The 54,643-nt window shown below is 69.6% G+C and carries 56 protein-coding genes (1 of these 56 cut by a window edge); 21 read left to right on the top strand and 35 right to left on the bottom strand.

Annotated features, from left to right (window positions below; genetic code table 11):
* Both IFT89_RS07585 and IFT89_RS07580 read left to right on the top strand, forming a co-directional pair.
* Window positions 1-693, top strand: partial view of an ABC transporter permease gene (locus tag IFT89_RS07585; protein WP_079704857.1) — the 3' portion only. The gene continues 360 nt to the left of window position 1, outside the view; 693 of the gene's 1,053 nt are visible here — the last part of the coding sequence; its start codon lies off the left edge, out of view; it ends in the stop codon at window positions 691-693.
* On the top strand, window positions 690-3,002 hold the full coding sequence (locus IFT89_RS07580) for an exo-beta-d-1,3/1,6-glucosidase (protein WP_202938647.1): 2,313 nt from the start codon (window positions 690-692) through the stop codon (window positions 3,000-3,002). The genes IFT89_RS07585 and IFT89_RS07580 overlap by 4 nt, the downstream gene beginning before the upstream one ends.
* A 79-nt stretch (window positions 3,003-3,081) precedes the next feature.
* Here IFT89_RS07580 and IFT89_RS07575 read toward each other — a convergent pair whose 3' ends face one another.
* The 3 genes from IFT89_RS07575 to IFT89_RS07565 form a co-directional block, all read right to left on the bottom strand.
* Window positions 3,082-3,384, bottom strand: coding sequence for a DUF7882 family protein (locus tag IFT89_RS07575; protein WP_085512050.1), 303 nt, complete (start codon window positions 3,382-3,384; stop codon window positions 3,082-3,084).
* Window positions 3,385-3,564: 180 nt separating this feature from the next.
* The gene (locus IFT89_RS07570) at window positions 3,565-3,831 is read right to left on the bottom strand and encodes a hypothetical protein (protein ID WP_202938646.1); all 267 of its coding nucleotides are present in this window, start codon (window positions 3,829-3,831) and stop codon (window positions 3,565-3,567) included.
* Entirely contained in the window at window positions 3,828-4,148 is a 321-nt protein-coding gene (locus IFT89_RS07565) for a DUF7882 family protein (protein ID WP_064297077.1), read from the bottom strand. The genes IFT89_RS07570 and IFT89_RS07565 overlap by 4 nt, the downstream gene beginning before the upstream one ends.
* Window positions 4,149-4,341: 193 nt before the next feature.
* On the opposite strand from IFT89_RS07565, the gene IFT89_RS07560 reads away from it, so the two are divergent.
* Window positions 4,342-4,905 (top strand): Dps family protein, encoded by a 564-nt coding sequence (locus IFT89_RS07560; RefSeq protein WP_086472957.1) that lies wholly within the window; start codon window positions 4,342-4,344, stop codon window positions 4,903-4,905.
* Window positions 4,906-4,997: 92 nt separating this feature from the next.
* On the opposite strand, the gene IFT89_RS20530 is transcribed toward IFT89_RS07560, so the two are convergent.
* A complete protein-coding gene (locus IFT89_RS20530; protein ID WP_255467562.1) occupies window positions 4,998-5,126 on the bottom strand; it encodes a hypothetical protein in 129 nt (42 codons plus the stop codon).
* 117 nt (window positions 5,127-5,243) lie between these two features.
* Here IFT89_RS20530 and IFT89_RS07555 point away from each other — a divergent pair, with 117 nt between their 5' ends.
* Window positions 5,244-6,422, top strand: coding sequence for an FUSC family protein (locus IFT89_RS07555; protein WP_202938645.1), 1,179 nt, complete (start codon window positions 5,244-5,246; stop codon window positions 6,420-6,422).
* 22 nt (window positions 6,423-6,444) lie between these two features.
* On the opposite strand, the gene IFT89_RS07550 is transcribed toward IFT89_RS07555, so the two are convergent.
* A complete protein-coding gene (locus IFT89_RS07550; RefSeq protein WP_202938644.1) occupies window positions 6,445-7,284 on the bottom strand; it encodes an SDR family oxidoreductase in 840 nt (279 codons plus the stop codon).
* A gap of 186 nt (window positions 7,285-7,470) precedes the next feature.
* Here IFT89_RS07550 and IFT89_RS07545 point away from each other — a divergent pair, with 186 nt between their 5' ends.
* The 3 genes from IFT89_RS07545 to IFT89_RS07535 all read left to right on the top strand — a co-directional run bounded on the left by IFT89_RS07545 (window position 7,471) and on the right by IFT89_RS07535 (window position 11,290).
* The gene (locus tag IFT89_RS07545) at window positions 7,471-9,255 is read left to right on the top strand and encodes a glycoside hydrolase family 15 protein (RefSeq protein WP_202938643.1); all 1,785 of its coding nucleotides are present in this window, start codon (window positions 7,471-7,473) and stop codon (window positions 9,253-9,255) included.
* Between the two features lie 159 nt (window positions 9,256-9,414).
* Complete coding sequence (locus IFT89_RS07540; protein WP_192019241.1) at window positions 9,415-10,335, top strand: SMP-30/gluconolactonase/LRE family protein; 921 nt, start codon at window positions 9,415-9,417, stop codon at window positions 10,333-10,335.
* 58 nt (window positions 10,336-10,393) lie between these two features.
* The gene (locus IFT89_RS07535) at window positions 10,394-11,290 is read left to right on the top strand and encodes an SDR family oxidoreductase (protein ID WP_137242476.1); all 897 of its coding nucleotides are present in this window, start codon (window positions 10,394-10,396) and stop codon (window positions 11,288-11,290) included.
* A gap of 96 nt (window positions 11,291-11,386) precedes the next feature.
* On the opposite strand, the gene IFT89_RS07530 is transcribed toward IFT89_RS07535, so the two are convergent.
* From IFT89_RS07530 to IFT89_RS07520, 3 genes are all read right to left on the bottom strand, one after another.
* The gene (locus IFT89_RS07530) at window positions 11,387-12,373 is read right to left on the bottom strand and encodes a YihY/virulence factor BrkB family protein (protein WP_202938642.1); all 987 of its coding nucleotides are present in this window, start codon (window positions 12,371-12,373) and stop codon (window positions 11,387-11,389) included.
* Window positions 12,374-12,452: 79 nt separating this feature from the next.
* Window positions 12,453-12,695 (bottom strand): DUF3618 domain-containing protein, encoded by a 243-nt coding sequence (locus IFT89_RS07525; RefSeq protein WP_064297084.1) that lies wholly within the window; start codon window positions 12,693-12,695, stop codon window positions 12,453-12,455.
* On the bottom strand, window positions 12,692-13,144 hold the full coding sequence (locus IFT89_RS07520; RefSeq protein WP_192019243.1) for a phage holin family protein: 453 nt from the start codon (window positions 13,142-13,144) through the stop codon (window positions 12,692-12,694). Before IFT89_RS07520 ends, IFT89_RS07525 begins: the two co-directional genes overlap by 4 nt.
* Window positions 13,145-13,312: 168 nt before the next feature.
* Between IFT89_RS07520 and IFT89_RS07515 the strand changes: the two genes are divergently transcribed.
* Window positions 13,313-14,227 carry a VOC family protein gene (locus IFT89_RS07515; RefSeq protein ID WP_079704870.1) on the top strand — a complete coding sequence of 305 codons (915 nt, stop codon included), beginning with the start codon at window positions 13,313-13,315 and terminating at the stop codon, window positions 14,225-14,227.
* Window positions 14,224-14,856 carry an alpha/beta hydrolase gene (locus tag IFT89_RS07510; RefSeq protein ID WP_124768504.1) on the top strand — a complete coding sequence of 211 codons (633 nt, stop codon included), beginning with the start codon at window positions 14,224-14,226 and terminating at the stop codon, window positions 14,854-14,856. Before IFT89_RS07515 ends, IFT89_RS07510 begins: the two co-directional genes overlap by 4 nt.
* 17 nt (window positions 14,857-14,873) lie before the next feature.
* On the opposite strand, the gene IFT89_RS07505 is transcribed toward IFT89_RS07510, so the two are convergent.
* Window positions 14,874-15,338: an Lrp/AsnC family transcriptional regulator gene (locus tag IFT89_RS07505; RefSeq protein ID WP_192004394.1), complete on the bottom strand. Its 465-nt coding sequence runs from the start codon at window positions 15,336-15,338 to the stop codon at window positions 14,874-14,876.
* Between the two features lie 106 nt (window positions 15,339-15,444).
* On the opposite strand from IFT89_RS07505, the gene IFT89_RS07500 reads away from it, so the two are divergent.
* Together IFT89_RS07500 and IFT89_RS07495 are read left to right on the top strand one after the other, a co-directional pair.
* Entirely contained in the window at window positions 15,445-15,918 is a 474-nt protein-coding gene (locus tag IFT89_RS07500) for a DUF2000 domain-containing protein (RefSeq protein ID WP_192004395.1), read from the top strand.
* Between the two features lie 59 nt (window positions 15,919-15,977).
* Window positions 15,978-16,676 (top strand): Pr6Pr family membrane protein, encoded by a 699-nt coding sequence (locus IFT89_RS07495; RefSeq protein ID WP_240043966.1) that lies wholly within the window; start codon window positions 15,978-15,980, stop codon window positions 16,674-16,676.
* A gap of 67 nt (window positions 16,677-16,743) precedes the next feature.
* Here IFT89_RS07495 and IFT89_RS07490 read toward each other — a convergent pair whose 3' ends face one another.
* Complete coding sequence (locus IFT89_RS07490; RefSeq protein ID WP_202938641.1) at window positions 16,744-17,784, bottom strand: medium chain dehydrogenase/reductase family protein; 1,041 nt, start codon at window positions 17,782-17,784, stop codon at window positions 16,744-16,746.
* A gap of 93 nt (window positions 17,785-17,877) precedes the next feature.
* Window positions 17,878-18,423 carry a TetR/AcrR family transcriptional regulator gene (locus IFT89_RS07485; protein WP_079704875.1) on the bottom strand — a complete coding sequence of 182 codons (546 nt, stop codon included), beginning with the start codon at window positions 18,421-18,423 and terminating at the stop codon, window positions 17,878-17,880.
* A 57-nt stretch (window positions 18,424-18,480) separates the two neighbouring features.
* Between IFT89_RS07485 and IFT89_RS07480 the strand changes: the two genes are divergently transcribed.
* A complete protein-coding gene (locus IFT89_RS07480) occupies window positions 18,481-18,966 on the top strand; it encodes an SRPBCC family protein (protein ID WP_085512028.1) in 486 nt (161 codons plus the stop codon).
* Between the two features lie 8 nt (window positions 18,967-18,974).
* Here the strand turns inward: IFT89_RS07480 and IFT89_RS07475 are convergent, their stop codons facing one another.
* Together IFT89_RS07475 and IFT89_RS07470 are read right to left on the bottom strand one after the other, a co-directional pair.
* Entirely contained in the window at window positions 18,975-19,736 is a 762-nt protein-coding gene (locus tag IFT89_RS07475; RefSeq protein ID WP_202938640.1) for a YqjF family protein, read from the bottom strand.
* A complete protein-coding gene (locus tag IFT89_RS07470; protein WP_202938639.1) occupies window positions 19,733-20,941 on the bottom strand; it encodes an FAD-dependent monooxygenase in 1,209 nt (402 codons plus the stop codon). Before IFT89_RS07470 ends, IFT89_RS07475 begins: the two co-directional genes overlap by 4 nt.
* A gap of 129 nt (window positions 20,942-21,070) precedes the next feature.
* On the opposite strand from IFT89_RS07470, the gene IFT89_RS07465 reads away from it, so the two are divergent.
* Window positions 21,071-22,054: an alpha/beta fold hydrolase gene (locus IFT89_RS07465; protein WP_202938638.1), complete on the top strand. Its 984-nt coding sequence runs from the start codon at window positions 21,071-21,073 to the stop codon at window positions 22,052-22,054.
* A 62-nt stretch (window positions 22,055-22,116) separates the two neighbouring features.
* Here IFT89_RS07465 and IFT89_RS07460 read toward each other — a convergent pair whose 3' ends face one another.
* The 4 genes from IFT89_RS07460 to IFT89_RS07440 form a co-directional block, all read right to left on the bottom strand.
* The gene (locus tag IFT89_RS07460) at window positions 22,117-23,580 is read right to left on the bottom strand and encodes an FAD-dependent monooxygenase (protein ID WP_202938637.1); all 1,464 of its coding nucleotides are present in this window, start codon (window positions 23,578-23,580) and stop codon (window positions 22,117-22,119) included.
* 159 nt (window positions 23,581-23,739) lie between these two features.
* Window positions 23,740-24,381, bottom strand: coding sequence for a class I SAM-dependent methyltransferase (locus IFT89_RS07455; protein ID WP_307783472.1), 642 nt, complete (start codon window positions 24,379-24,381; stop codon window positions 23,740-23,742).
* Window positions 24,378-25,766: an alpha/beta fold hydrolase gene (locus IFT89_RS07450; protein WP_244650648.1), complete on the bottom strand. Its 1,389-nt coding sequence runs from the start codon at window positions 25,764-25,766 to the stop codon at window positions 24,378-24,380. Before IFT89_RS07450 ends, IFT89_RS07455 begins: the two co-directional genes overlap by 4 nt.
* 4 nt (window positions 25,767-25,770) lie before the next feature.
* A complete protein-coding gene (locus IFT89_RS07440) occupies window positions 25,771-26,967 on the bottom strand; it encodes a DUF418 domain-containing protein (RefSeq protein ID WP_244650647.1) in 1,197 nt (398 codons plus the stop codon).
* A 46-nt stretch (window positions 26,968-27,013) separates the two neighbouring features.
* Between IFT89_RS07440 and IFT89_RS07435 the strand changes: the two genes are divergently transcribed.
* Window positions 27,014-27,592, top strand: coding sequence for a TetR/AcrR family transcriptional regulator (locus IFT89_RS07435; protein ID WP_202938636.1), 579 nt, complete (start codon window positions 27,014-27,016; stop codon window positions 27,590-27,592).
* A gap of 16 nt (window positions 27,593-27,608) precedes the next feature.
* Here the strand turns inward: IFT89_RS07435 and IFT89_RS07430 are convergent, their stop codons facing one another.
* The 10 genes from IFT89_RS07430 to IFT89_RS07385 form a co-directional block, all read right to left on the bottom strand.
* A complete protein-coding gene (locus IFT89_RS07430) occupies window positions 27,609-28,223 on the bottom strand; it encodes a DUF6578 domain-containing protein (RefSeq protein WP_202938635.1) in 615 nt (204 codons plus the stop codon).
* Window positions 28,220-29,449, bottom strand: coding sequence for a GNAT family N-acetyltransferase (locus IFT89_RS07425; RefSeq protein WP_202938634.1), 1,230 nt, complete (start codon window positions 29,447-29,449; stop codon window positions 28,220-28,222). Before IFT89_RS07425 ends, IFT89_RS07430 begins: the two co-directional genes overlap by 4 nt.
* Window positions 29,450-29,549: 100 nt before the next feature.
* Complete coding sequence (locus IFT89_RS07420) at window positions 29,550-29,987, bottom strand: HIT family protein (protein ID WP_202938633.1); 438 nt, start codon at window positions 29,985-29,987, stop codon at window positions 29,550-29,552.
* Between the two features lie 344 nt (window positions 29,988-30,331).
* Window positions 30,332-32,455, bottom strand: a complete 2,124-nt coding sequence (locus IFT89_RS07415) for a methyltransferase family protein (protein ID WP_202938632.1) — start codon at window positions 32,453-32,455, stop codon at window positions 30,332-30,334.
* A gap of 189 nt (window positions 32,456-32,644) precedes the next feature.
* Window positions 32,645-33,784, bottom strand: coding sequence for a 3,4-dihydroxyphenylacetate 2,3-dioxygenase (gene hpaD, locus IFT89_RS07410; protein ID WP_202938631.1), 1,140 nt, complete (start codon window positions 33,782-33,784; stop codon window positions 32,645-32,647).
* 52 nt (window positions 33,785-33,836) lie between these two features.
* Window positions 33,837-35,351, bottom strand: coding sequence for a 5-carboxymethyl-2-hydroxymuconate semialdehyde dehydrogenase (gene hpaE, locus IFT89_RS07405; protein WP_202938630.1), 1,515 nt, complete (start codon window positions 35,349-35,351; stop codon window positions 33,837-33,839).
* Window positions 35,348-36,094, bottom strand: coding sequence for a GntR family transcriptional regulator (locus tag IFT89_RS07400; protein WP_202938629.1), 747 nt, complete (start codon window positions 36,092-36,094; stop codon window positions 35,348-35,350). Before IFT89_RS07400 ends, hpaE begins: the two co-directional genes overlap by 4 nt.
* Window positions 36,091-37,596 carry a fumarylacetoacetate hydrolase family protein gene (locus IFT89_RS07395; RefSeq protein WP_202938628.1) on the bottom strand — a complete coding sequence of 502 codons (1,506 nt, stop codon included), beginning with the start codon at window positions 37,594-37,596 and terminating at the stop codon, window positions 36,091-36,093. The genes IFT89_RS07400 and IFT89_RS07395 overlap by 4 nt, the downstream gene beginning before the upstream one ends.
* 59 nt (window positions 37,597-37,655) lie before the next feature.
* Window positions 37,656-38,468, bottom strand: a complete 813-nt coding sequence (locus tag IFT89_RS07390; protein ID WP_202938627.1) for an HpcH/HpaI aldolase family protein — start codon at window positions 38,466-38,468, stop codon at window positions 37,656-37,658.
* On the bottom strand, window positions 38,453-39,235 hold the full coding sequence (locus tag IFT89_RS07385) for a 2-keto-4-pentenoate hydratase (RefSeq protein WP_064297105.1): 783 nt from the start codon (window positions 39,233-39,235) through the stop codon (window positions 38,453-38,455). Before IFT89_RS07385 ends, IFT89_RS07390 begins: the two co-directional genes overlap by 16 nt.
* Before the next feature lie 157 nt (window positions 39,236-39,392).
* Between IFT89_RS07385 and IFT89_RS07380 the strand changes: the two genes are divergently transcribed.
* Window positions 39,393-40,766: an MFS transporter gene (locus IFT89_RS07380; protein ID WP_159877413.1), complete on the top strand. Its 1,374-nt coding sequence runs from the start codon at window positions 39,393-39,395 to the stop codon at window positions 40,764-40,766.
* Between the two features lie 6 nt (window positions 40,767-40,772).
* Here IFT89_RS07380 and IFT89_RS07375 read toward each other — a convergent pair whose 3' ends face one another.
* The 3 genes from IFT89_RS07375 to IFT89_RS07365 form a co-directional block, all read right to left on the bottom strand.
* The gene (locus IFT89_RS07375) at window positions 40,773-41,471 is read right to left on the bottom strand and encodes an IclR family transcriptional regulator (RefSeq protein ID WP_202938626.1); all 699 of its coding nucleotides are present in this window, start codon (window positions 41,469-41,471) and stop codon (window positions 40,773-40,775) included.
* A gap of 79 nt (window positions 41,472-41,550) precedes the next feature.
* Window positions 41,551-42,435 carry a TolB family protein gene (locus IFT89_RS07370; protein ID WP_202938625.1) on the bottom strand — a complete coding sequence of 295 codons (885 nt, stop codon included), beginning with the start codon at window positions 42,433-42,435 and terminating at the stop codon, window positions 41,551-41,553.
* Between the two features lie 66 nt (window positions 42,436-42,501).
* A complete protein-coding gene (locus tag IFT89_RS07365; protein ID WP_202938624.1) occupies window positions 42,502-43,074 on the bottom strand; it encodes an NADPH-dependent F420 reductase in 573 nt (190 codons plus the stop codon).
* Between the two features lie 105 nt (window positions 43,075-43,179).
* On the opposite strand from IFT89_RS07365, the gene IFT89_RS07360 reads away from it, so the two are divergent.
* On the top strand, window positions 43,180-43,662 hold the full coding sequence (locus tag IFT89_RS07360) for a MarR family winged helix-turn-helix transcriptional regulator (protein WP_202938623.1): 483 nt from the start codon (window positions 43,180-43,182) through the stop codon (window positions 43,660-43,662).
* A 97-nt stretch (window positions 43,663-43,759) separates the two neighbouring features.
* Window positions 43,760-44,041, top strand: a complete 282-nt coding sequence (locus tag IFT89_RS07355; RefSeq protein ID WP_202938622.1) for a hypothetical protein — start codon at window positions 43,760-43,762, stop codon at window positions 44,039-44,041.
* An 80-nt stretch (window positions 44,042-44,121) separates the two neighbouring features.
* Here IFT89_RS07355 and IFT89_RS07350 read toward each other — a convergent pair whose 3' ends face one another.
* Complete coding sequence (locus IFT89_RS07350; RefSeq protein ID WP_202938621.1) at window positions 44,122-45,330, bottom strand: cysteine desulfurase-like protein; 1,209 nt, start codon at window positions 45,328-45,330, stop codon at window positions 44,122-44,124.
* 327 nt (window positions 45,331-45,657) lie between these two features.
* Between IFT89_RS07350 and IFT89_RS07345 the strand changes: the two genes are divergently transcribed.
* Window positions 45,658-46,152, top strand: coding sequence for an FBP domain-containing protein (locus IFT89_RS07345; RefSeq protein ID WP_137242447.1), 495 nt, complete (start codon window positions 45,658-45,660; stop codon window positions 46,150-46,152).
* A gap of 59 nt (window positions 46,153-46,211) precedes the next feature.
* On the opposite strand, the gene IFT89_RS20745 is transcribed toward IFT89_RS07345, so the two are convergent.
* Complete coding sequence (locus IFT89_RS20745; protein WP_202938620.1) at window positions 46,212-46,817, bottom strand: TetR/AcrR family transcriptional regulator; 606 nt, start codon at window positions 46,815-46,817, stop codon at window positions 46,212-46,214.
* 97 nt (window positions 46,818-46,914) lie between these two features.
* Here IFT89_RS20745 and IFT89_RS07335 point away from each other — a divergent pair, with 97 nt between their 5' ends.
* Window positions 46,915-47,715, top strand: coding sequence for an SDR family NAD(P)-dependent oxidoreductase (locus IFT89_RS07335; RefSeq protein WP_137242445.1), 801 nt, complete (start codon window positions 46,915-46,917; stop codon window positions 47,713-47,715).
* Window positions 47,716-47,766: 51 nt separating this feature from the next.
* Here IFT89_RS07335 and IFT89_RS07330 read toward each other — a convergent pair whose 3' ends face one another.
* The 3 genes from IFT89_RS07330 to IFT89_RS20740 all read right to left on the bottom strand — a co-directional run bounded on the left by IFT89_RS07330 (window position 47,767) and on the right by IFT89_RS20740 (window position 51,774).
* Window positions 47,767-48,642 carry an endonuclease domain-containing protein gene (locus IFT89_RS07330; protein ID WP_202938619.1) on the bottom strand — a complete coding sequence of 292 codons (876 nt, stop codon included), beginning with the start codon at window positions 48,640-48,642 and terminating at the stop codon, window positions 47,767-47,769.
* 109 nt (window positions 48,643-48,751) lie between these two features.
* Window positions 48,752-49,891 (bottom strand): substrate-binding domain-containing protein, encoded by a 1,140-nt coding sequence (locus tag IFT89_RS07325; RefSeq protein WP_137242443.1) that lies wholly within the window; start codon window positions 49,889-49,891, stop codon window positions 48,752-48,754.
* Window positions 49,888-51,774 (bottom strand): heparinase II/III family protein, encoded by a 1,887-nt coding sequence (locus IFT89_RS20740; protein ID WP_213014207.1) that lies wholly within the window; start codon window positions 51,772-51,774, stop codon window positions 49,888-49,890. The genes IFT89_RS07325 and IFT89_RS20740 overlap by 4 nt, the downstream gene beginning before the upstream one ends.
* Window positions 51,775-51,974: 200 nt before the next feature.
* Here IFT89_RS20740 and IFT89_RS07315 point away from each other — a divergent pair, with 200 nt between their 5' ends.
* Together IFT89_RS07315 and IFT89_RS07310 are read left to right on the top strand one after the other, a co-directional pair.
* Window positions 51,975-52,994, top strand: a complete 1,020-nt coding sequence (locus tag IFT89_RS07315; protein ID WP_202938617.1) for a hydroxyacid dehydrogenase — start codon at window positions 51,975-51,977, stop codon at window positions 52,992-52,994.
* On the top strand, window positions 52,994-54,643 hold a 1,650-nt coding region (locus IFT89_RS07310), incomplete at its 3' end, for a DUF2264 domain-containing protein (protein WP_202938616.1). The genes IFT89_RS07315 and IFT89_RS07310, both read left to right, overlap by 1 nt.

Raw genomic sequence — 54,643 nt, 5'->3', positions numbered from 1 at the left:
ATCGGGGTCACCGCCGGGTACGTCTCGGGGTTCACGAGCGAGTCGCTGTCCGCGCTGACGAACGTCTTCCTCGTCATCCCGGGTCTCCCGCTCATGATCATCGTGGCGTCCCAGTACGACAACCCGAGCCTGTTCCTCATCGCCGGTGTCCTGGCGCTCACCGGGTGGGCGTGGGGCGGCCGGGTGCTCCGCGCGCAGACGATGTCGCTGCGGAACCGCGACTTCATCCAGGCGGCGAAGGCGAACGGGGAGTCCCTCTTCCGGATCATCACCGTCGAGATGCTGCCGAACCTCACCGCCATCATCGCCTCGAGCTTCGTCGGCACGGTCACCGCTGCAGTGCTCGGGCTCACCACGCTCGCGTTCATCGGCGTCATCCCCATCACGAACCTCAACTGGGGCACCATCCTGTTCTGGGCGCAGCAGAACGGCGCCTTCCCCGACTTCTGGTGGTGGTACGTGCCCGCCGGTGTCTGCATCGCCCTGCTCGGTGTCGCGCTGTCGCTCATCAACTTCGGGATCGACGAGTACGTGAACCCGAGGCTCCGCTCGGCGGGTGAACGCGCCAGGGCCCTGCGCAAGCGCGGCATCAAGCCCGGGGCGAGCGTCACCGCCGTCCGCACTGAGACGACCGGCCCGTCCACGATCACCGACACGACCCACACCGAACGCGCTGGAGCCACCGAACGATGAAGACCGACACCGCCCGCCACCTCGAGGACGCCCGCTACCTCGACCCCGCGCTGCCGATCGCGGCCCGCGTCGACGACCTCGTCGAGCGGATGACCGTCCGCGAGAAGGTCGGGCAGATGATGCAGCTCGACGCCCGCGACGACATCGAGGCGCACGTCCTCGAGACCCACGTCGGCTCGATCCTGCACGCGTCACCGGAGCGTCTCGCGGTCGCCCATGAACTCGTCGGGCGGACGCGACTGCGGATCCCGCTGATCGTGGGGGAGGACTGCATCCATGGTCACTCCTTCCACCTCGGCGCGACGATCTTCCCGACGCAGCTGGCCATGGCGGCGAGTTGGGACGCCGAGCTGCTCGAACGGGTCGCCAGGGCCACGGCCGTCGAGGTCGCCGCGACGGGTGTCCACTGGACGTTCTCGCCGGTACTCTGCATCGCCCGCGACCTCCGCTGGGGGCGCGTCGGTGAGACCTTCGGCGAGGATCCCTTCCTCATCGGTGAGCTGGCCTCCGCGATGGTGCGCGGCTACCAGGGCGACGGCCTGTCCGACCCGACCGCCATCCTCGCGACGGCCAAGCACTTCGCCGGCTACTCCGAGACGCAGGGCGGCCGCGACGCGAGCGAGGCCGACATCTCCCCGCGCAAACTGCGGTCATGGTTCCTCCCGCCGTTCGAGCGGGTCGCCCGCGAGGGCTGCGCCAGCTTCATGCTCGGCTACCAGTCGATCGACGGGGTGCCGATCACGGTCAACGAGTGGTTGCTCAACGACGTCCTCCGTGGTGAGTGGGGGTACGAGGGGACGCTCATCACCGACTGGGACAACGTTGGCCGCATGGTGTGGGAGCAGCACGTCAGCCCGGACTACGTGCACGCCTCGGCTGCCGCGATCCGCGCCGGCAACGACATGGTGATGACCACGCCCGGCTTCTTCGAAGGTGCCCTGGAGGCGCTCGAGCGCGGGCTGCTCGAGGAGGCCGACCTCGACCGGGCGGTCCGTCGCATCCTCACCCTGAAGTTCGCGCTCGGCCTGTTCGAGCGCCCGCGGCACCCGGACGCCGCGGAGCAGCTCGCGGTGATCGGCTCGCCGGAGCACACCGAACTCAACCTCGAGACCGCGCGTCGCTCGCTCGTCCTGCTCCGCAACGAGGGCGTGCTGCCGCTCGCCGGCGGATACCGGGCGGACGAGGCAGGCAGGGCGATCGTGACGCCGGAGGCCGGGCCGCAGCGCATCGCCGTCGTGGGTCCGCTCGCGGACGACGCGCAGATGCAGCTCGGCGACTGGGCGGGCAACTCCGGCCAGGCCGGTTGGCTGCCCGACGGCCAGCCGCGCGAGATGATCACCACCGTGGTCGACGGCCTGCGTGCGGTCGCACCCGCCGGGAGCACGGTCACGACCGCGTTCGGAGCCGACATCCTCACGCTCTCGCCCGATCCCGCGGGGGCGACCTTCCCCGACGGTCAGCCGCGTCCGCCGGTCGTCACGCCCGCGCGACCCGACGAGGCGCTCATCGCGGAAGCCGTCGCGCTGGCCGAGGACGCCGACGTGGTCGTCGCCGTCGTGGGCGACCGCATCGAGCTCGTGGGGGAGGGCCGCTCCACCGCGACGCTCGAGCTCATCGGCGGACAGGTGGCACTGCTCGACGCCCTGGTGGCCATCGGCAAGCCGCTCGTCGTGGTCCTGCTCGCTTCGAAGCCGCTCGTGCTGCCGCCGTCCGTGCTGCACGCCGACGCGATCGTGTGGGCGGCGAGCCCCGGCATGCAGGGTGGCCGCGCGATCGCGGAACTCCTGCTCGGTCTCATCGAGCCGACCGGTCGCCTGCCCATCTCCTTCGCGCGGCACGCCGGCCAGCAGCCGACCTACTACAACCAGATCCGCGGCCAGCACGGTGACCGCTACGCCGACCTCACCCAGGAGCCCGCGTTCGCGTTCGGCGACGGGCTGTCCTACTCGGGCGTCGAGTACGGAGAGCCGCACCTCGACCAGGCCGTCTACCGAGGTGGCGACACCCTGCGCGCCGAGGTCGAGGTGCACAACAGCGGTTCGCGTCCCGTCCTCGAGACGGTGCAGGTGTACGTCAGTGACCTCGTCACCTCGGTCAGCTGGGCCGACCAGGAGCTGAAGACGTTCCGCCAGGTCGCGATCCAACCGGGCGACACGGCGACAGTCACGATCGAACTGCCCGTCGCCGACTGCTCCATCGTCGACGCGAGGGGACGACGGGTCGTCGAAGCGGGCGAGTTCGAGCTGCGGGTGGGCGGCTCGTCACGGGCCGATGCGCTGCACGCGGTCCGCTTCACGATCGCCGACTGAGCCGTCGGCGGCCGGGATGCTCACGGGGCCGCACGAAGTCCCTCCTGTTTCGTGCGGCGCCCGTGAGCGGTCCCGAGGGCTACGCCAGTTCGTCCGCGTCAGCGCGGACGGTGACCTCGCCGCCGTTGGCGCCGTGCATGAGGTCCTCGAGCAGGGGGCGGTCCATCTCGAACGTCTCGTCCGAGTCGAAGCTGAACTGCAGCGGGATCGACGGGTGCAGCCAGAGCGTGACGCGGCCGCGCTCCGTCGAGGTGTCGCGCAGGGTCACCGAGAACGACTCGTTCCGGCGGAGCTTCATGAGGGTGATGGTCTTGACGTGAGCCAGCATCCGGTCTTCGAGGTGGAACCGGTTCTCGCCCGTCCCGTATACGATCGCGCCCATGTGCTGTGCCCTTCTCCGGACCTCCGACGATCGACACGGCGAGATGCGCCGGTGTCGAGCGGCCAGCCTGGAGACCCACTTCAACGTCCGCCGAACAAGTGTAGGAAAATTGAAATCGTCGCTCTGAACTGTTGATTTCCGGGTGCTGGCTGCGCTATGTGTTTCCGCTCGGTGAGGCGGTCAGGACAGCAGGTCGGGGTCCTGCCCCTGGGGGAGTGCTGCGGACGGGGTGTCCTGGGAGGGGCCGTCCGGTGTGCCCATCGCGATCCCGATCCCGGGGCCGATCAAGATGGTGATGGGCTCCAGCTGACCCTCACCGCGGTCGACCTGCAGCCACCGGAACTGTCCGGCGGAGATGCTGTCGAGCACCTCGGCGCGGAACTCGTCCGGATCCTCGACGGCGATCGAGTACGGAAGTCCCTGGTAGACGATCTCCATGCGGCTCATGCGACTTGTCCTGTCCGGCTCGGAGCGGGCTCCGCGATGACCGAGAGGCCGTGGGCGGAGTTCGCCGTGACGTTCAGCGCGTCGATCCACGCGCGGTTGAGGTCGATCGGGACACTGCCCGAGTACTTGAAACGCAATGGCACCGAGGGGTGGATCCAGATGACGCTGCGCCCGTCGCCCGCCCGCGGGTCGTCCTTCCAACCGAAGTAGAAGGCCTCGTTGCGGCGGAGCTTCGCACCGATCACGAACTGCAGGTGCGCAAGCAGCCGGTCCTCGAAGGTGATCGAGACCTCAGAACCGTAGATCAGTTTTCCCATGGCGGGCCGTGCTCTCCTCGTTGTGCGTCACGCGGTATCGCTCTGCGCTGTGTGTTGCTTCACCTTAAGACTCTCGGCTCCGAAAACCCAGCTGGCGGCCGCGCGGGCGCGGATGGGACGCTTCGGCGTCGATGTCAAGGGCCCCGGGATCGACAGGTACGGTGCGTAACCTGCCGTGCAGGAGGTGCCAACCATGGCAACAGCAGAGAAGACCAGCAAGACCGAGAGCACGACCCGATCGGCTCCCGGAGGATCCGGGCCGAAGCCCACCCGTCGGCAGAACGCCGAGAAGGGCTTCGTCGCGTCGAAGGAACTCGACGCCAACATGCAGGCCGTCCTCGTCGACCTCATCGAGCTGTCGATCCAGGGCAAGCAGGCGCACTGGAACGTCATCGGACGCAACTTCCGCGACACGCACCTGCAGCTCGACGAGATCATCGACGCCGCTCGCGAGTTCAGTGACACCGTCGCGGAGCGCATGCGTGCCCTGCACGCCGTGCCGGACGGCCGCAGCGACATCGTCGCCGAGACCACGACGCTGCCCGAGTACCCGCAGGGCGAGATCGACACCTCGGAGACGATCGACCTGATCACCGTCCGACTCGAGGCGGTCGTCGGCACGATGCGTCGGGTCCACGACGACGTCGACGATGAGGACCCGACGAGCGCGGACATCCTCCACGCGATCATCCAGCAGCTGGAGCAGTTCGCGTGGATGATCAGCGCGGAGAACCGGACGGCGACCCGCAGTCGTTGACCTGCAGTCGGTGACCCTGGGCGGCGCCCGACGACCACGCGTCGTCGGCAGCGCCGCCCGGTCGTTCGTCGACGACCAAGGGCCGGCGACGACTACTTGTCGTCGGCGCCGCCACCCGACGCCGTGTCCTCGCCGTCGTTCGGCTCCGAACCGTCGGAGCCCGAACCGTCGGGGATCTCTTCCGCGTCGGGACGTGAGGATGATGCAGATGCGTTCGTCATGTTCGCTTCCTTCCTGGTTGTCGCCATCGGAGATGACCAGACCAACGCTAGGCCGCGGAGCTGATCGGCGCGTGGGGGTTGACGCTTCGACAGGGCCAGACCAGCATGGCGGCTGTGATGAGCGGTGATGAGGTGACCGGGCGCGAGACCCCGACGGGGAGCATCCGCACACCGAAGCAACGGGTCGGCGCGTGGATCATGCCCGCGCTGCGTCCGTGGCGCCTCATGCTCGCACTCAAGGTGGCCATCGCGGCCACCGCCGCCTGGTTCCTCGGCAGCCTGCTCCCGGGCGAGCTCGGCGACTTCTCCTACTACGCACCGCTCGGCGCCCTCGTGAGCCTCACGCCGACGCTCATGGACTCGGTGCGCTCGAGCCTGCAGACCCTGATCGGTCTGGGCCTCGGCATCGGACTCGCGTGGCTGCTCATCATCTCGCCCGCGCCCGGCTGGGTGTCCGTCTCGCTGTCGGTGGGGCTCGGCACACTGCTCGCCGGCCTGCCCGGGCTCGGGCAGGGCCGTGACTACGTCCCCATCGCGGCACTCTTCGTGATCATCATCGGCGGAGCGAACGCCAACGACTTCTCGGTCGGCTACCTCGTGCAGATGGCCCTCGGCGTGCTCGTCGGGCTCCTCGTGAACCTGCTCATCATGCCGCCACTGTTCGTCCGCGAGTCGGCAGCCGGGATCTCGGCCGCCAGGTCACGGATGGTCGGTGCGCTCCGGAGCATGTCGGACACCCTCCGATCCGAGTCGGCACCGACCCTGGACGACCCGCCGTCCTGGGACAGCTCGCTGCTCGCCATCCGGCACGACGTCGACGCAGCCCGCGGGCTGATGAAGGACGCCGCGGAGAGCCGCCGGGCCAATCCGCGCACGCGGTGGAACCGGCACGACTTCCGCGGGGATGAGGGGGCGCTCGCCGCCCTCGAGCGGATCGCGCCGGTGGTCGTGGAGATCGGTGACGCCCTGCGTGCGGCGCTCTGGGGGATCCCGGTGCCGGTCGACCTCGACGAGGGCGTCCGGAGTGCGCTCGCCGATGCGATCGACGCCTCGGCCGACCTCGTCGAGGCCGCGATCGACGACGAGCGGCTCTCCGAGGCGCTGCGTGCCTCCGACCAGGCGCTGACGACGCTGCGACGGGCGGTGCGCTCGGCGCACGCGGGCGCGAACGGGGCGGCGGGTCGGGAGCCGGACGACGACGACCCGGCGGAGGATGCGGGCGGCGAGAACCTGCTGTTCGCGCTGCGCCGCATCCACGCCGAGATCGAACGCTCGGAGCGGTCGCCCGACGCCTGAGCGGCGCCCGGCGCGCCGGTCCTCAGAGGATCGGCTTGCCGCCGGTCACCGCGATGACGGCGCCCGAGATGTAGCTCCCCTCGTCCGAGGCGAGCAGCACGTAGGGCGGAGCGACCTCGGCGGGCTGCCCCGGACGGCCGAGCGGGGTGTCCGTCCCGAACGACCCGACCGTCTCCGGCGGCATCGTCGACGGGATCAGGGGCGTCCAGATCGGACCGGGGGCGACGGCGTTCACGCGGATCCCGTCACCACCGAGCATCTGCGCGAGCGACGCGGTCATGCTCGCGAGACCCGCCTTGGTCATGGCGTAGGGCATGAGCTGCGGCGACGGCGAGTCGGCCTGCACCGAGCTCGTCGCGATGATCGAGGAGCCCGGAGCCATGTGGGGGACGGCCGCCTTGCTCAAGTGGAAGAACGCGCTCAGGTTCGTGGCGAGCGTGTGGTCCCACTCCTCGTCCGGGATCTCGGCGAGCGTCTCCCGCGTCATCTGGTACGCGGCGTTGCTCACCAGGATGTCGACCTTGCCGAAGCGTTCGACCGTCGTGCGGACGATCTCACGGCAGTGCTCGGGGCTCGTGAGGTCCCCACCGATGCTGAGGGCGGTCCGGCCGGCCTTCTCGACCCAGCGGACCGTGTCGGCCGCGTCCTCGTCCTCGTCGAGGTAGCTGACGACGACGTCCGCCCCTTCGCGGGCGTAGGCGATCGCGACGGCCTTGCCGATGCCGCTGTCGCCGCCGGTGATGATGGCGACCTTGCCCTCGAGCTTGCCCGAACCCCGGTAGCCGGTCTCGCCGTGGTCGGCCTGCGGCGTGAGCGCTCCCTCGGTCCCGGGCGGCTGCTGCTGCTGAGCGGGCTGGTTCATGGTGTTCCTCCCTGTGCTGCTGTGCGTGCCAGCATGCTGTGGTTGCGGTCCGTTCAGCCAAGCCGATCCGGGCGATCCGCCTCCAGGGGTTGACGCCCGCTCGGCACCAGGCGTCCCGCGCTAGCAGCCGCGTGCCGGGGCCGCCAGCCCCGGCGATTCGGAGGCGCGGCTCGTAGGGTGAAGCGCATGACCGCAGCTGGCGAGGATCTCCGTTCGTACGCACCGATCGGGGACGGCCGCACCGTCGCGCTGATCGGCCTCCGTGGCCAGGTCGACTGGCTGCCGATCCCCGATCTCGGCTCCATGCCGGTGTTCGCCCGGCTGCTCGACGACGACTCCGGCGGGTGCATCGAGCTCGAGCCGGTCGGCGAGCACACCGTCACGCGACGCTACGTGTCCGGCACCAACGTCTTGCGCACGACCTTCACGACCGAGCACGGGCGCGCGACGATCACGGACGCACTCGTCACGGGCATCGCGGGTCGCCTGCCCTGGGCCGAACTCGCGCGCCGGATCGACGGGGTGTCGGGCAGTGTCGAGTTCACCTGGCGCGTCCGGCCCGGGACCGCACTGGGGACGGCTTCGCCTTGGATCGAGGACAGCACGCGCGGCCCCATCATCCGCTCCGGCGCGACGACGATCGCGGTCGTCGGCGACGAGTACGGGCCGGAGGAGGTCGAGGTCGACGGGGCCATGCCGACGGAGCTCTCCGGTCGCTTCACGACGACCGAGAACTCCCGTCACCTGCTGATCATCGTCGCCACCCACGGTGAGCCGATCCATCTGCCGGTCCCGGCGAACGTCGACGTGGGCATCGATCGGACGATCGACAACTGGCGCGCCTGGTCCCGGGCCTTCTCCTACGAAGGCCCATGGGCGGATCAGGTGCAGCGGAGTGCGCTCGCGCTCAAACTCCTGATCTTCAGCCCCACCGGCGCCATCGCGGCCGCGGCGACCACCTCGCTCCCGGAGAACCCGCGCGGAGCCAAGAACTGGGACTACCGCTTCGCCTGGGTGCGCGACCTCGCGTACACCGCGCACGCGCTCGTCCGCTTCGGTCTCCGCGAGGAGACGCACGCCGCCGTGTCGTGGTTGCTGCGCACCATCCGCGAGAACGGGCCGGAGCTGCACATCTTCTACGGACTCGAGGGCGGGGTGCCCGACGGGGTCGTCGAGCACGACGTCGCCGGCTGGCGCGGCATCGGTCCGGTGGTCAGCGGGAACCCGGCGCAGGGGCAGCTGCAGCTCGGCGTCTACGGCGACCTCTTCGCGATCTGCCGCACCTACGTCGACGCCGGCAACGTCCTCGACGTGGAGACCGGCCGTCTCCTCGCCGAGGTCGCCGACCGCACCTGCGACCTGTGGCGGAACCGCGACGCCGGCATGTGGGAGCTGCCCCAGGAGGAGCACTACGTGTCGTCGAAGATGGGCTGCTGGCAGGCGCTCGGCGACGCGGTGCACCTGGCGGAGCTCGGGCAGGTCGCCGGCAGTGCCGACCGCTGGCGCACCGAGCAGACCCGCATCCGGGAGTGGATCGATGAGCACGGGTGGAACGAGGAGCGCGGGGCGTACGTCATGTTCCCCGGGAGCGACGATCTCGACGCCTCCGTGCTGCTGCACGCGATGAGCGGGTTCGACCGCGGTGACCGGATGTCCTCGACGATCGACGCGCTGACGGCCGAACTCGGCGAGGGAGCGCTGCTGTACCGGTACTCGGGCGTGCAGCAGGAGGAGTACACCTTCGTCGCCTGTGCGTTCTGGCGGGCCTCCGCGCTCGCCTGCGTCGGTCGTCACGAGGAGGCGATCGCGGCCATGGACGAGCTCGTCGGCATGACCAACGACGTCGGGATCCTCGCCGAGATGATCGACCCGGCCGACGGCGCGCACTGGGGCAACCTGCCGCAGGCGCTGAGCCACCTCGCGCTCATCAACGCGGCCCTCACGATCAAGGAGCTCACCGAGCAGGACTGACGTCCCCGGTCCCTGAGCTCGCTTTTCCCTGTCCCTGAGCTCGCCCTTCCCGGTCACTGAGCCTGTCGAAGTGTCGAAGCGCACGCACGCGGGTACCCGCCCGATGCTGGGAAAGCAAGCCCCGCGGGGACACTCGTCCGGATCCGTACCGTGGAGGCGATGGATGTTCACCCACAGGTCTTCCGAGACACCCCCGCGATCCTCGTCGAGAGCATCTGGTGGGACGCCCGCACCGACGAGGTCGTCTGGGTCGACATCACCGCGGGCACGCTCCACCGCGGACGGATGGATGGCGGCGTGGACGGCAGTGACGACCGCGTCACCGAGCTCCCACCGCCGCTGAGCGCCGTGCAGCCGCGTGCCGCGGGCGGCTACATCGCCGCACTCGGTGACCGCATCGTCACCCTCGACGACGACGGGCTCATCGCCGAGACCCTGGCGAAGCTCGACCACGTCCACGCCGGTCTGCGCAGCAACGAGGCGAAGGTCGACCCGTTCGGCCGGTTCCTCGTCGGCTCCATGAACGTCACCACCGGCGAACCGAATGCCGCCCTGTACCTGCTCGACGACACCGGACTCCGCACGCTCCTCGGCGGCTTCGGCGTCACCAACGGCTTCGAGTGGTCCGACGACGGTCGTACCGTGTACGTGACCGACACCACCGTGAAGACGGTCTACCGGGCGAGCACGGGAGAAGACGGCCGACTCGGGCCGCTGGAGCCCTTCCTCGTCGGCTACGACTCCGACGGCCTCGCGCTCGACACCGACGGTCGATTCTGGAACGGCGTCAACGGCGGTGGTCGCGTGCTCCGGTGGAGCCCGGACGGCACCGTCGAGGACGAGCTGAGCGTGCCGGCCCCGGGCGTCACGTCGGTGGCCTTCGGTGGGCCCGAGCTCACGACGCTCTTCGTCGGGACGGCCCGCGAGAACCTCACCGAGGCGGACCTGGTGGATGCACCGCTCAGCGGCGGCATCTTCCGATTCGACGGACTCGCGACCGGCCGACCCGTCAATTCCTACGGACGCCGATCGACCTCGGTGCCCGACCCGGCGACCGACCCGGCGACCGACCGCATCTGACCTGAACCATTCCGACCTGTCCGACCACGACCGAACACTGAACGAGAGGACCATCACCATGGCCAACGACCAGTACACCTTCACCGACCCGGCGAAGCTCTACGCCCACATCACCGCCGAGAAGCAGCACCAGCCCGAGCCCGGACTGGACGCCGAGCTCGACCCGAAGGCCGACCTCGGCGAGAAGAGCTACCGCGGCTCCGGCAGGCTCACCGGCCGCAAGGCGCTCATCACCGGTGGCGACTCCGGCATCGGCGCGGCCACCGCGATCGCCTTCGCCCGCGAGGGCGCGTCCGTCGCGCTGTCCTACCTTCCCGAGGAGGAGGAGGACGCGCAGCGCATCGCCGGCATCCTGCAGGACGCCGGTGCGACCGTGCTCACCCTGCCCGGCGACCTCCGCGACCCGGCCTACTGCCGCGACCTCGTGGAGCGCGCGGTCGAGGGCCTCGGCGGCCTCGACATCCTCGTGAACAACGGCGGCAAGCAGAAGTTCAACGAGGACCTCACCACCCTGACGGACGAGCAGTTCGACGACACCTTCAAGACCAACGTCTACGCGATGTTCTGGATCACGAAGGCCGCCCTGCCGCACCTCCCGGCCGGTTCGTCCATCATCAACACGACGTCGATCCAGGCGTACTCGCCGTCGGACATCCTCGTGGACTACGCGTCGACCAAGGCGACCATCAACGCCTTCACGAAGGCGCTGGCGCAGCAGCTCGCGCCCAAGGGCATCCGTGTCAACGCGGTCGCTCCCGGCCCGATCTGGACGCCGCTCCAGGTCTCCGACGGACAGCCGCAGGACAAGATCGCGGAGTTCGGCGAGGACACCCCGCTCGGCCGCATGGGACAGCCGGCCGAGCTCGCGCCCGCCTACGTGTTCCTCGCGTCGGCGGAGTCGAGCTACGTGCTCGGTGAGACCCTGAACGTCAACGGCGGTATGCCCACGCCGTAACCCCGTCCCACCCCACAGCAGCCCGCGAACTGTCAGTTGCGGCTAGTCAGACCACCATCCGACTAGCTTCTTCTGACAGTTCGCGGGCTGTTTGGGTCAGTCCGTGCGGTCCGCTGCACGCCGGACCCGACGGCCCTCGAGGGCGTCCTTCGCGTCGCGGTCGGCGAGTGCCTTGATCGCGGCGTCCGAGCGCAGGGGCAGCTGCAGCTCCTGCTCCGCGGCGACGCCCGAGGCGAGCTGACGGCCGCGCTGGATCTCGATGTCGAGCTGAGCGCCGAACAGCAGCGCGAGGTTCGCGATCCAGATCCACAGCAGGAAGATGATGATGCCGGCGAGCGAGCCGTAGGTGGCGTCGTAGTTGCTGAAGTTCGCGATGTAGAAGCCGAACCCGACCGAGGCGATGAGCAGGATCAGCAGCGCCGCGAGCGCACCGATGCTGATCCAACGGAACTTCTCCGGCTTGATGTTCGGCGTCGCGGAGTACAGCACGGCGATGACGAAGACGAGCGCGGCGGCCATGACCGGCCACTTCGCGATCGACCAGACCGTGAGGCCCGTCTCACCGAGACCGACCGCCTGTCCGATGGCCTGCGCGACCGGGCCGGACACGATGAGTGCGAGGGCGATCACCGAGATGACGAGCAGGACGACGAGGGTCACGCCGAGCTGCGTCGGACGCAGGGACCAGATCTTGCGACCCTCCTCGACCCCGTACATGCGGTTGAGCGCACGACCGAAGCCGCCGACGTAGCCGGATGCCGACCACACGGCACCGCCGATACCGGCGATGAGCGCGAAGCCGATCGCGGGTGACTCGACGAACTGGTTCACCGCGTCGGTGAGGAAGCCGAGGCTGTCGCCCGGGGCGAGGTTGCCGACGATCTCGAGGAGGGCGTCGGTGCCGTTGCGGCTCTGCCCGAAGAGGCCGAGGATCGAGACGAGCGCCAGGACGGCCGGGAAGAGCGACAGGATCGCGAAGTAGGTGAGCCCCGCGGCGAGGTCGGTGCACTGGTTCGAGGTGAAGGAGTGCAGCGTCCGCTTCAGGACGTAGCCCCAGGGGACGGGGACGCGCTGGGGGTTCATCGTCTCTTCCGCGTGGTCCGCATCGCGGTTCCGCGGATCGTCAGCCGTGCTCCGATCGAGACGGTCCTCTTTGGCGGACTCAGACACGGTGCCCTCGGTTTGCACGCCACAGCAGGACGCCCGCACCGACGACCGCGACCGAGGCGACGACGATGGCAGTGGTGCGCAGGTGGTACGCCACGGCCGTGCGGACGTCGAACTTCTGGAAGAGGAGGTCGAGCGTCTGCGCGAGGTGCTCACGCGTCTGCTCGACGTCGAGCTGCAGGGTGTTCAGTCCGGCGCCCTCGGGGGGAGTGGGGCGGGCGAGATCCTGGTCGCTCATGCTGCGGCCTCCTTGGTGTCGTGCTTCGAGTCGTGCTGCTGATCTGCGAGGTGGTCGCCGGTGAGGGCTTCGACACTGCGCTCGGGGACGGGCTTCGCGCCGGCCTTGAGCTTCTTGACGCCGACGAGTGCCAGGATCCCGGCGACGAGGATGAGGACGACGCCGACGATGAGGGCGGCGAGCCAGGCGGGGAGCACGGTGGCGAGTCCGAGGACGGCGGCCGCGATGAGCGTCCCGAAGCCGAAGAGCACGAGCACCAGGGCGACGACGAGCATCCCCGCGCCGATCCCGAGATCCTTGGCCTTCTTCGTCATCTCCGCCTTGAACAGGGCGATCTCGCCGGTGACGAGGCGGACGACGTCCTCGCGGAGGTCGGTGAGGAGGGTCTTCATGGGAGGAAGTCCGCGGCGACTCCGTCTGCGGTCGGCCGCGCTGCTGGCATCGGTCATGTGAGCACTCTTCTCGTTGTGGTCCTCCAGCCCACACCCCTCGCGCGCGCGAGACAAGGGCTTGACAGGCGTGTCGGCAGATCGCGGAATAGGGCGACCCGGAATTGGTTACATCTACAAGTAAACGGGGTAGCCTGTACCGACCCCCATCACCCGATCGGAGACCGAATGTCCGCTGTGCTCGACGAGCGTCTGCTCGCCCCGGAGACGTCGATGGGCGCGGTCACGCTCCGCGTCGGCGACCTCGACCTCATGTCCGGCTACTACGCCAACGCCTTCGCGATGGAGCCGCTCGAGGAGCGCAGCCGCGACCGCGAGGTGCACCGGGTGCTCGGTCGTGGCGACACCCCGCTCGTGCGGCTCGTGCACACGCCCGACCTGCCGGCCGTCGACCGGCGGCAGGCCGGCCTGTTCCACACGGCGTTCCTGTTCGAGGACGAGTCGAGTCTCTCAGCGACGGTCTATCGGGCCGCGCAGGACCCCCGTGGACAGTTCGTCGGGTCGAGCGACCACTTCGTGAGCGAGGCGTTCTACTTCACCGACCCCGAGGGGAACGGCGTCGAGCTGTACACGGACCGCCCGCGCAGCAGCTGGGTGCGCTCGGGCGACCAGATCGCCATGACCACCACCTACCTCGACCCGAACGCCTACCTGCAGCGGCACCTCACGGAGGACGCCCTCGGCGCCGGGCCGTCGCTGGCCGGTGCCGTCGGGCACGTGCACCTCCAGGTCGGCGACCTCCAGACCGCCCGAGCCTTCTACGTCGACGCCCTCGGATTCGAGACCACGCAGACCGAGTACCCCGGCGCGATCTTCGCCTCCGCCGGCGGGTACCACCACCACATCGCGATGAACGTCTGGAACAGCCAGGGCGCCGGACCTCGCGCGGCCGCCCTCGGCCTCGGCGACGTGTCGATCACCGTCCCCGACCTCGCGAACCTCGATACGCTGGCCGCGAGGCTGCGCGCTCGCACGATCCCCTTCGACGCGGACGGTCGTTCCGTGACCGTCTCCGACCCGTGGGGGACCCGCGTGACGGTGGCCCTGCCCGACCTGTCGACCGAGGAGCTGCTGTCCCGATGACCACCGCACTGCGCGACGTCCGCTCCGCCGACTGGGCCGACGCCGCGTCGTCCGCTCCCGTCGTCGCGGTGCTCCTCCACGGCTACGGCTCCAACGAGCACGACCTCACCGGTCTCGTCGGGCCGCTCGCGCTCGGCATGCCCTGGGTGTCGCTGCGCGCGCCGCTCGAGATGGGCCACGGTGGCGCGGCCTGGTTCGAGATCACGACGCCGGGCAACCCGGACCCGGAGCCGATCGCCCGCGCCACGGACGCCGTCTGGGGCTGGATCGACGAGCACGTGTCGGCCGAGGCGCGCGTCGTGCCCATCGGCTTCTCGCAGGGCGGCTTCATGGCCTCGCAGCTGCTGCGCACGCGACCCGAGCGGGTCGTGGCGCCGGTCATCCTCGCCGGGTTCGTGCTGAGTGCGCCGCAGCCCGGCGACGAGATGCTGGCAGCGACGAAACCCGCGGTGTTCTGGGGACGGGGTCTCGAGGACCGCGTCATCGCCGCGCCGGCCGTCGCGCGCGCCGCAGCGTGGTTGCCGCTGCACACGACCCTCACCGAGCGCACCTACCCGGGCCTCGCCCACGGGATTGACCAGGCCGAGATCGACGACGTCCGTGGGTTCCTCGGCGAGCACGTCGGCTGATCTGTCCCCACAGTCGCTCAGGTCGTCGCCTCCGCGGGCATCACCACCTGCGGTCGCACGTGCTCGTAGACGACGCTCGTCCGGACGTCCGCGACCTCCTCGCGCTCGGTGAGCTTGTCGATGACGAAGGCGTAGAGCGCGTCGTTGTCGGTGACGGCGACCTGGAGCAGGAAGTCCTCGTTCCCGGAGACGACGAAGACGCCGATGGTCTCGGGGAGGGTGATCGCCCAGCTGCGGAACGCGTCGATGTTGACGCGCGACGGCGGTCGGATCCGGATCGCGATGAGCGCCTGGACCGAGCGACCGAGCGACGGCAGATCGACGTCGAGTCGCGCGCCGCGGATGACGCCGCGGCGGTACAGGCTGCGGGTCCGGTCGAGCGCAGTGGTGGGCGAGACGCCGACCGCGGCAGCGATGTCCCGGTTGGTGCGCCGTGCGTCGCGCTGCAGTTCGCGCAGGATCGCCGTATCAAGTTCGTCCATGCGGTCGATTGTGCCAGTTCGTCCGGACGATGTACGGGGTCGAATTCGTTGTGGTGCCGCTCGACATAGCCTGATGGTCGATTCACGTACGACATCAGGGAGAGACATGACGGAACAACAGCTCGTCGGCTTCGCGCCGGAGGAGATCGACACGGCAGCGCCCACGCGGTCCGCCCGGCTGAAATGGGTCGTCGTCGTGCAGCAGGACCTCCCGGCCGGTCGAGCCGTGAATGCGGCGGCCTGCGTCGCTGCGGCGATCGGAGCCAGCGTGCAGGGACTCCTCGGGCCGGACGCCCTCGATGCCGACGGCTCGGCTCATCCCGGACTGCCGTGGGCCGGGTGCAGCGTGTTGTCCGCTCCGGCTGAGCAACTGGCGGCGATCCGGGCCAAGGCGGCGGGCTCGGACGGCGTGCTCGTCGTCGACATGCCGGAAGCGGCCCAGCTCACCCGGGTCTACGACGAGTATCTCGAAGCAGTGGCGGCGACCGCGCCGGACGCACTCGCCCCGCTGGCCGTCGCGCTGGTCGGGCCGCGCAACCGGGTGGATCGGATCGTCGGGCGACTGCCGCTGCTGGCCTGAAAGCGCACGCGTCAGGGCTTGAGGGAGGTGGGGTGCAGCGGGCTGGCTAGGGTTGGCGGGTGAGCACCACCGTCCATCCCCCGCAGGTCGCGCCGTCCGCAGCCGTCGTCACCGCCAGCCGCGTGATGTACCTCCTGATCGCCGTGATCATCGCGATCTCGCTCGTCATCCAGATCGTCCTCGTCATCACCGGCGGCGCCGACGCCCGCTCGGGTGGCGTGGACATGTCCGTCGGACTGGCGACCCGCTTCGCTCGCATCTTCAGTGCGTTCACGATCCTCAGCAACCTCATCGTGCTCGCGGTGTCCGTCCTGCTGGCGATCGACCCCCTGCGTGACGGTCGGCTCTGGCGGGTAGCGCGGCTCGACGCCCTGCTCAGCATCGTCATCACCGGCATCGTGTACGCGGTGGTGCTGGCGCCGCAGGTGAACCTCACGGGGTGGGCGCTCGTCATCACGATCGGGTTCCACTACCTGTCCCCGTGGCTCACGCTCGGTGCCTGGCTCGTGTTCGGTCCGCGTCCGCGCTTCACCTGGAGCACCGTCGCCTGGGCGTTCCTCTGGCCGCTCGCCTGGGTGGTCTTCACCTTCATCCGTGGCGGCATCACCGGCTGGTACCCCTACCCCTTCCTCGATGCGACGCAGCTCGGCTTCGACGGTGCCGTCCGGAACGCGCTCATGGTGCTCGTGGTCGCGATCGTCTTCGCCGTGCTGCTCAAGCTCGTCGACCGGGTGCTGCCCGCCGCGCTCCGCCGCTGAGGTGAGGCACCTGGTCGCCCGGCGGTGTTCCGGGCGACCGAATGCCTCGCCTCAGCGGCGGCCCGACTCACGGGTGCAGGACCACCTTCCCGTTGAGCGTCCGCGACTCGGCGAGTTCCATGGCGGCGACGATCTCGGTGAGGGGGAATCGCGCGGCGATGTTGGCCGTGATGTCACCGTGCTCGAGGAGCCGGAAGACCTCGCCGAGGTCGGCCTCCAGGCGGCGGCGGAACCTGGCGGGACGGAGGCGGTGGCCTGCCCACAGGTCGTAGAAGGTCGAGCTGCGGCCGTTCGGGAGGGCCGTCCAGAGCAGCGCCTGACCGATCGCCAGCAGGAACGGCGCCATCAGCGGTCCCGTGCCGCCCATCGTGGTGATGATCGAGTAGGTCACGAGCGTGCCGCCGCGGGCGAGGAGCCCGAAGGCCGTGCGGGTCGTCTCGCCGCCGACGTTGTCGAAGACGGCGTCGACCCCGTTCGGCGCCAGCTCGCGAACCCGTGCGCCGAGCTCGGGGTCCGCGTAGTCGACGGGGATGACGCCCGCCGCGCGGAGTGCCTCGTGATGCCGGGGCGACGCCGCACCGATGACCCGGACGCCGTGGAGTCGCGCCAGCTGGATGAGGATTCCGCCGACGCCCCCGTTCGCACCGAACAACAGGATGGTCTGGCCCGGCTGGACACGCGCAGCGCGATGCAGCATCTGCCACGCGGTGACGCCGTTCACGACGACCGTCTCGGCGTCCTCTGAGCTCACCCCGTCCGGCACGAGGATGCTGTCGCGCGCGGCCACGACGGCGTGGGTCGCCCAGGCGCCCGTCTTGGTCAGGGTCGCGACCCGTTTGCCGATGAGGGTCGCGTCACCTCCGGTGCCGACCTCGAGCACCCGTCCGACGAGGTCGTATCCCGGGACGAACGGGAACGCCGGCTGGCCGAAGTACCGGCCCTTGCGCATCGACTGCTCGGCGAAGGAGACCCCGGTGGCCTCCATCTCGACCAGAAGCTGGCCGGCGTCGGGAGTCGGCGTCGGCACGGTGGCCAGTTCGAGGCCGGACGGCTCGACGAGGCCCGGCAGGACGGCCTGGGTGGTGGTCGCGGATGGTGTGGTGTGCATGATGTGTTCCGATCTCGTGATGGTTGTGTGTGACTGAACAGTCACAACTGTGGGTACGAAAAACAGCAGGTGCGGTCGGTGGCTCTGAGTCGATCAGTCGTGCCGGATGCCGTGGTCGACGACGCGCGCCCAGTCGGCGTCGACGTCGCCGAGGCCCGCCTGTACGACGAGGTGACAGAGCTGCCCGTAGGCGAGACTGCGCTGGACGGCGCCGGCGTCCGCCCCGGAGTCACGGGACATGACGCGCACCACGAGTGCGAGCCCGGAGCGGACCGCCTCCTGGATCTCGGGGACGTCGCAGGCGCTCTGTGCGTGCACCTGGAGGGCGATGAGACTGCGGTCGCGGATGAGCTCGATGTACGCCTGGGTCATCGCGTCGAGCTTGTCGTCCGGGCTCCACTCCGGGTGGTCCTCGACGGCCGCGGACATCGCGTTCGCGACCTGCTCGTAGCAGTGCTCGACCGCGGCGACGAAGAGGCCGAGTTTGCCGTCGAACAGGCGGAAGACGTAGGCGGGGGAGATCTTGGCCGCAGCAGCGACGTCCGCGACGGGGGTGGCGCGGTAACCGGCGATCGAGAAGACCTCCACCGCACTCGCGATGGTGCGGACGCGTTGGTCCTCGGCGGTCGATCGGCTCATGTGACTGATTGAACACGAACAAGTGACGCCCGTCAAGCACCCGTGTCAGGATGGGGCATGCCCGTCGTCGAATCCCGCTGCACCGTGCCCGTCCCGCCCGACGTCGCGTTCGCGATCTCCCAGACCACCGGCGAGACCCGGATGCGCTGGGATCCGTTCATCCGGAGGCAGTACTTCCTCGACGGCGCGAAGGAGGCCGCCAAGGGCGTCCGCACCTTCACCGTCCAGCGGTTCGGGTTCCGGATGGTCAGCGAGTACGTGTCGTACCACCCGCCGACCAACGTCGGTATGAAGATGACGAAGGGCTCATGGTTCTTCGAGCGGCTCGCCGGCGGCTGGCGCTTCAGCCCGGTGGAGGGCGACGACCAGCGCACCCTCGCCGTCTGGCGCTACAACTTCACGTGCAAGCCGCGGTGGCTGGCGCCGATCGCCGAGCGCATCGGTGCGATCGTCCTGCAGCGCGACATCGACCGCCGCATCCGAGGCTTCGCGCGCGGCTGTGAGGATCCCGCCGTGCTCGCCGCGGTCGCTGCAGCGGACTGATCCGCCACTCAGCGGGCGAGGAACGAGCCGATGCCGAATCGGGCGGTCACGCCGGGGCTGAAGAGCACCGAGTCGGGCTCGTGCTCGACGACACCCGGGAGGCCCGCCGCCGCGCAGAGCTCGTCGCGCAACGAGGTGACGCGCGCCGGGTGGAGCACCCAGGGTTCGTGCTCGTTCGGCAACCACTGCGTCCGACCGAAGCGGCTCTGGAAGAGCCCCCACCGCGCCGTCAGGAACTGCGACAGCTCGTCGTCGACGGTCGTCGCGCGGTCGACATCGACGCCGAGCTGGAAGCCCGGACCTCGTGTCGTCGGCGACGTCGTGATCCGCCGCGACGCGTACTCCCAGCCGTCGTCCGTCGGTCGCTGCGCGGTCCGCGCCCACTGGTAGGGCAGGCCGAACATCGCGCGAGCCGCGAGGACCGCCGGCAGGCTCGACGCCTCCAGCGACCGGAACACGACGCCGCGACGCCCCTCGCTGTCGACCCCGTACAACCGGACGTTCACCTCGGTGAAGGAGCCGCCGATGGGCGACGGCGGCAGCGGACCGATGCGGGCGTCGCCCAACTGGAAGGCGATCAGCCCGACCCAGGTGGAACCGTCGAAGACGTCGGGGACCACCCCGGGCGGGAGCAGTGGCGCGACGGCGCTCGCCGGGACGCGCCAGTGGACGAACGCCAGGTCCCGCCACTCCTGCGCGGCGACCACCGGGCCGGACAGTGCCGGTGCGGTCACGGAGATCGCAGCGGGCTTGCCGGTGGAGGTCGTCATGCCAGGTGCTCGTACTCGGGCAGGTCGATCTTGTCGGCCGGCGGGGAGAACAACTGCGCACCGACGAGCTTCGCCGGCTTCGACCCGGCCACGCGGAGTGCGGTGCGGAACGCCGCGACGCCGGCTTTCGAGGTCGGGTTGGCGAGCTGCGGCGCACCCGGCGGCAGCGACTGGGCCTGCTCGACGTAGGGGCGCATGATCCGTTCGTACCCGCGGAAGGCGTCCCGGTGGTGCACGTGCGCCGCCAGCTCACCGGCCAGCACGTAGGCGCCGACGATCGACAGGCTCGTCCCCATGCCGCTGACGGGCGACGCGCACCAGGCCGCGTCACCGAGCAGTGCGACCCGTCCGGATGCCCAGCGGGGCGTCCGGACCTGGCCGATGGACTCGTAGTAGACGTCGTCGCTGTCGTCGAGATGCTCGAGGATCCGGTTCGCCTGCCAGGGGAGTCCGACGAACCGGTTCCTGAGATGCCGTCGCTGTGCGTCGAGGTCGCGGCGCGCGGGGACGACGCCGTCGCCGCGGTCGGACGTGACCTCCGTGAGGACGGCACGGGTGGTGCCGTGCCGGTCGGGTCGGAGCGTGACGCTGCGGCCGCCGACGCCCGAGTACCACTGCCACCACGGTACGTCGGCGTCGTCGCGCGGAATGGTGAGGTACGTCATCTCGAGCCCGAGGGACCGGGTCACCGCCTCGCCGGGGAAGGCCAGCTCACGCGTCGACGATCGGATGCCGTCCGCCGCGATCACGAGGTCGAACGCCTCATCCTCGCCATGTGCGAAGGACACGAGGACCCGTTCACCGTCGTCGTCGAGCCCGGTGATGTGGTCGCCGTACCGATAGCTGGTGGTGCTGTCCGTCGCGTCGATGAAGATGCGGGCCAGGTCGCCACGGAGGATCTCGACCTCGGCGGTCGCGCCGTCGGTCTCGGAGTCCGACACCGGGAACTCGGCGATCGTCTCACCGGCGTCACCGACGAACCGGGTGCCGCGCTCGCCGGTGGTCGCCTCGCGTGCCGCGTCCTCGAGGCCCGCGCGTCGCAGGACCTCGCGAGCAGCGCCCCGCACGTCGATGTTCTGGCCGCCGTCGCGGAACGCCGGCGCGCGCTCGACGACCGTCGTCTCCCAGCCGTAGCGGTTCAGCCAGAACGCCAGGCCGGGGCCGGCGATGCTGGCTCCGGAGATCAGGACGCGGGGAACGGTCATCGTGGTGCCACCTCTCAGGGAGCGTGGGATTGCCGCTCCGGTCGCCTCCATCATCGCGCTCGCCGATCCGAATCCCGCATGGTTGACAGCTCCGGCGGTGCAGACGCCGGCCGCTTGTACGCTGGGGGCATGTCGAGGATCGAACGCAAGCGTCGCAAGCGGAGTGTGCGGGTCGATCGCGTCTACGACGGCGATGTCTACGTCCGGGTCAACTCCGTGGGATCCAGCGGCGATCGCTCCTTCATCCTCATCCCCGGCATCGGTGTCTCGTCCACGTACTTCGAGCGCCTCGCGCCGCACCTCAACGAGTTCGGGCCGGTGCACGCGCTCGACCTCCCCGGCTTCGGCGGGGTGCCGCACCCCTCGTCGACGCTCACGATCCGCGAGTACGCGGACCTCGTCGGTCGGGTCATCGACGAGCTCGATCTGAAGGACCCGATCATCGTCGGCCACTCGATGGGCAGCCAGGTGGTCAGCGACCTCGTCTCCCGGCGCCCCGAGCTGTCGACTCTCATCCTCATCGGCCCGGTCGTCGTGCCGGGTCAGCGCCGGGTGCTCACCCAGGCGGTCCGCTTCCTGCAGTCGAGCTGGCACGAACCGCTCACCGTGAAGGTCCTCGCCGTCAGCGCGTACGTCTTCTGCGGCTTCAAGTGGTTCTCGCGGGTCCTGCCGGAGATGCTGACCTACCCGATCGAGGAGGCCCTGCCGAAGGTGCAGGCGCACACGCTCGTCATCCGTGGCGAGTACGACGCCGTCGCACCGCGCGAGTGGGTGGAGCGGGTCGGAGAACTCCTGCCCTCCTCACGCCTCTGGGAGATCCCCGGCGCAGCGCACTCCGTCATGTACGCGCACGCCGAGGAGGTCGCGAAGCTCTGCGTCGACCACGCCAGGCGCACGGTGGCGGACGGCGACGACGACCGACTCCGGGTCTACCCCGAGGACTCGGACGGGAGCGACGACAAGGAACCGGAGGCACCGCAGCCCGCGGCCATCATCCAGGCCGTCGGAGGTCGGATCGAGGAGACGATCGGGATCGTCACCGACGACGACGACCGCGTGGCCGAGGGGAAGTCGCAGGTGGCCGACGCGGTCGCCTCCATCGACCACGACTGAGCGCTCGCTGAGTTGCGGCGGATCGTCGCTCAGCCTCGGGCCGGGCGACGAACCGCCTCACCTCACCGTGTCGGCTCGCCGAACCAGCGCCGGAGGGCCGGTTCGAGTGGTTCCCGCCCGTCGGCCAGCCAGACCACGTGGCCATCCGGGCGCAGGAGCGCCGCCGTGGCCGCGAGCTCCGGGGTCGTGGTGGCGACCCGGTCGACGCGGTCCGCCCAGCCGGACAGCCCGTGGGTCCCGGTCTGGTCGAGCAGGAGTCCGCGACCCTCGTGGAGGAGGGTGAACAAGCGCCCGCCGTCGACCAGGGGGAGGTCGTGGAGCCGTCGACCGAGCAGCGACCCCTCGTCCGAGCCGCTGTCCACCGCTGCGCCGGGACCTCCGACGTCGTATCGGACGCCGGTGGACGCGATCCGCTCGCCCAGGAAGCGGGCCACGTCGTCGAACCGCATCAGCTCCGAGAACAGCCGACGCACCGCCTGCGGGCCGGGGTCGGGGGACAGGAGGACGCTCTGCGCTCGGGTGAGCGTGAGGACGTCGTCGGCGACCGGGCGGCGCTCCGTCGCGTAGGTGTCGAGGAGGTCGGCCGGTGCCCAGCCGGCGAGCTCGGCGGCCAGCTTCCATCCGAGGTTGAACGCGTCCTGGATCCCGAGGTTGAGGCCCTGCCCGCCGAGGGGCGGGTGCACGTGGGCGGCGTCGCCGGCGATGAGCACCCGGCCGACCCGGTAGTGCTCGGCGAGTCTCGTCGCATCGGTGAAGCGCGACAGCCAGCGCGGGGAATGTGCGCCGAAGTCGGTCCCGGCGAAGCGCTCGAGCCGGGCCCGGAACTCCTGGATCGTTGGAGTCGCCAGGCGTTCGTCGGCGGGGGCGTCGGCGGGCGCCACCGCGCGGAAGAAGCCGTCGGACACCGGTCCGATGCCGAAGCCACGGTGCGTCTTCCGGACCTCCTCTGCGATGGCGGCGACCTCGTCGGCCGGGAGGGTGACCTGGATCTCCCCGAGCATCCACTCGGTCTGCGCGGGCTCGCCTGGGAAGCCGATGCCGAGGATCTTCCGGACGGTGCTCCGCCCGCCGTCGCATCCGACGAGCCACCGTGCCCCCAGGCGCTCACCGTCGTCCAGCTCGACGGTGACGCCGTCATCGTCCTGTTCGAGGCCGACGAGTCCGTTCCCGCGACGCAACTCGGCACCGAGCTCGAGCGCGCGTTCGGTCAACAGCCGATCGGTGACCGGCTGCGGGAGACCGAGGACGTAGTCATGCGCGGTGTCGAGCGGTGCGGGTCGCGGCGGGACGATCCCGGCGAAGTGACCGGCGGCGCCCGGGTACCGCGTGCCCTCGGCGAGGAACCGGTCGAGGATGCCGCGCTGGTCGAGGATCTCGATGCTCCGCGGGTGGAGGCCCAACGACCGCACGGCAGGGCTCGGCTCGGCGTCCCGCTCGAGGACGAGGACGTCGACGCCGTGGAGCCGGAGTTCGGCTGCCAGCATCATGCCGGTCGGGCCGCCACCGCTGATGATGACGTCATGCATGAGGACCCCGTTCTCGCGGTCGGAGGCGACCGCGGCCACCCATTCTGGAGGCCGGAGGGGGTCTTGCGGCAAGCCCCGGTGCCCGGCATACTCTGGAAATGCAGCGGCAGTGAGTTGCGGCGGATCGTCGCTCAGCCTCGGGCCGGGCGACGAACCACCTCACCTCACCGCGTCGGCTCGCCGGGCGAGGATCGCTCCGTGTGGTCGCTGGTCGAGGCTCGTCCTGGCGTGTGTCTCGACGATGTCGAATCCCGCCCGGCGCACCCGCTCGGCCAGCTCCATGACCGGCCAGCGATAGGCCGTCATCACGGCATGGTCGAACGCTTCGACCGATGCCCCGACGAAGCAGCCGATCAGCAGTTCGCCGCCCGTCCGGAGCACGCGAGCGAATTCCGTGAGCGGGACGCCGATCGTGTCGGGATGGTGGTGGATGAGTGAGTACCAGGCGAGCACGCCACCCACCGATCCGGTCTCGGCGTCGAGGGCGTCGAGGGTCCCGAGGTCGAACCGGGCCCCAGGGTGGTGGGTCCGGGCGTGCTCGATGAACTCCGGGACCAGGTCGATGCCGCGCACGTCGAGGCCGCGCGAGGCGAGGTAGGCCGTCCAGTGCCCTGGGCCGCAGCCCGCGTCGAGTGCCCGCCCGTCGATGCGATCGGCCCAGGAGGTCACGAGCTGGAGGTCCGAGGGGTGAACCGAGGCCATCGAGCCGAGGAGGTCGGCGTACTCGACGGCTCGGCCCGAGTAGGCCGTGCGGACGACGACGGGCGACTCGGGACGTGCCGTCCGTGGACCGTCGGTCACAGCGTCGTCAGGAACGCGCGGATGTCGTCCGCGAGGAGTTCCGGTTGCTCGTGTGGAGCGAAATGGCCGCCTCGGGGCATGGTCGTGAACCGTCGCACGTCGTAGCTCCGCTCGGCCCAGCTGCGCGGCGGGCTCGCCAGGTCGTGCGGGAAGAGCGCGACCGCGGTCGGCACCTCGACCCGGTCGACACGCGTCGTGATCCCGGTCGCGGACTCGTAGTACGGGCGGAGCGAGGTGCCGATCGCGTTCGTGAACCAGTAGACGGAGGCGAGTGTCGCGAGGTAGTCGTCGCTGAACCGGGACGACACGTCGCCGCCGCAATCGCTCCAGGCCCGATGCTTCTCGAGGATCCACGAGAGCAGGCCGACAGGGGAGTCGGACAGTGCGGGAGCGAGCGTGAGCGGACGCGTGTGGTGCTGATGCTCATACGCGCCCTCCTCGGCGTCCCAGGCCTCGACCCGGGCGAGATGCGCCTGCTCCTCCTCGGTGAGCGTCTCGGCGTCGACCTCGAGCGGCGCGGCGACCGCGAGGAGGTGGATGCCGGCGACCGCCTCGGGGTGCGCCTGCGCGAGCCGAGAGGTGATCCCGGCCCCGAGGTCGCCTCCATGGGCGGCGTACCGGGCGAAGCCGAGGTGATCGTGCATGAGCGTGTGCCACAGCTCGTGCGTCTGATCGCCGAAGGTCGGCCGTTGCGGCGAGAACGGCAGGCCGGGCAGCGCGGGCACGATGACGGTGACGGCGCTCGCCGGGTCTCCGCCGTAGTGGGACGGCGTCGCGAGGCGTCTGGCGAGTCCGACCAGTTCGAGGGCGGTGCTCGGCCAGCCGTTCGTGAGGACGATCGGGATCCCGCCTGGAGCCTCGGCGTCGAACCGGAGGTAGGCGATGGTGGCTCCATCGATCTCCGCCCGGTGCCACGGCAGGGCGTTGACGTCCCGCTGCTGTGCCGCCCAGTCGAAGTCGTCCGCCCAGTACGTGACGAGCCGCCGCAGCTCGTCCTGGTTGGTGCCGGCTTCCCAACCGGCGGTCGGCCACCGGTCAGGCCAGCGGGTGTCGCGGAGTCTGCGGCGGAGGTCGGCGAGGTCGTCGTCGCTGACCTGCAGGACGTCCTGAGACCGCGTGACCCGGTAGCGGCGCTCGATACCGGCCGTCGCTCGTCCCCAGTCGCTCGCGGCGACGCGGGCCTGGTGTGCCGCGAACGACTCGTCGTCCTCGAAGACCTCGGCGACGTCCCAGACGAGCGGGTCGTCCGTCGGCGTCACCTCGAACGACACGCACCCCGGTTCGGCGCGGGTGAGAGCGACATGCTCCGGCAGATGGGTCTCGACGATCGCCACATCGGTCGGTGTCGCGCAGATCAACTGGCCGGTCAGGTGCACGGTGGTCATGGTCTCACCGTAGCGAGGGTCGGCCCTCCGGCTGCTTCGTCCCGAGCTCCGCGCCGCGTTTCCAGAGCCACTCGACGGGGCCGAGCGCGAACCGCCGGAGCCAGAGGTGGGCGAAGCCGGTGACGAGCGCGGCGATGACGACGAACGCGGCGACGGAGACCGGGACGCGCCACGGGGCGGTGAGTTCGGCGAGGCCGAAGCCCCAGCCGTAGAAGATCGCGCCGCCGAGGAGGTTCTGGAGCAGGTACGCGCTCAAGGCGACCTTGCCGAGCTCGCGCAGGCGCGAGGCGATCCAGCGGTCGGTGCCGAAGCGACGACAGAGCTCGACGGTGGCACCGAGGATGCCGAGCGCCACGAGCGGCGCGGCCAGGTAGCGTTCGGCGAGGAGTCCCGCCGTGCCTCCGGCGATGCCCAGCAGCAGGTCGACCGGCAGCGCGCAGGCACCGATGATCATCAGGCGGCGTCGGAGTCGACCACCGGTCTCACCGAAGACCCCGGCCTGGAAGAGGTGTGCGCCGGCGAGGAACATCGCGAGCGTGAGGAATCCGATCAGCACGGGCTCCGCGCGGAAGACCCCCACGTTGTCGAGCCGGAAGATCGCCAGGCCGAGGAACGATTCAGTAGCGTACGGGCTCGCTCCGGCGGGGAGCGGGAGGTCGCCCGACACCGCCGGCGTCGTGGCGATGAACGCGACGATCGCGCTGATGAGGAGGACGTGGAGTGCGCCGAAGACGGCGATCATGGCGCGCTGGGCGCGGGGCCTCGTGAGCAGGAGCCAGGCGACGATGGCGCCGGTGACCGCATAGCCCATGAGGACGTCGAACTCCGCGATGAGGACGTAGTTCACCGCACCGTCGATGAGGAGCAGGGTGGCGCGCCACAGGTACCGGCCCGGCCAGCGCTGCTCGCGTCGGCGTGCAGTGGCGTGCTGGATCGCGAGTCCCGCGCCGAACATCAGGGTCAGGAGGGCGAGGAACTTACCCTGCGTGAGCGCCATGAGGGCGAGCTGGATCGTGCCCGCGGCGGGGCCGGTCTCCGGCGTCACCGGGGCCGAGAGCATCCCGAGCAGACCCCAGGGGTGCGAGAACACCCAGATGTTCGTGCCGAGCGTGCCGAGGATCGCGAGTCCGCGGACCACGTCGAGTGCGGCGATGCGTCGGGAGGTCGGCAATGATGGCGGCAATACGCTCGTATTGGTCATGTGAAGACCGTACCCTGTCGAGTGGGCGATGGCGAAAGCGGAGGCGATGACCGAGCAGGACACGAACAGGGATCGGATCCTCGATGCACTGCTGCGGATCATGGCGTCGCGCGGTGCCGATGCGCTGACCATCCGCACGGTCGCGAGCGAGGCCGGTGTCTCCGTCGGCGCGGTCCAGCATCACTTCCCGACGAAGGACCGACTGGTCGTCGCGGCGATGACCGAGGTCAACGAGCGGTTCCGTCGGCGTGTGGCAGCACGGCTCGAGGCGGTGAACTCCGAAGAGGAACGACTTCGGATCTTCTGTCGTGAGATCGCCTGTGTCGAGGGTGACGACCTGACCGACGGGATCGTCTGGGTCGCCTTCGCCGCTCGGGCGAGCACCGAGACCGAGGTGCGCGCGATCCACGCTGCTGACTGGGCCCGCACCGAGGAGGTCCTCCTGCGGCTGCTCGTCGCCGCGTTCCCGGAAGACGGCCTGGCCGCGGACGATGCGGCACTCCTGCTGGCGGTGCTCGACGGCATCGCGGTCGCGCGAGCAGCGGAGCAGTCGGACCGGATGACCCCGGAGCGCGCCGAACGCCTGATCGACGCGACGCTGCTGGGCCTGCGCCGCGCGGACTGAGCCACGCCGGTCCGGCTCAGTCGACGTCCAGTTCGAGCTCGACAAGGTAGCCGACAAGTCGTAGTTCGACCTCGCCCGGTGGTGGGATGGTCCCGCGCGCTGCATGTGCTTCGGCTTCCGCGTCCGCGGCCGCCTGTTCCGCTGCTCGCGCTGCTGACCGAGCTCGTGCTGCCGACCGGGCGTCGGCGCCCTCGACCCCGCGCCGGGGCGGAATCCGAGGCGTCTCCTCCACGATGGGCGGCCCTGGCACAGTTTCATGGTGCGTCACGAACGGGGAGTGCGGTACGCCGATGTACACGCCGCTGCCTGGGGGACCGATCAGTCGCCTCGCCGCAGGCAGGGCTCCGAGTGGCAACGGAGGGCGTTCGGTGTAGACGAGGCGCGAGAGCACGGACACCGTCGACAGCCTCGACAGCGTGCCCGTCAAGCACTCCGGAGCGGGGTCCTCCTCGTGGTGCCTCTCGACACCGTCGATCCGCGCCGCGAGATCGGCCCCGATCTCATCGATCAGCCAGGTCCGCTGTCCGTCGTCGACGGGCCAGACGGACAGGGTCGCCTGCTGCCCGGTCGCCAAGGGGCCGCCGCAGCAGCGCCACTCCCAGCGGGTGAGCCAGAGGGTCCGCAGCGTCATGCGCCCACCTCCGTGTCCGGGACGTCGACATCGAGTTCGACGAGATAGCCGACCAGTCGGGGTTCGACCTCGCCCGGTGGTGGCGGGCCGGTCGTCTGCGCGGCCCGAGCGGCAGCTTGTGCCGCCTGCGCCGCTGCGCGCGCTGCCGCTGCCGCTGCCTGCGCCCCTGCTTGGGCGTCGGGGTGATCGATGCCGCGCGTGAGTGGGATCCGCGGTGTCTCCTCGACGACGGGCGGGCCGGGGACGGTCTCGTGGTGGGTGACGTACGCGGAGGGTCGCATCTCCGCGAACCACGCGCTGTCTGGCGAGCCGAAGAAGCGAGCCGGGGCGGAAGAGACTCCGGGCGGTAGCGGTGGTCGCTTGGTGTGGATGCGGCGCGAGGGTATCGACACCTTCGACAGCTTCGCCAGCCTGCCCGTCAGCCGCTCCGGTGCGGCGTCCTCCTCGTGGTGCATCTCGACACCGTCGATCCGCGCCGTCAGATCCGCCCCGATCGCCTCGGTCAGCCAGGTCCGCTGTCCATCGTCGACGGGCCAGACGGAGAAGGTCGCCCGTTGGCCGGTTTCCAACGGCCCGCCGCAACAATCCCACTCCCAGGGGCTGAGCCAGAGCGTCCGCCGGATCATCCGTGCCGACTCGGGGTTGGTGGGTCGCAGGCGCGAAACCAGCTCGGTCGTGGGCGCGGTCAGGACGCGGAGGGCGATCGCGTCGCCGGGCATCGGTACACGGCCGAGCTCGCTGAGCCCCCAGCGGTGGTACATCGCTGCCGCCTCGGTCGCGCGCTCGTAGACGCCGATGACCGTCTGCGTCTCGGATCGGTCCTGCAGGACGGCGGCCAGGCAGCCGCGGGCGATCCCACGTCCGCGCTGATCCTCAGCGACGGCGAGTTCGTGGACGACGACGGCGTCCGCCGGACGCGCGAGGGCAGCCGACGCGGTGCTGCTGGAGTCGGCCAGCTGCGCCAGGATGCCGAGCCAGGCCGGGTCGGCGTCGAGGCCGTGGGCGAGCACGAAGCCCACGACCCGGCCGTCGACCGTGGCGATGACGAGGCGTCCGCCGCGGTGGCCGAGATGCTCCGGGCCCCACTGCCGGATGGTCGCGAGGTCGATCGCGTCCTCGTTGTAGGGCTCGGCGGTGAACGCCGCGACGAACAGCTGCGTCACCTCACCCCACACCTCGTCGGGTGCGGATCCGGTGAACGAGGTGTAGCCGACCGGGCTCATCATCCAGCCAGCATAGGGAAGTGCGTGCGGCATCGAGCCCGCGAAGTGAGGCAGATCGTCGCATGAGCGGCGAGCGTGCGACCGTTCGACTCAACTCAGTGCGTCAGCCCGGCGAGTCGAGTTCCGTGCTCAGGGCGGCGCGTTCAGCTGCGTCCAGCTGGACGAGTGGATAACGGCTCGCGTCCTCACGGAACTCATAGCCGTCACCGGTGGCACGCGGAATGACGTGGAGGTGGGCATGGGGGACGCCCTGGTCCGCAGCCGCGCCGTTCGACATCAGCAGATTCGTCCCTTCGACGGCATCTCCGAAGACCTTTCGAATCGCTCGATCCGCGCGCTGCGCGACGACGGCCATCTCGCTGATCTCCGTGGGATGAAGTGCCGCGAGATCCGCCGCGTGGCGCGTCGGCAGGACGAGCACATGGCCACGATTGATCGGGTGCCGGTCGAGGACAGCGATGACACCGGTTCCCCGAGCGACCACGTCGAACGTGCCCTCAGTGATGTTCGTGCAGAAGTCACAAGCGTCGTCCGCGTTCATGGGGCTGACACTAACTGACTTTAATCTTCTCGCTGACTTGACCCCGATGTCGTGAACTGACCTGTGGTCGGTCGGACACTTCGGCGCTTTGCCGCCATGTGTAGAGCGCACACGTGCCGACAGAGCGCGACGGGCGGCGAACTGCTCGCGGGCAGCTCCTCCGCTCCCGATGTCGGACAGGGAGGAGCTGCCAATTGAACATCGGGTAGTTATGGCCTTCTCCGCCTCTATGAAGTTGCTCGAGCACCCAAGCATGCGCAGGAAACGAGTCAGCCAGCCGCGCCCGCTCGCAGTCGGCTTCGTGGCGGCCTCACTTTGTCCTCGGCCGGCTCCGGACTACATGACTAGTCTGTTTCTCCGGCCGCATTGAAGTAGACGGACCGCGCCAAATCCGTGGGGACGTAGACGCGACGACTGCTTGCATCTTGATTGCGCTGGATTAGGCCACGTTCGTCAAGGTTTTTTGCTCTTCTTCCGACAAGTTGATAAGAGCAATCCAACTCCTCTGCGACATCGCTGGGATTCAACGGCCGGCCTTCGGAGTCCAGGGCTTGCAATATACCCAGCTCCACCGCCGGAAGCAAAGATGAGTCCGAGACTGAGCGCAGCACTGTCTCGTACTTTCGGGACAGGTTTATTACGGTGCACGTGCCAACGCGGCAAACGGGGCAGAGCATTCCGTAGGCGCGAAGGGCACTCAGCTGTTCGACATCCTGGCGGGCGCCGCAACTATCACAGGTGATTTCTTGATTCGTTCGCACGTAAGCGTCTAGCAGCGGCGTGTAGTCAAAAACGCGTTCGGCATAATACTGCCTGTAGCGCTTCTCTCTTGTGCCACGAGGGCGACCAAACTCGATAGTCCTAGCCTGGCACAATCCATAGTTCAACGAGTAAACTGCGACCTTATTTCCATCACGGTCGCTCATGACATAGTACTTCGTTACGAAGAAATTCAACTCCAGGCTATTAAGCAAACTCTCTCGGTCCACGCTAATGTGGAAGTGACTAGACGGAGCTCGTCCTTCCAGCTCACGCAAGATGCTCACATCGCTATTTCGGAGACTGCGGGCTTTCGCGACAAGGCTGTCCAAAAGGTCTTTCAAGCTGAATATCGAAGACCTCTCTTCAAAGCTCTCATTGAGAAACTTATTCATCTCAAATGCCGCTGCAATCTTCTCCTCATAGTAACGGCGGGCGGCATCTCGTATAACGCCAGAGCCGATGATCTTCCCGTAGAGAAGGGCCGATTCGTACGCAAAGTACAGAAGCCAACCGAGGTTTCGAGGATTTGCCATTGTTGCAAAGAAGAGCTGGCGCCAGAGTTCATCTCCGGATGCCCCATCAAAATACCGCCCAGCGGGCACTGCTCCGAAATGCTCGAGTCGCCGCAGAATGAGGCGCCTAGTGAAGTCGACAGCTTTCTCCTCCATGGCGACTAGGTCGGAGGTGCCGTAGAGATTGAAGAGGTCCAGGTTAATCTCGTCGGTCTTAGTCTTGTCAATCTCGCCGTAGTATATACGCGTCGGATACGCAGCTATTTTGAATTTGATCAACTCGTCTGACCAGTTGTTCAAGGGAGCAATCAGTGCATCCACAACGACTCGCATGGCTGGCTCCGGCAGCTCGGAGAAATCGTCCAGAAACACGTAAAGGTGTTTGATTCCACACAACTCGAGAATCTTCTTTAGCTCAGTGATGTACTCGCGCAAGTCGAAAACACGCATGAGGATATCTGCTTGCTCGAACTCCTCTTCCTTCGTGCTAGTTCTGGATTTTGTTGAAGATAGAGATGCCTCCAGGTCTGCTTGGGGGCTAACGGATGCCGCAGCTTGAGCCCCTATGTGCAGATTTGACTCGTGGGAATTGACGCCTTCGGCTCTGGATCGCTTCGACTGAACGTAGGCTCCGACGATGCTTTCATATCGGACAGTTGCTGCTTCTGCGGTGAGTTTATCGAGTCCTCGAAAAAGCTCGCCCATGGTTCCGCCAAACTTGAGTTTTACGCGTTCCCAAAGCTTGGTCTTGACTCGCTTCTCAATCTCTTCGCGAATCGATCCGATAATTGTCGAAACGAACTGCCGATTCAGCAAGAATCGTTCCAGAGCATCCTGGGAAAGCACGCCCTGGAAGGATTCGGCAGACGCGAGGGCGGCTCCATCGACTCGCGAAGACTCAAAGACACTCTTAATGTCGACGTAGGCCGTCGCTACATCTGACCGCTTTCTTAGCTCGTATTGCGCTCGTTGAAAGACCGTCGATTTCCCCGTGCCCTTGCGGCCCACCAGAAAAGTGGTATTTGGCTTGAGCATCGTTTGCAGGACGTGCTCATTTGGCAGAGGATCGACATACAAAGCCTCGATCAGCTCGGCTCCGTTGTCCCCAATGAGCTCCGCGCGGCGATACAGCTTGAGGGATTGCGCTGCGTCCCTGAATGCGTCGAGCGCTTGATTGTCTGGCGTCTTTGGCAAAATCGTCCTAAGTGTTCGTCGAAGCGTCTTACGTCACTCTTTGAAGTATCGTAGCGAAGATCGCCGTTGTTCGGCGGCGCACATCTTGTTCGATATTGGTCGGGACGCGACTCGACCGGGTACCCACCCATTGCGTGAGGCTCGCTCATGCAGACGTAGCGCCGTTTCCACAGCTCACTTCTGAAGCCGTCAGAGCGTGTTGCCGAGCTTGAAGCCCTGCGCCTCATCGCCCTTGCGGGTGTAGGAGAAGCCGTCGGCACCGATGGTGACCTCGAGCTCGGAGTCATCGGTCCGGGAGGCCACCGGCTTCGGCTCGCCGTCGAGGTCGAGGACGAGCGACGCTTCCGTGTACCAACTCGGCACGACGGCGTTGCCCCACCAGTCGCGACGCTGGTTGTCGTGCACGTCCCACGTGACCACCGGGTTGTCGGGGTCGCCGGTGTAGTAGTCCTGGGTGTAGATCTCGATGCGGTGGCCGTCGGGGTCGCGGATGTACAGGTAGAACGCGTTCGAGACGCCGTGCCGGCCAGGGCCGCGCTCGATGACGTCCGACATCCGCAGTGCGCCGAGCTTGTCGCAGATCGCGATGATGTTGTGCTTCTCGTGCGTCGCGAACGCCACGTGGTGCATGCGCGGTCCGTCGCCACCCGTCATCGCGGTGTCGTGCACCGTCGGCTTCCGGCGCATCCAGGCCGCGTACGTCGTCCCGGCCTCGTCCTGGATGTCCTCAGTGACGCGGAACCCGAGGTCCTCCATGTACGCGACCGCGCGCGGCACGTCGGGCGTCACCTGGTTGAAGTGGTCGAGCCGCACGAGCGCGCCTGGCGTGTACAGGTCGTAGCGCCACGCCAACCGCTCGACGTGCTCCACGTCGTAGAAGAACTCATAGGGGAACCCGAGCGGATCCTCGACGCGCACCGAGTCGCCGATGCCTTTCACATAGCCTTCGGCCCGACGCTCCACCCGGCACCCGAGCTCCGTGTAGAAGGCGACCGCGCGGTCGAGGTCCTCAGGACTCCGCACCCGGTAGCTGAACGCGGCGACCGCCGCCACCGGCCCCTGCCGCAGCACGAGGTTGTGGTGGATGAACTCCTCGAAGCTCCGCAGGTAGACGGTCGTCTCGTCCTCCTCCGTGACCACGAGGTCGAGGACGTCGACGTAGAACTTCCGGCTCGCGGCGAGATCCGTGACGACGATCTCCATGTACGCACAGCGGAGGATGTCCGGCGGGGTGGCGGCGGGCGTCGGGATGCGGTTCACCGGCACGGCGATCGGGTCGGCGGCGGTCACGACGGGCTCGGCCGACGACGGGGTGATGGGGTTCGACATGATCTGCGTCCTTGCTGATCTCGGTTGCTGGGTGGAAGTCGACCGGGAGCGGTCAGTGCGCGGCCTGCAGCGGCCCGCCGGTCCCGAAGCGTGGGGAGTGCGCCTGGTTCAGCGTGATGTGCACCGCCTGCTGGTCGGTGTAGAAGTCGATCGAGCGGTAGCCGCCCTCGTGCCCGAGCCCCGAGGCCTTCACCCCGCCGAACGGCGTGCGGAGGTCGCGCACGTTGTTCGAGTTCAGCCACACCATCCCGGCCTGCACGTTCTGGGAGAAGCTGTGGGCCCGCTTGAGGTCGTTCGTCCAGATGTAGGCGGCGAGCCCGTACTTCGTGTCGTTCGCGAGCGCGAGTGCCTCCTCGTCGGAGTCGAACGGGGTGATGGCGACGACCGGCCCGAAGATCTCCTCCTGGAAGATGCGGGCGCTCGGCGGGACGTCGGCGAAGACCGTCGGCGCGACGTAGTTGCCGGTCGGGAACCCCTCGGGGCGACCGCCGCCAGCGACGAGGCGGCCCTCGGTCTTGCCGATCTCGACGTAGCCCATGACCTTCGCGTAGTGCTCCGGGTGCACGAGCGCGCCGACCTCGGTGGCCGGGTCGTTCGGGTGCCCGACGACGATGTTGCGGGCCCGCTCGGCGTAGCGCTCGACGAAGTCGTCGTAGACGCTCCGCTCGACGAGGATGCGGCTGCCGGCGGTGCAGCGCTCGCCGTTCAACGAGAACACCCCGAACACCGTCGCGTCGAGGGCGTCGTCGAGGTCGGCGTCGGCGAACACGACGGCCGGCGACTTGCCGCCCAGCTCCATCGAGAGCCCCTTTAGGAACGGCGCGGCGTTCGCAAAGATGAGCTGGCCAGTGCTGCTCTCGCCGGTGAACGAGATGAGCGGCACGTCCGGGTGCTTCACGAGGGCGTCGCCGGCGTCCTCGCCGAGTCCGTTCACGAGGTTGAACACGCCGTCGGGCACGCCGGCGTCGCGGAAGATGTCCGCCCACAGGCTTGCCGAGAGCGGGGTGAACTCCGCCGGCTTCAGGACGACCGTGTTCCCGGTCGCGAGGGCCGGAGCGAGCTTCCAGCTCTCGAGCATGAACGGCGTGTTCCACGGCGTGATGAGCCCCGCGACGCCGATGGGCTTGCGGTTGACGTAGTTGAGCTGCCGCCCGGGCACCTTGTAGGTGTCGTCGTGCTGGGCGACGATCAGGTCGGCGAAGAATCGGAAGTTCTCGGCGGCGCGCTTCGCCTGACCGAGCGCCTGCGTGATCGGCAGTCCGGTGTCGAAGCTCTCCAGCTCCGCGAGGCGGGCGTCCTGCGCCTCGACGGCGTCGGCGACCCGGTGCATGATCCGGCTGCGCTCGCGGGGGAGGAGCCGCGGCCACGGCCCCTCGTCGAAGGCGCGCTTCGCGGCGGCGACGGCGAGGTCGATGTCCGCCTGCTTGCCGGCGGCGGCCCGGACATAGGTCTCGTTCGACACCGGGTCGAGGACGTCGAAGGTGTCGCCGTCGACCGAGTCGACGAACGCGCCGTCGATGTAGTGCCGGATACGGTCGGGCAACGCTGCCGGAACGTGCTGGGTCATGGGTGGTTCCTCCGGTGGGTGGTGGACGGCGGTGACGACGGCGGGCGGGCCGTGGTGGGCGGCTGGTGCTCGGCCTGGTACGCGAGCATGGCGTCGAGCGTCGCGGTGCGGTGGTCGCGGGCGGCGATCTCGATCTCGAGTGGCTGGGCGCCGGCGGCGATGAGTTCGAGGATGCCGTCGTGCTCGGCGACCGACTCCCGCGCGCGGCCGGGCACGAAGCTGAACGTGGAATCGCGGAGCGCGTTCAGCCGCCGCCAGCCGCGGTGGACGAGGTCGAGGACGTGCGGGTTCGGGCACTCCTCGAAGAGGACGGTGTGGAACTCCAGGTTCAGCGCCGTGAACGCGTGCGGATCGAAGTCGTCGAGGGTGCGGCGCATCCGCTCGTTGATCTCGCGGGCGCGGGCCAGGTGGTCGTCGGTGAGGTAGGCGGCGCTCATCGAGGTCGCTGCGCCCTCGACGAGGGCGAGCGTCTGCATCGTGAAGAGGTACTCGGTCTCGTGCAGCATCGCGACCTGCGCGCCGACGTTGCGCTCGAACGTCACGAGCCCCTCGGCCTCCAGCCGCCGGATCGCCTCACGCACCGGGACGACACTGATGTCGAGCTCGCCGGCGATCTGGCCGAGCACCAGCCGGTACCCGGGGACGAAGCGCCCCTCGTCGATGGCCTCGCGGATGAACCGGTAGGCGCGCTCGGACTTGCTGAGCGACGCCTCCTGCCCGGTCGTCGGGTGTGGCCCGCTCATCGTCCCTGCTCGCTCTCGTATCGCGCCCGCCACTCGGCGTTCAGCGGGAAGAGTCCGTCGACGGCGGCACCGCCACGGACCTGCTCGGCGATCCACGCGTCCTCCGCCTCCTGCACGACCGCCTCCGCGGCGACCTCGGCGGCGAGCGCCCGAGGGATCGCGATGACGCCGTCACCGTCCCCGACGATCACGTCGCCCGGCAGGACGGTCGCCCCACCGCAGGTGATCGCGACATCGGTCTCCCACGGCACATGGCGGCGCCCGAGGACGGACGGGTGCGGACCCTGCGAGAAGGTCGGCAGGTCGAACGCCGCGACCTGCTCGGCATCGCGGATGCCGCCGTCGGTGACGACCCCGGCCGATCCCCGTTGCTGCGCCCGAAGTGCGAGGACGTCGCCGACGGTGCCCGTGCCGCGCTCACCGCGTGCCTCGATCACGATGACCTCGCCGGACTCAACGGTGTCGAAGATGCGCTTCTGCGCGTTGAAGCCGTTCCCACGCTCGGCGAAGAGGTCGGGCCGGTAGGCGACGAAGCGGAGGGTGCGGGCCACGCCGACCATGCGCGTGCCCGGTCGTGAGGCGTGGACGCCCTCGATGAAGACCTCGGTGTACCCGCGGGCCCGCAGCTTGGCGCTCAGCGTCGCCGTCGAGACCGAGGCGAGCTGCTCGGCGACCGCGGGGTCGAGCGCTTCGGCGACCCGATCACCGAGATCGTCCCGGTCCCTGAGCTTGTCGAAGGGCAGACCCGCCGCCACAGCGTCCCCCCAGGCCTCGATCCGCTGATGGTCGTCGACGACCGGCTTCGCGCCGAACCCGCCGAAGGGCTCGGTGCCCTCGACGACCGTCGTCACGAGTCGACCGCTCGTCGGGGTGCCGGGTGCGGTCGGTGCGTCGACCTCGACCTCGACGACGTCGCCGGGCACGACGACGGAGGAGCCGGCGGGTGTGCCGGTGAGGATGACATCGCCGGGCTCGAGCGTCGAGAGCTGCGAGAGGTCGGCGATGAGCTGGGCGAAGGGGAAGAGCAGCGTGTCGCTCGTGTCGTCCTGGACCACGACGCCGTTGACCCAGGTGCGCACGCGGAGGGCGGCCGGATCGATCTGCTCGGCGGAGATGACGGACGGGCCGAGCGGCGTGTAGCCGTCGCCGCCCTTCGATCGCAGGTTCGACCCCTTGTCTGCGCTGCGGAGGTCGTAGAGCCCGAAGTCGTTCGCCGCGGTGACGCCCGAGACCTGCTGCCAGGCGTCCTCGACGCGGACGCGGCGGGCCGCGGTCCCGATGATGATCGCGATCTCGCCCTCGAAGGCGAGCAGTTCCGCGCCGGCCGGGCGCTCGATGGTGCCGCCCGTGCTCGAGACGGAGGACCACGGCTTGAGGAAGTACGAGGGGTGCTCCGGCGTGCGGCCGCGCTGGGCGGCCCGTGACGGGTAGTTGAGGTGGACGGCGATGATCTTGCCGCCCCCGCTGTTGGGGAGGCCTTCGATGCCCTGGTGGCTGCTCATCACACGTCCTCGTTGTCGGTATCCAGAATCGTATACGATCCGGACACAGTGGGGAAGGGTCAGTACCCGTCGCTGCGGGTCGCGTCGCTCCGGCCGTCGATGAAGCGCTCGGCCAGCTGCTCGGATGCGCGGGCGAGGAGCGACACGTCCGCACCGACGAGGACGAAGGACGCCCCGCGGTCGAGGTAGTGCTCGGCCATGACGGGGTCGAAGGCGTTCACGCCGGCCGGCTTCCCCGCGGCGGCGGCGGCATCGAGCACCCGCTCGACAGCGCTGACCACGGTGGGGTGCCCCTGCTGGCCGAGCAGTCCGAGCGACGCCGAGAGGTCGGCCGGACCGACGAACACCGCGTCCACGCCGTCGACCGCGAGGATCTCGTCCGCCTGCTCCACGGCCTCCGCCGACTCGATCTGCACCGTGAGCGACACCGAATCGTCCGCCTGCGCGAGGTAGTCGTCGATCCGGTTCCAGCGGGAGGACCTCGCGAGCGCGCTGCCGACCCCGCGGACGCCCTGCGGCGGGTACCGCACGGCCTGTACGAGTGCCGCCGCCTGCTCGGCCGACGACACCATGGGCACGATGAGGTTCTGCGCCCCGAGGTCGAGCACCTGCTTGATGACGACCGCGTCGCCGAACGGCACCCGCACCAGCGGACACACCGGGAAGGCGGCCACCACCTGCAGTTGCAGCTGGATGCTCTCCAGGGTGTTCGCCGAGTGCTCGCCGTCGATGAGGAGCAGGTCGAGCCCGCTGCCCGCAGCGATCTCCGCCGCGATCGGGCTCCCCGACACCACCCACATGCCGATGAGGGGGCGATCCGCGGTGCGCAGGCGCTCGCCGAAGGTCGGCGGCAGGGTCATTCGAATCGGCATGTCACGGCTCCCAGTCCCTGGTATTCGGCGTGGACGGTGTCGCCCCGTTCGACCCACATCGGTCTCGTGAACGATCCCGACAGGATGATCTCCCCGGCGGCGAGACTCCCGCCGTGCTGGGCGAGCTTGCCGGCGAGCCACGCGACGCCGAGTGCCGGGTGCCCGAGGACGGCGCCGGCGACCCCCGATTCCTCGATGGTCTGGTTGCGGTAGAGCAGGGCCGAGACCCAGCGCGGGTCGATCGCGTCGGGGCGGACGGGTGTTCCGCCGAGCACCATGGCACCGAGTGCCGCGTTGTCGGCGATGGTGTCGACGATCGTGCGACCGTCGAGTTCGATGTGAGAGTTGAGGACCTCGAGCGCCGGCACGATGTGGTCGGTCGCGTCGAGCACCTCGAAGATCGTGCAGTGCGGCCCCTGCAGTGGGCGGCCGAGGACGAAGGCCAGCTCGACCTCCACGCGGACGTTGGAGTAGGCGTCGAAGTCGAGCGTCGCGCCCGAGTCGAAGACCTGGTCGTCGAGGATGACGCCGTAGTCGGGTTCGGTGATCCCGGTGGCCTGCTGCATCGCCTTCGAGGTGAGGCCGATCTTGTGGCCGACGACGCGCCGACCGGCGGCGATGCGGCGTTCGGCCCACAGCGCCTGCACGGCGTAGGAGTCTTCGATGGTCATGTCGGGGTGCCGGGCGGTGAGGAGGGGGATGACGCTCCGCTCCTCGTGCGCCGCCGCCAGCTCGTCGGCGATCGCCTGTCGTTCGTGATCCTGCATCGCGTCCCGTCCTCATCTGCGTCGACTGCGGCCTGCGATCACGATACGGTGCGTCGTCATCGACTGCCTCTTGCGCGGTGACCATGATTGTATACGATGTGGTGTACATTCTGGCGGTCCAATGACGGGCCGCGACGGACAAAGGGGTCTCGAGACAATGACAACCGCATCTCTGGCGCGAGCGACGACGCCCGCGGAACTCCGGCGCGTGGCTTTCGCCACCGTCATCGGCACCACGGTCGAGTGGTACGACTTCTTCCTCTACGCGAGCGCCGCTGGACTCGTCTTCTCGCAGCTCTTCTTCCAACCCGCAGGACCGCAGGCCGCGCTGCTGCTGTCGTTCGCGACCGTCGGTGTGAGCTTCCTGTTCCGGCCGCTCGGCGCGTTCGTCGCCGGGCACTTCGGCGACCGCATCGGCCGGAAGAAGATGCTCGTCATCACGCTCTTCCTCATGGGAGCCGCCACGACGCTCATCGGTCTGCTGCCGACGTACGACCAGATCGGGATCATCGCCCCGGCACTGCTCGTGTTTCTCCGCATCCTGCAGGGTCTCTCGACCGGCGGGGAGTGGGGCGGAGCCGTCCTCATGGCCGTCGAGCACGCCCCCACCGGCCGCCGCGGCCGGTTCGGTGCGTTCCCGCAGATCGGCGTCCCGATCGGACTGCTCCTCGCCTCCGGCATGCTCGCGCTCATGACGGGCGTGATCTCGCCCGGTGCCGCGTTCCTCGAGTGGGGCTGGCGGATCCCGTTCCTGCTGAGCTTCGTCCTGATCATCGTCGGCTACGTCGTGCGCCGGAAGGTCGATGAGAGCCCCGTCTTCGTCGCGCTCGCCCGCAACAAGGAGCGTCGCCGGGTCCCGATCATCGAGCTCTTCCGTCACCACTGGCTGCTCGTGCTGCTCGCGGCGCTCACCTTCGCCGGCAACAACGCCGCCGGCTACATGACCACGGGCGGCTACATCCAGAACTACGCGACGACGCCGCTCGCCGACGGTGGCCTGGTCGGCATGGAGCGGACGCCGGTGCTGCTCGCGGTGACCGGGTCGGCCATCGTCTGGCTGATCGTCACGTGGTTCGCGGGTTCACTCTCCGACCGGATCGGCCGACGCAACACCTACATCATCGGCTGGGTCGCGTTCCTGGCCACCGTCTTCGTGCTCTTCCCGCTCGTGAACACCGGCAACCCGTGGCTGTTGTTCCTCGGGCTCGCGCTGTTCACGATCGGCAACGGCTTCACCTACGGGCCGCAGGCGGCGTACTTCGCCGAGCTGTTCCCGGCGTCGATCCGGTACACGGGTGTGTCGGTCACCTACGCGATCGGCGCCATCCTCGGCGGAGCGTTCGCGCCGACGATCGCGACCTGGCTGGTGCAGGTCACGGGGTCGTCGACGAGCGTCGCGTTCTACATCGCCGGCATGATCGTGATCGCCTTCGCGGCGACCCTCCTCCTGCGTGACCGCACGGGCATCCCGCTCGGTGGCGAGGCGGAGGACGAGCAGAGCCGTGGTCAGATCTACGGCGCGCGGAGGTAGCCGCGGTCAGACCGACGACGCGATGGTCGCGGCCCCCTCGATGAGGCGGGCCGCGATCTCGGGTTCGGGTCGGCTGCTCGAGACGTAGACGACCGCGAGGGCGGCTGCCGGCGAGCCGTGCGAGGCGAGCGGGGCGGCAATGGCGCGGAGGCCGGTGATGACCTCGTCGTGGCTCGACGCCCAGCCCTGTTCACGGACCACGGCCAGCTCCGTGCGGTGGTCGTCGTCGAGCGTGTCCGGCCACTGCGAGTCCGACAGACGGGACGCGATCGCCTTGCCGGGCGCGCCGACACCGACCGGGTGCCGGGTGCCGGGCCGCTGTGCGATCGACCCCATCGTGTGCCGCGGTTCGACGCTGACGAGGGTGACGATCTCATCGCCGTCCAGCACGGTGAGGAAGCAGGTCATGCCGAGCTCGTTCGCGATGGCCGTCAGCTCGGGCAGGGCGGCGGCCTGAAGATCGTGGGAGACACCGGCGGCGAGGGCTGCCAGGCGCGATCCGAGTGCGATCCGTCCCGCGCCGTCCCGGACGACCAGGCGGTGGTCTTCGAGCGTGCGCAGCAGGCGGTAGGTGACGCTGCGGTGCAGACCGAGCGTCGCGCTCAGGGCGTCGATCGTGAGCGGGGTGCGCGCGTCGGCCAGGACCTCGAGGATCCGGATGCCGCGCGAGAGCGTCTGGGAGTGGGCGCTGCTGGCATCGGTCACGACTCGACCCTATCGACGAGCCCCCTGAGTCGCCCGGATCGGTGCGATTCTTCGGCGAAACCGTACAGAATCGGGCGATTCAGCTCGTGATCGGGTAGGCGACGAAGGCGAACCGTGAGCTGTCGGGGGACCAGCTGTTCACGTTGAGCGTGCCCTGGCCGCCGAAGAGGGGATAGCGGCGGAGCGGGGTCGCCCAGTCGTCGGTCGAGACGAGCCGGACCTCGACGTCGAGGTCGGCCGGGTGTCCGATCGTGCCGGCGGGGAAGGCGATGTAGGAGGCCAGGCGGGCGTCGGGGGAGAGGTGCGGGAACCAGTCGACGGTGCCGCTCACGACGAGCTGCTCGAGCTCGCCGCCGCCGTCCGGGATCCGCGCGAGCTGGGCATGGCCCGGGGCCGTGCCGAAGTGTTCCGTGTTGCAGAGCAGCCACCGGCCGTCGGGCGACCACTCCGGGCCGTCGAGGTGGCCGTCGCCCGTGTCGAGGACGGTGACGGGGCCGCCGCCCTCGACCGCCGGAGCGATCGCGAGTCGACCGGGGTGCTCGAAACCTTCGAGCTCGACGTACGCGATCCGCGTGCCGTCGGGCGAGACGCCGTGGAGGAAGTGCCATCGGTCGTCGTCGGCGGTGAGCTTCGTGACCGGTCCACCGGTGAGGGCGCCGCGGTAGATGTGACCGTCCATCGCCGAGAGGAGGATGTGTTCGCCGTCGGGGTCGAGGACGTGGTCGTTGTTGAGCTCGGGGAGGCCGTGGAAGTCGATCGGCGTGAGCCCCGCGGTCGGGTCGTCGGCCGCGAGCGCCCAGAGCCGCCCATTGCCGTTGAGGTACAGCGTCCGGCCGTCGAGGGACCAGTTCGGCGCTTCGACGAGGAGCTCGTCGGTCTCGAAGAGGAGGACGGGCGCGTCATCGTGCGGCCCGCCGAGCAGGACGCTGGAACGCTGGCCGGGGGCGAGGGCGCGGAAGGTCATGCGCCCATCGTCCTCCAGTCCGTCGTGATCCGGGAGGACCGTTCCTCCCGGATCACGATCCGACGACTACTTGACGAGTGCGAACCCCGCGGTCCAGGAGATCTTCTCCGACGCCGCCAGCGTGAGCTGCAGGAAGCCGATCGCCTCGAGTTCGTGGGCGCGCTTCAGCGACCCGGCGTCGACGGCCTCGAGGCCGCCGGCGGTCACGAGCTGCTGCAGTGCCGCCTTGGCGTCGGCGTCGTCCCCGGCGATGAGGACCGTGGTGGTCACGTCGCCGACCTGCTTCGCGGCGAGGGTCGCGGCGAAGTTCGTGTTGAAGGCCTTGAGGACGTGGGAGCTCGGGAGCTTCGCCTGCAGTTCCGCTGCAGCAGAGCTGCCGGCGGGGACGGTGAGGGCGTCGAAGGTCGAGAAGTCGAGGGGGTTGGTGATGTCGACGACGACCTTGCCCGCGAGCTGGTCGGCGTACTGCTCGACGATCGTCGCGAGGGCCGGGTAGGGGACCGCGAGGACGACGACGTCGCCGGTGATCGTGCCGGTCTCGGCCGACCCGAGGTGGTCGACGGAGGCGCCGCCTGCTGCGAGGACGCCGGCGATGGCGGTGCCCATGTTGCCGGTTCCGAAGATGGTGACGTTCGTCATGACGATGCTCCTTCTCGTGGCCGCCTGGTCACGGGTCGATTGGTTGTTGATACAACTAACGTAACACCGGTTAGTTGTAGGCGCAACTATTGCTACGCTGGAGTCATGACCGAGACGCGATGGCTGAGCGACGACGAGCAACGCTCCTGGGTGCGCTTCGCCGCGGCGCTCGAACTCCTGCCGGCTGCCCTCGACCTCCAGCTCACCCGGGACGAGCACCTGACGCACTTCGACTACTTCACGCTCGCGATGCTGTCCGAGACGCCGGGCCGCACGCTGCGCACCTCGGCGCTCGCGGCCCGGACGAATGCGACGCTGCCCCGCTTGTCGCGGGTGCTGACTCGCTTGGAGGAGGCCGGCTTCGTGGCGCGGACACCGTGCCCGGAGGATCGACGGGCGACGAACGTGACGCTCACCGATGCGGGCTGGGGCAAGGTCGTCCAGGCTGCGCCGGGCCACGTCGAGCACGTTCGATCCCTGGTCCTCGACGCCCTGACGCCGGCGCAGGTCGAGCAGCTCGGCGAGATCTCGGCCGCCCTCCTGACGAAGCTCGACCCCGACGGGCGGATGTTCGCCAGCGAGGCCTGATCTCCGTCACCTGGGGGATTCGCGGCGCTCGAGGGCTGCGTAGCGTGGGGCTCGACGTCGTGGACCCCACCGAGCGCGACGCGGATCGGAGCGAATGATGACCGGATCGACGCAGCCCGAACCTGCACCACACGGGGACGAGGTGCCCCAGGACGGTCCCGCCGCGGCGGAGCCCGAATCGACGCCGCCACCCGCATCGATGAACGGCGGGACGACCTCCGTCTGGTACTTCGTCGGCGCCACGTTCCTCTTCGCCGGACCCCTGATCTTCGGTGTCGACGACTTCGGGTTCTTCCGGATCATCACCCTCGTCCTCGGGGCGGTCGTCATGGTCGCCGGGTTCGTCGTGCTGCGACGTGAGAGCGGCAAGCGGTCCTGAGGGCGCTGACGCCGGGCCGGCTCGCCAACCGTCCAACCGGTGAGCCGTTCAACCGGTGAGCCGGTCAACCGGCGAGCCGGTCAGTCCGCGAGGAAGGCCCTGATGCCGTCGAGCAGGCGGTCGACGTCCTCGTCCGAGGTGTACGGGGCGACGCCGACGCGGAGGCCGCCGACGTCGTCGAGGCCCAGTGCCGCGAACGGCTCGACCGCGTAGAACGAGCCAGCCGGTGCGAGGACGTCGCGAGCGGCGAGGAACGCGGCCGCGTCGGCTGCACGCCTGCCAGGGAACGTCATGAACAGCGTCGCCGTGCGCTCGGCGGCTCGCGAGTGCAGCTCGACGAGCGGGCCGAGGTCGGCGAGCTCGTCCTCGATACGGGTGCGCAGCGCGAGTTCCCGCTGGTGGACGGCAGCGGCGGAGGCCACGAGACGGTCTCGTCTCGTCGTGGCGTCACCGGGGTCGATCGACGCGAGCACGCCGATGGCCGCCGTCACGCCGGCCATGAGCTCGTAGGGCAGCGTGCCGAACTCGAAGCGCTCGGGCACCACGTTCGTCGACGGCAGCAGCTTGTCGGGGTGGATCGATTCGAGCAAGGCCGGCGACGCGGCGAGGACACCGCAGTGCGGCCCGAAGAACTTGTACGGCGAGCAGACGAAGAAGTCGGCGCCGAGGGCCTCGACGTCGACGACGTGGTGCGCTGTGTAGTGGACGCCGTCGATCCAGACGAGCGCGCCGACCGCGTGCGCCCGGTCGGCGATCGTCCGCACCGGCGGGATGGTGCCGAGGAGGTTCGACGCGGCGGTCACGGCGACGAGTCTCGTCCGCTCGGTGATGAGGTCGTCGAGGTCGGCGAGGTCGAGTTCGCCCGTCGCCGGGTCCAGATCGATCCAGCGCACGGTCGCACCCGCGCGGTCCGCAGCCTGCACCCACGGGCGGACGTTCGCGTCGTGGTCGAGTCGGGACAGGACGATCTCGTCGCCGGGGATCCAGCCGCGCGACAGATGCCTGGAGAAGTCGTAGGTGAGCTGGGTCGCGCTGCGGCCGTAGACGATGCCGCGCTCCTCTGCGGCGAGCAGGTCGGCGCACGCGGCACGGAAGGCGGTCACGGCGTCGTCCGCCCGACGCTCGGAGGCGACCGACGAGCCCCGGTTGGACAGCGGCCCGGTGAGGGTGTCGAGGATGGCCTGGCCGACGGCGAGTGGCGTCTGGGTGCCGCCGGGGCCGTCGAAGTGGGCGATGCCCGAGGCGAGGGAGGGGAACGCGGTACGGAGGAGGGCGACGTCGAGGGTCATGGGTCCATCCTGCCGCTCCGGGAGCCTGAACGTGCGGACCAGGGGAGCGAGCGCGCCATCGCTTGATACAGTGCCTGTGTGTCCATGCTGATCGCTCCGCCCCGTGTCGGGCGTCTGGAGGTCGTCGGCGTCCGCAACGCCGGCCCGAGAGAGCAGCGCACCCGGTCGACCACCTCACCCACCCGGTGAGGACGTCGGCCTCGTCCGTCGCGCTCGTCCGAGCGACGACGACGGGGCCGCGCACCCTGACGCACCCACCGCAGCGCACCGACGCGCGGAGGGTCTCTCCGCCGTCTCCACGACGGCCCAGCCGGAACCGGTGAACCCATGATCCCCCTGAACGAATCCCAGATCCGAGCCTCCTTCGTCAACGCGTCGCGCAAGGAGGTCAGTGACGTGAGCCTGCCCGTCGACTTCGACACGCTCGACTTCGAGGTGCGTGACTTCCTCGGGTGGCGCGACAAAAAGCTGCCGCGACGCGCCTATGTCATCACGATCGTCGACGGCGAACCCGTCGGCATCCTGCTCCGGCAGGCCGACGCGATGCCCCGCACCCGGCCGCAGTGCGCGTGGTGCCAGGACATCACGCTCAGCAACGACGTCGTGTTCTACAGCGCGAAGCGGGCCGGACAGGCCGGCAAGAACGGCGACACGGTCGGCACGCTCGTCTGCGCCGACTTCCAGTGCTCGGCCAACGTGCGGAAGCTGCCGCCGCTCGCCTACGTCGGTTTCGACGCGGAGGCGGCCCGCCAGGAGCGCATCGCGACGCTCGGCGTCCGTGCCGCGTCCTTCGCCTCCTCGGTTCTGAACGGCGTCGGCTGACCCGCTGAGTCGCCCGGATCTGCGCGAGATCCGGCTGATTTTGTGCAGATTCGGGCGATTCAGGGCTCGGGAGTCAGGCCCCGCCAGAAGACGCCGACGGCGCTCGTCACGAGGTCGTCGGCCGGGACGCCGTCGAGCAGGCCGCCAGAGGCGAGCGCGGCGATGCCGTGGAAGGTCGCGAACGCGACGAGCGCGATGTGGTGCGGATCGCCGGCGGTGATCGCCCGAATCTCCTGCCCGGCGGTGACGACCCGGACGACGATCTCCATCGAGGCGTGACCGGCGGCGAGCAGCTCCTCCCGGGCATCGGGCGCGTGCTTGAGGCCGAACATGAGCGAGAGGAGGGTCGGCTGAGCGAGCGCGAAGCCGACGTACGCTCGGGCCAGTGCGTCGACCTGTTCGCGGGCACCTGCCGACGACGTGACCTCGGCTTCGGTCGCCCGCTCGAGCGCCGCGGAGAGACGACGGAAACCGTCTTCGGCGAGCGCGTCGAGGAGGGCCTGCTTGTCGCGGAAATGTCGGCTCGGCGCCGCGTGGCTGACGCCGGCATCGCGGGCGAGGCGGCGCAGCGACAGCTCGTCGACGCCGTCCGTCTCGAGGCTGGCTGCGGCCGCCTCGAGGAGCGTCCGGCGGAGGTCTCCGTGGTGATAGGGCTGGGCTGACACGAGACGAGCCTACCGCCATGTTGACATTGACAACACGAGCAGAGACGGTGATGATGTCACTGACAACATTCGTGTACCGCCAGCTGAAGGATTCCCCATGACACTCGATCTCCGCGGTGGCACCGCACTCATCACGGGCGCGAGCTCCGGCCTCGGCGTCGAGTTCGCCAGACGGTTCGCGAACCGCGGGTCGAACCTGGTGCTCGTCGCAAGGCGCGCGGATCGCCTCGAGGTGCTGGCGGCCGAACTCCGGTCTGCCTCGGGTGTCGAGGTCACGGTTGTGCCGGCCGACCTCGCCGTCGCGGGTGCCGCCGATTCACTCCACGAGGAGCTGGATCGCCGCGGCATCCGGATCACCTCGCTCGTCAACAACGCCGGGTTCGGCAGCCACGGTGCCTTCGACCAGGCGGACCCGGAGCGCATGACGGGAGAGATCCAACTCAACGTCGGGACCCTCGTCGAGCTCACGCGTGCATTTATGCCGCAGTTGCTCGAGGGGTCCGGCGCCCTGGTGACGGTCGCGAGCACCGCTGCCTACCAGCCGACGCCGGGCATGGCTGTCTACGGCGCGACGAAGGCGTTCGTGCTGAGCTTCACCGAGGCGCTCTGGGCAGAGGCTCGCGGCACCGGGCTGCGGGTGCTCGCTGTGAGCCCCGGACCCACCAAGACCGAGTTCTTCGACGTCGTCGGGAGCGAAGACGCTGCCGTCGGCCGCAAGCAGACGAGCGCGCAGGTCATCGACACCGCGTTCCGCGCGCTCGACCGGGCTGACGGTGGCCCCAGTGTCGTGTCCGGCCGCAGCAACCACCTCACCGCGCTCGCGACTCGGCTGCTGTCGCGTCGGACGCTCGCCCGCACGAGCGCCCGTGTCCTCGGCGGCGTGCGGATGGCCCGCTGAGTCGCCCGGATCTGTCGAAAATCCGGCCAATTTCGTGCAGATTCGGGCGACTCAGCGGCCGGTGAGGGCGGCGCGCACCGAGGCGACGACGGCGCGGAGGTCACGGAGATCGTCGGCCGTCAGTTCGATGACCGTCCAGCCCGCGGCTCGCAGGCGGTTGGAGCGCGCGCGGTCCTTGCGCCACCGGTCGACCTCGACCCGGTGATAGTCGCCCTGGTATTCGATGACGATCCGCGCTGCACGGTGACAGAGGTCGGCGCGGGCGAGGAACGAGCCGTTCGCCGCCCGGATCTCCTGGTTCGGCTCGAACCCGATGACGCCTCCGCGGACGAGCGCGACGCGGACGATGGACTCGGGCGGTGATTCCGCGCGGTGATCGAGCAGCGGGAGTGCGGCGGCGATGGCTCCACGGCCGCGCCGACTCGGATAGCGGGCTGCAGCCTCCTCCAATTCGGCCAGGCCCGCGGTACTCGTCCGAAGCAGATGGTCGCCTGTCGCGACGAGATCGGCGAGCGGGAGCGTCGCGGCAAGGTCCAGCCACGTTCGAACCGGACTCGTCAGCCTGATGCCGCCGTGGACGATCACGTCGTCCTCGTCGTCGATCGTGATCGACCGACCGGCGATCCCGGCGGCGTGCGGAGCGCGAGCCGGGGCGGCCACGGCGAGGTCGAGGCGATCGGGGGTGGAGAGCCGGTACGGGAGCGGCAGGCCGAGCAGGAGCGCAGCGGTCGGACCGCAGACGAAGACCTGGTCGGACAAGCGGTGGAGGAATGCGCGGCAGCGATCCTCGACCGTCTCCACCGGACGGGCGGACCGGATCCCGTGACCCGGCCTCTCGAGCCGACGACTGCGGAGTTCGCCGGGTGTCATCCCGCTGCGGAGCGCGTCGCCGACGAGGAACGGTCCGTCCGGAAGTTCAGCTGGCATCCCTTCACTGTGCCTCCGCGGAGTGGTTCCCCGTCCACGTTCTCCACAGGTCCGCTGAGTCGCCCGGATCTGCACGAAATCCAGTGATTTTCGCGCAGATCCGGGCGACTCAGGCGGGCGGCGCGGTCAGGGACGAGGCGCGGACCTGCAGCTCGGGGAGGACCTGGGTGCGCTGCGTCGGGCGGCGACGGCCCTCGGACAGGCGGGCGACCATCGTCTCGACGGCCATCCGACCGATGTGCTGCTTCGGTGGGCGCAGCGCGGTGATGGGCGGTTCGCCGTTCTCTGCGACCTCGTCGTCGTAGGCGACGATCGCGAGATCCTCGGGGATCCGCACGCCGCGGTCGAGGCAGTGGTGCTCGAGCAGGATCGCCTGCGGGTCGGCGTGCACGAACAGCGCGGTGGTCCCCGTGGCGAGGCATTCGTCGACGAGCGCACCCAGCCGGGCGTCCCTGGCCCCGTTCTCGACGTCGTCGATCTCGGCGTTCACCGTCAGGCCCGTGTCCAGCCCGAGGTCAGCGGACGCCCTGGCCCACCCGCGACGCAGGTGGTCGGAGGTGGGGGAGTGCCGCGCCGCGGCGATGCCGATGCGACGGTGCCCCTGCTCGTACAGGTGGCGGACGGCGAGGACCGCGCCGAACTCGTGGTCCGTCGTCACCCACTCCAGTGAGCGCAGCGCGAGCGATGACGGCGCGCGACGCTCGGCCAGCACGACCGGGATCGGCAGCGCATCGAGCCAGGCGAGGAGGGCGTACCCGTCCTGGCCCGCGGTGTCGGGTGCGGCGATGAGCCCGTGGATCCCACCCGTCTCGACGAGTGCGGCCATCTGTCGGCGCTGGTCGGCCGGGTCGTAGGACGAGCCGCGGAGCACGAGCTGCGAGCGGCTGAGGGCGGCCGTGGCGCGGGCGCCGTTGACGATCTGCGGCCAGTAGTAGCTGAGCGACGGCACGACCATGCCGATGCGGTACCTGGCGGGGCCGGCGGCGTCGGCGGATCGCGCGACCGTCTGGTCGAGGGAGCTCCGGGCGGTGGCGCCACCGTGGACCCGCGTGACGAGCCCGAGGTCGGCGAGTGCGGTGATGTCGCGTCGGATCGTCAGCTCCGTGACGCCGAGGATGACGGCGAGTTCGCGGACGACGACGGAACCGTTGCGTCGGACCTCGTCCATGATGCGCTCGCGCCGCTCGATGCCGAAGACCTGCGAGGGTCCGGCGCCGGCCGGTGCTCCCCGGTCGCCGTCGTCGCTCATCGTGCGGCCTCCACGGTGACCAGCAGACGATCCGTACCGGGACGCGGCAGCAGTCGCACGCGGGTGATCGTGTCGCCCCAGGACGACCGCATCATCGGGTCGTCGAGCCTGGCGACCTCCATCGCGACCTCGGCCGCGTCGTGCTGGAGCATCACGTCCCGGGCGTCGGCGACCGGTCGACGCACGAGCAGGGTCGCCTGATCGACCTCGGTCACGTCGCCCCACAGCATGAGGGTGACGGCCGTGCCCGCCGTGTCGTCGAGCGTCCAGACGTCCTCGATCACGACCCGCGACGACGTGCGGTCGAGCGTCGCGGTCCGGTGCCAGTGTTCGTGCTCCGCCAGCCCGTAGGCCGCGGCGAGGTCCATCGACCAGCTCGCCTGCCCGCCCTGGTCTCCGCCCCGGCGATCGCGCGCCGCGAACGCCGAACCGTCCTGCTGCAGCAGACCACGCGGCGCCGGGACGCTGTGCCAGTCGCTGCGCATGCACCAGATGTCGTAGCGGTCCGGGCCGAAGGTCCGCGCGTCGTAGGTGGGCCGCCCGGGATCGATGACCGCGGGGACGCCGTCGAGTGCGACGATCACGCTCCCCAGGTCGTTGTGGCTGTGGTTCTCGTCGTTGTGGCCGCCCTTGAGGCTGACCGCGAGTCCGTCGGATCGCCCGTCGTGCTCACGGGCGAGACTCACGCCGATCGACGGCAGGTCGACCGAAGCCGGCAGCGGCAGGGCTGCGCTCCGGGCGTCCGCGACCGCCCATGCACCGTCCAGGCAGACGCGGACGAGACGTCCGAGTCCGGCCCGGTCCGTGGCGACGGGTGCGTCGGGATCGCGATGCGCCGTGGCGTACGTGACGACGTCCGGCAGCTCGAGTCGCCGACCCCAGCGATGCAGGAGATCGAACGGGAGCGTGCGATCACCGCGTGCTCGGGCATCCGCGACGTTCACGTACCAGTCGGCGGACAGCTGCATCCGCAGCGGGAAGCGGAGTGACTCGGGCAGCAGGTCGAGGCCGTCGAGCGCGAGGTGACCTCCGGTGAGACGATCGAGGGTCTCGACCGCCTCGAGGGCGCGAGCCGCTCCGTTCCACCAGTACTCCCAACCCTCGTCGATCGCGCCGTCCCGGGGGAGGCCCGCCAGGTAGCGGTCGATGCCGTCGACCGCTCGGTCGATGACGGGCTCGGCGCGGTCGGGGGTGCAGAGCACCGCCGCTGCCGCGATCGTGTTGCCGAGGATCCAGGGGTTCCAGTTGTGGAGGACGACCGGTTCGTCTGCATCGTCGACATCGAGGCCGAGCCAGTGCCAGTCGTCGCGGTCGAGGAACGGTCGGAACACCCGCTGCTCGGCCTCGGCTCGCAGCCGGTCGGTGAGGCCCGGGTAGCGCTCGTCGAGCTCGTCGCCGAGGACGGCGATCGCCCAGGCGACGGCCGCGACCGCCTCACCGGCGCCGAGGTCGAGGAACGGTTCGTCGAGCGACGGCGTGACCGTCCCGAACCGACTGAACGCGTCGTCGTGGGCCGCCCAGCACCAGGTCGTCTGCTCCGCGAGGAGCCACAGGCCGTCGGCGACCTCGGCGAGTGGGTCGTGCGGCGCCGGAACCGCGACACCGGCTGCGGACGCGGCGGCGAGGACCACGGAGCGGGAGAGGCGTGCGAGTCGGTCGCCGACCGCCGTCTCGTAGGAGAGGCGCTCCCCGGCGAGCGGGTAGGCGCTGTACTGCGAGAAGAGCGGCTGCGGCCAGGGCGTCGCGGCACGGTCGTCCCGCGCTGCTTCGGTGGCGGCCTGCGCCACGAACGCGTCGAGCAGCCGTCGGTCGATCGAGCTCCAGTCGCCGTCCGGCACGATGGACCGCAGTGCGGTCGCCGGGCGCTGTGACCACGCCGTCACCAATGGGCCGTGCGACCGACGCAGCTCATCGGTGGCCGGTGTTGCGGGTGCGGTCTGCGAGGGTGGATGCACGACGTCTCCATGATCATCTTCGATCGAGCTTGTTCGTTTGTGATCGACTGTTTTGACTCCGATCGGATTGGAGTATTCACTACCTGACAACCGCATGCAACCGCGGCCCACTCGAAGGAGAGCACCAGATGTCGAACGCCGCGCGCCCCGCAGCCCTGGTCGCCATGTGGCCCGACGTGTTCTCGACGCTCTTCGACGACGCCCGCCTGGCCCGGCTCCACGAGCTGTGCGAGGTCCGCGACGACGAGACCACCGGCGACCTCGACGACCCGGCGCTCGCCGCACGGCTCGCGGAGGTTGAGGTGCTCATCACCTCGTGGGGCACCCCGCCGCTCACGGCGGAGCGGCTCGACCGCATGCCCCGGCTGCGCGCGGTCTTCCACTGCGCCGGCACGGTCCGCTCACTCGTGACCGACGCGGTCTGGGAGCGCGGCATCGTCGTCACCACGGCCGCCGAGGCGAACGCCATCCCGGTCGCCGAGTTCACCTTCGCCTCGATCGTGCTCGCCGGCAAGCGGGCACAGGTCTTCGCCCGCGACCCTCGGGCGCACCGTCGCGAGTGGCGCACGCTGCTCGAGACCACGAACCTGTCCAACCTCGGACGCCGCGTGGGCGTCGTCGGCTTCTCGCGCATCGGCCGTCGCGTCGTCGCCCTGCTCCAGCAGCTCGACGCGGTCGAGGTGCTCGTCGCCGACCCCTACGCCGACGCCACGGCCGTCACCGCGGCCGGAGCCCGCCTCGTCCCGCTCGACGAGCTCCTGCCGAACGTCGACGTGCTCTCGCTGCACGCCCCGGAGCTCCCGGAGACGAAGCGCATGATCGGGGCTGCCCAGCTCGCGGCGCTCCCGGATGGCGCCACGGTGATCAACACGGCCCGCGGGAGCCTGCTCGACACCGACGCCCTCGCGGCGGAGTGCGCGAGCGGACGTCTGGACGCGATCCTCGACGTCACCGACCCGGAACCGCTGCCCGTGCACTCGCCGCTGCTCGACCTCCCGAACGTCTCGATCACCCCGCACATCGCGGGCTCCCTCGGCCGGGAGACGCTGCGCATGACGGACGCGGCGCTCGACGACCTCGAGCGGTTCCTCAACGGCGAGGACCCGCGCGAAGCCGTCCGGGTCGCCGACCTGGGGGTGAGCGCCTGATGGTCGCGCTCCTGACCGCCCCGGCGTCGGAGACACTCGCCCTGGACCGCACCCTGTCACCGTCGACCGGCTGGACGCGCAGGCACTGGGAGGACCTCGCGGACCGGCTGCTCGGCGGTGCCGAACCCTTCACCTCGCCCGGTCGTGCCCGCATCCTGTTCCCGGGTGCGCCAGGCGGCTACGGCTCCGACATCGACGGGCTGGAGGGGTTCGCTCGGACGTTCATGCTCGCCGCCTTCCGCATCGCCGGTGATCCCGCACGGACTGGCGACCTCGTCGAGCGCTACGCCGCCGGCCTCGCAGCGGGCACCGACCCGGACTCCCCGGAGCGGTGGCCGCGGCCCGACGAGGTCGACCAGGCCAAGGTCGAGGCCGCAGCCATCGCGATCGGACTCCACCTCACCCGTGCCGAACTCTGGGACCGTCTCGACGACCGGACCAAGCGCACGACGATCGACTGGCTCGCATCCGTCATCGGCCAGCCGTACCCGCCCATCAACTGGGTGTGGTTCCGTATCGTCGTCGAGGAGTTTCTGCGCACGGTCGGCGGCCCGTTCTCGGAGGCGGACATCGAGGAGGACCTCGCGATCGCGGACGGTTTCTTCCGCGAGGGCGGTTGGTTCGCCGACGGCGGCACGCGCGCCTACGACCACTACACCGGGTGGGCGCTCCACCTCTATCCGGTGCTGTGGCGCACGATGCTCGCGCCGGGCCACCCGCATCAGGCTCGGCTCGACCGCTACGACGCCCACCTCGACCGCTACCTGGAGGACGCCGTCACGCTCGTCGGCGCGAACGGTTCGCCGCTCGTGCAGGGGCGGAGTCTCATCTACCGCTTCGCCGCCGCCGCGCCGTTCTGGGCCGGTGCGATGGCCGGTTCGACCGCGCTGTCGCCGGGACTCGTCCGTCGGGCGGCCAGTGGCGTCGTGTCGCACTTCGACGCCGCCGGAGCGCCGGACGACCGAGGGATCCTGACGCTCGGCTGGCACCACGAGTGGCGGCAGCTCGCACAGTCCTACTCCGGCCCCGGTTCGCCCTACTGGGCGGCGAAGGGCATGCTCGGTCTGGCGCTCCCGGCCGACCACGCCGTCTGGACGGCCGTCGAGGAACCACTGCCGATCGAGCGGGGCGACGTCCTCCGCACCATCGTCGCCCCGGGCTGGATCGTCAGCGGGACGACCGCCGACGGCATCGTCCGTGTCGTCAACCACGGGACGGACCACGCGAACGACGGCGTCGCCCAACGCGACGCCCCGCTGTACGCACGCCTCGGGTATTCGACGGCGACCGCGCCGGTGCTCTCCGCCGATGCCCGCGACCCGTTCGACGGATCGGTCGTGCTCCTGGACGCCGAGGGTGTCCCGAGTCACCGTTCCGGGTTCACCCGAGGTGGGCTGACGACCCTGCCGACCTCCGACGGATCGTCCACCGGTTGGTCGACGTCCTCCGGTCTCGCCCGCTGGATCGACGCCGATGCCGACGGCCCGGACCATGGCCACGGCCACGCCGCGGACCGGACCCGGACCGGCGCGCGGATCGACCTCTGCTCAGCCGTCCGCGGGCCCTGGGAGGTGCGGTTCGTCCGCGTCGTCCCGGGCGCCGGCGACCAGGTCCCGCTCGGCGCACTGCGTGTCGGCGGGTGGACCGTC

Source organism: Plantibacter sp. CFBP 13570, assembly GCF_014841395.1.
Lineage (GTDB): Bacteria > Actinomycetota > Actinomycetes > Actinomycetales > Microbacteriaceae > Plantibacter > Plantibacter auratus.
Note: the sequence above shows the minus strand (reverse complement) of the source record. Positions and strands in the feature narration are given on the sequence as shown.

Coding starts and splice junctions, on each gene's coding strand:
- IFT89_RS07550 (WP_202938644.1), bottom strand. CDS start 7,284: ATGAACCAGCCCGCTCAGCAGCAGCAGCCGCCCGGGACCGAGGGAGCG.
- hpaD (WP_202938631.1), bottom strand. CDS start 33,784: ATGTCGAACCCCATCACCCCGTCGTCGGCCGAGCCCGTCGTGACCGCC.
- IFT89_RS07360 (WP_202938623.1), top strand. CDS start 43,180: ATGACCGAGACGCGATGGCTGAGCGACGACGAGCAACGCTCCTGGGTG.
- IFT89_RS07370 (WP_202938625.1), bottom strand. CDS start 42,435: ATGACCTTCCGCGCCCTCGCCCCCGGCCAGCGTTCCAGCGTCCTGCTC.
- IFT89_RS07430 (WP_202938635.1), bottom strand. CDS start 28,223: ATGACGCTGCGGACCCTCTGGCTCACCCGCTGGGAGTGGCGCTGCTGC.
- IFT89_RS07395 (WP_202938628.1), bottom strand. CDS start 37,596: ATGAGCAGCCACCAGGGCATCGAAGGCCTCCCCAACAGCGGGGGCGGC.
- IFT89_RS20530 (WP_255467562.1), bottom strand. CDS start 5,126: ATGACGAACGCATCTGCATCATCCTCACGTCCCGACGCGGAAGAGATC.
- IFT89_RS07570 (WP_202938646.1), bottom strand. CDS start 3,831: ATGAGCCGCATGGAGATCGTCTACCAGGGACTTCCGTACTCGATCGCC.
- IFT89_RS07390 (WP_202938627.1), bottom strand. CDS start 38,468: ATGCCGATTCGAATGACCCTGCCGCCGACCTTCGGCGAGCGCCTGCGC.
- IFT89_RS07480 (WP_085512028.1), top strand. CDS start 18,481: ATGCCCGTCGTCGAATCCCGCTGCACCGTGCCCGTCCCGCCCGACGTC.
- IFT89_RS07350 (WP_202938621.1), bottom strand. CDS start 45,330: ATGACCCTCGACGTCGCCCTCCTCCGTACCGCGTTCCCCTCCCTCGCC.
- IFT89_RS07565 (WP_064297077.1), bottom strand. CDS start 4,148: ATGGGAAAACTGATCTACGGTTCTGAGGTCTCGATCACCTTCGAGGAC.
- IFT89_RS07545 (WP_202938643.1), top strand. CDS start 7,471: ATGACCGCAGCTGGCGAGGATCTCCGTTCGTACGCACCGATCGGGGAC.
- IFT89_RS07400 (WP_202938629.1), bottom strand. CDS start 36,094: ATGAGCGGGCCACACCCGACGACCGGGCAGGAGGCGTCGCTCAGCAAG.
- IFT89_RS07435 (WP_202938636.1), top strand. CDS start 27,014: ATGACCGAGCAGGACACGAACAGGGATCGGATCCTCGATGCACTGCTG.
- IFT89_RS07315 (WP_202938617.1), top strand. CDS start 51,975: ATGTCGAACGCCGCGCGCCCCGCAGCCCTGGTCGCCATGTGGCCCGAC.
- IFT89_RS07425 (WP_202938634.1), bottom strand. CDS start 29,449: ATGATGAGCCCGGTCGGCTACACCTCGTTCACCGGATCCGCACCCGAC.
- IFT89_RS07365 (WP_202938624.1), bottom strand. CDS start 43,074: ATGACGAACGTCACCATCTTCGGAACCGGCAACATGGGCACCGCCATC.
- IFT89_RS07485 (WP_079704875.1), bottom strand. CDS start 18,423: ATGAGCCGATCGACCGCCGAGGACCAACGCGTCCGCACCATCGCGAGT.
- IFT89_RS07575 (WP_085512050.1), bottom strand. CDS start 3,384: ATGGGCGCGATCGTATACGGGACGGGCGAGAACCGGTTCCACCTCGAA.
- IFT89_RS07510 (WP_124768504.1), top strand. CDS start 14,224: ATGACCACCGCACTGCGCGACGTCCGCTCCGCCGACTGGGCCGACGCC.
- IFT89_RS07325 (WP_137242443.1), bottom strand. CDS start 49,891: ATGAGCGACGACGGCGACCGGGGAGCACCGGCCGGCGCCGGACCCTCG.
- IFT89_RS07490 (WP_202938641.1), bottom strand. CDS start 17,784: ATGCACACCACACCATCCGCGACCACCACCCAGGCCGTCCTGCCGGGC.
- IFT89_RS07470 (WP_202938639.1), bottom strand. CDS start 20,941: ATGACCGTTCCCCGCGTCCTGATCTCCGGAGCCAGCATCGCCGGCCCC.
- IFT89_RS07385 (WP_064297105.1), bottom strand. CDS start 39,235: ATGCAGGATCACGAACGACAGGCGATCGCCGACGAGCTGGCGGCGGCG.
- IFT89_RS07560 (WP_086472957.1), top strand. CDS start 4,342: ATGGCAACAGCAGAGAAGACCAGCAAGACCGAGAGCACGACCCGATCG.
- IFT89_RS07515 (WP_079704870.1), top strand. CDS start 13,313: ATGTCCGCTGTGCTCGACGAGCGTCTGCTCGCCCCGGAGACGTCGATG.
- IFT89_RS07500 (WP_192004395.1), top strand. CDS start 15,445: ATGACGGAACAACAGCTCGTCGGCTTCGCGCCGGAGGAGATCGACACG.
- IFT89_RS07580 (WP_202938647.1), top strand. CDS start 690: ATGAAGACCGACACCGCCCGCCACCTCGAGGACGCCCGCTACCTCGAC.
- IFT89_RS07440 (WP_244650647.1), bottom strand. CDS start 26,967: ATGACCAATACGAGCGTATTGCCGCCATCATTGCCGACCTCCCGACGC.
- IFT89_RS07355 (WP_202938622.1), top strand. CDS start 43,760: ATGACCGGATCGACGCAGCCCGAACCTGCACCACACGGGGACGAGGTG.
- IFT89_RS07475 (WP_202938640.1), bottom strand. CDS start 19,736: ATGACGACCTCCACCGGCAAGCCCGCTGCGATCTCCGTGACCGCACCG.
- IFT89_RS07380 (WP_159877413.1), top strand. CDS start 39,393: ATGACAACCGCATCTCTGGCGCGAGCGACGACGCCCGCGGAACTCCGG.
- IFT89_RS07505 (WP_192004394.1), bottom strand. CDS start 15,338: ATGGACGAACTTGATACGGCGATCCTGCGCGAACTGCAGCGCGACGCA.
- IFT89_RS07540 (WP_192019241.1), top strand. CDS start 9,415: ATGGATGTTCACCCACAGGTCTTCCGAGACACCCCCGCGATCCTCGTC.
- IFT89_RS07520 (WP_192019243.1), bottom strand. CDS start 13,144: ATGACCGATGCCAGCAGCGCGGCCGACCGCAGACGGAGTCGCCGCGGA.
- hpaE (WP_202938630.1), bottom strand. CDS start 35,351: ATGACCCAGCACGTTCCGGCAGCGTTGCCCGACCGTATCCGGCACTAC.
- IFT89_RS07535 (WP_137242476.1), top strand. CDS start 10,394: ATGGCCAACGACCAGTACACCTTCACCGACCCGGCGAAGCTCTACGCC.
- IFT89_RS07345 (WP_137242447.1), top strand. CDS start 45,658: ATGATCCCCCTGAACGAATCCCAGATCCGAGCCTCCTTCGTCAACGCG.
- IFT89_RS07525 (WP_064297084.1), bottom strand. CDS start 12,695: ATGAGCGACCAGGATCTCGCCCGCCCCACTCCCCCCGAGGGCGCCGGA.
- IFT89_RS07460 (WP_202938637.1), bottom strand. CDS start 23,580: ATGCATGACGTCATCATCAGCGGTGGCGGCCCGACCGGCATGATGCTG.
- IFT89_RS07465 (WP_202938638.1), top strand. CDS start 21,071: ATGTCGAGGATCGAACGCAAGCGTCGCAAGCGGAGTGTGCGGGTCGAT.
- IFT89_RS07450 (WP_244650648.1), bottom strand. CDS start 25,766: ATGACCACCGTGCACCTGACCGGCCAGTTGATCTGCGCGACACCGACC.
- IFT89_RS07335 (WP_137242445.1), top strand. CDS start 46,915: ATGACACTCGATCTCCGCGGTGGCACCGCACTCATCACGGGCGCGAGC.
- IFT89_RS07330 (WP_202938619.1), bottom strand. CDS start 48,642: ATGCCAGCTGAACTTCCGGACGGACCGTTCCTCGTCGGCGACGCGCTC.
- IFT89_RS07555 (WP_202938645.1), top strand. CDS start 5,244: ATGAGCGGTGATGAGGTGACCGGGCGCGAGACCCCGACGGGGAGCATC.
- IFT89_RS07420 (WP_202938633.1), bottom strand. CDS start 29,987: ATGAACGCGGACGACGCTTGTGACTTCTGCACGAACATCACTGAGGGC.
- IFT89_RS07530 (WP_202938642.1), bottom strand. CDS start 12,373: ATGAACCCCCAGCGCGTCCCCGTCCCCTGGGGCTACGTCCTGAAGCGG.